This window comes from Prochlorococcus sp. MIT 1341 (assembly GCF_034092415.1).
Lineage (GTDB): Bacteria > Cyanobacteriota > Cyanobacteriia > PCC-6307 > Cyanobiaceae > AG-363-P08.
In genome coordinates this window covers 287,030-344,700 of record NZ_CP139304.1, presented here as the reverse complement: position 1 = coordinate 344,700, position 57,671 = coordinate 287,030, and the positions used below count along the sequence as shown (strand labels likewise).

At 36.2% G+C, this 57,671-nt stretch carries 50 protein-coding genes and 1 tRNA gene (2 of these 51 running past the window's edge); 37 read left to right on the top strand and 14 right to left on the bottom strand.

Annotated elements, in window-relative coordinates; all coding sequences use genetic code 11:
- Positions 1-2 carry a 2-nt sliver of a phosphoribosylglycinamide formyltransferase gene (gene purN, locus SOI84_RS01710; RefSeq protein WP_320674683.1) on the bottom strand. It extends 628 nt beyond the left edge of the window, so only 2 of the gene's 630 nt are visible here; the start codon is cut by the window's left edge — 2 of its three bases fall inside, at positions 1-2; its stop codon lies off the left edge, out of view.
- A 214-nt stretch (positions 3-216) separates the two neighbouring features.
- On the opposite strand from purN, the gene SOI84_RS01705 reads away from it, so the two are divergent.
- Both SOI84_RS01705 and SOI84_RS01700 read left to right on the top strand, forming a co-directional pair.
- On the top strand, positions 217-1,953 hold the full coding sequence (locus SOI84_RS01705) for a PDZ domain-containing protein (protein ID WP_320674682.1): 1,737 nt from the start codon (positions 217-219) through the stop codon (positions 1,951-1,953).
- A gap of 170 nt (positions 1,954-2,123) precedes the next feature.
- Positions 2,124-3,725 (top strand): glucose-6-phosphate isomerase, encoded by a 1,602-nt coding sequence (locus SOI84_RS01700; protein WP_320674681.1) that lies wholly within the window; start codon positions 2,124-2,126, stop codon positions 3,723-3,725.
- Positions 3,726-3,734: 9 nt separating this feature from the next.
- On the opposite strand, the gene leuS is transcribed toward SOI84_RS01700, so the two are convergent.
- Positions 3,735-6,371 (bottom strand): leucine--tRNA ligase, encoded by a 2,637-nt coding sequence (gene leuS / locus SOI84_RS01695; protein ID WP_320674680.1) that lies wholly within the window; start codon positions 6,369-6,371, stop codon positions 3,735-3,737.
- A 769-nt stretch (positions 6,372-7,140) separates the two neighbouring features.
- On the opposite strand from leuS, the gene dapF reads away from it, so the two are divergent.
- From dapF to dacB, 5 genes are all read left to right on the top strand, one after another.
- Positions 7,141-8,064, top strand: a complete 924-nt coding sequence (dapF, locus tag SOI84_RS01690; protein ID WP_320674679.1) for a diaminopimelate epimerase — start codon at positions 7,141-7,143, stop codon at positions 8,062-8,064.
- Positions 8,065-8,145: 81 nt separating this feature from the next.
- Positions 8,146-9,339 carry a cysteine desulfurase family protein gene (locus SOI84_RS01685; protein WP_320674678.1) on the top strand — a complete coding sequence of 398 codons (1,194 nt, stop codon included), beginning with the start codon at positions 8,146-8,148 and terminating at the stop codon, positions 9,337-9,339.
- Between the two features lie 16 nt (positions 9,340-9,355).
- Positions 9,356-9,976 carry a DUF1995 family protein gene (locus tag SOI84_RS01680; RefSeq protein WP_320674677.1) on the top strand — a complete coding sequence of 207 codons (621 nt, stop codon included), beginning with the start codon at positions 9,356-9,358 and terminating at the stop codon, positions 9,974-9,976.
- A 48-nt stretch (positions 9,977-10,024) separates the two neighbouring features.
- Positions 10,025-10,504 carry a DUF4330 domain-containing protein gene (locus tag SOI84_RS01675; protein WP_320674676.1) on the top strand — a complete coding sequence of 160 codons (480 nt, stop codon included), beginning with the start codon at positions 10,025-10,027 and terminating at the stop codon, positions 10,502-10,504.
- Between the two features lie 6 nt (positions 10,505-10,510).
- Complete coding sequence (gene dacB / locus SOI84_RS01670) at positions 10,511-11,812, top strand: D-alanyl-D-alanine carboxypeptidase/D-alanyl-D-alanine-endopeptidase (RefSeq protein WP_320674675.1); 1,302 nt, start codon at positions 10,511-10,513, stop codon at positions 11,810-11,812.
- Here the strand turns inward: dacB and SOI84_RS01665 are convergent.
- The gene (locus SOI84_RS01665) at positions 11,790-12,476 is read right to left on the bottom strand and encodes a hypothetical protein (protein ID WP_320674674.1); all 687 of its coding nucleotides are present in this window, start codon (positions 12,474-12,476) and stop codon (positions 11,790-11,792) included. The genes dacB and SOI84_RS01665 overlap by 23 nt on opposite strands.
- A gap of 14 nt (positions 12,477-12,490) precedes the next feature.
- Complete coding sequence (coaD, locus tag SOI84_RS01660) at positions 12,491-12,967, bottom strand: pantetheine-phosphate adenylyltransferase (protein ID WP_320674673.1); 477 nt, start codon at positions 12,965-12,967, stop codon at positions 12,491-12,493.
- A gap of 67 nt (positions 12,968-13,034) precedes the next feature.
- Between coaD and SOI84_RS01655 the strand changes: the two genes are divergently transcribed.
- From SOI84_RS01655 to SOI84_RS01640, 4 genes are all read left to right on the top strand, one after another.
- Positions 13,035-13,517, top strand: a complete 483-nt coding sequence (locus SOI84_RS01655) for a flavin reductase family protein (protein ID WP_320674672.1) — start codon at positions 13,035-13,037, stop codon at positions 13,515-13,517.
- An 18-nt stretch (positions 13,518-13,535) separates the two neighbouring features.
- A complete protein-coding gene (gene uvrC, locus SOI84_RS01650) occupies positions 13,536-15,455 on the top strand; it encodes an excinuclease ABC subunit UvrC (protein ID WP_320675316.1) in 1,920 nt (639 codons plus the stop codon).
- A 146-nt stretch (positions 15,456-15,601) separates the two neighbouring features.
- Positions 15,602-16,171 carry a protoporphyrinogen oxidase HemJ gene (hemJ, locus tag SOI84_RS01645; protein WP_320674670.1) on the top strand — a complete coding sequence of 190 codons (570 nt, stop codon included), beginning with the start codon at positions 15,602-15,604 and terminating at the stop codon, positions 16,169-16,171.
- The gene (locus SOI84_RS01640; protein WP_320674669.1) at positions 16,171-16,833 is read left to right on the top strand and encodes a PHP domain-containing protein; all 663 of its coding nucleotides are present in this window, start codon (positions 16,171-16,173) and stop codon (positions 16,831-16,833) included. The genes hemJ and SOI84_RS01640 overlap by 1 nt, the downstream gene beginning before the upstream one ends.
- Before the next feature lie 20 nt (positions 16,834-16,853).
- On the opposite strand, the gene cobN is transcribed toward SOI84_RS01640, so the two are convergent.
- Entirely contained in the window at positions 16,854-20,588 is a 3,735-nt protein-coding gene (cobN, locus tag SOI84_RS01635) for a cobaltochelatase subunit CobN (RefSeq protein ID WP_320674668.1), read from the bottom strand.
- A gap of 75 nt (positions 20,589-20,663) precedes the next feature.
- Here cobN and SOI84_RS01630 point away from each other — a divergent pair, with 75 nt between their 5' ends.
- Together SOI84_RS01630 and metH are read left to right on the top strand one after the other, a co-directional pair.
- Positions 20,664-21,584: a branched-chain amino acid transaminase gene (locus SOI84_RS01630; RefSeq protein ID WP_320674667.1), complete on the top strand. Its 921-nt coding sequence runs from the start codon at positions 20,664-20,666 to the stop codon at positions 21,582-21,584.
- Positions 21,585-21,648: 64 nt separating this feature from the next.
- On the top strand, positions 21,649-25,263 hold the full coding sequence (metH, locus tag SOI84_RS01625) for a methionine synthase (protein WP_414153604.1): 3,615 nt from the start codon (positions 21,649-21,651) through the stop codon (positions 25,261-25,263).
- Between the two features lie 149 nt (positions 25,264-25,412).
- Here the strand turns inward: metH and SOI84_RS01620 are convergent, their stop codons facing one another.
- A complete protein-coding gene (locus tag SOI84_RS01620; RefSeq protein WP_320674665.1) occupies positions 25,413-25,643 on the bottom strand; it encodes a hypothetical protein in 231 nt (76 codons plus the stop codon).
- Positions 25,644-26,314: 671 nt separating this feature from the next.
- Between SOI84_RS01620 and SOI84_RS01615 the strand changes: the two genes are divergently transcribed.
- The gene (locus SOI84_RS01615; protein ID WP_320674664.1) at positions 26,315-27,163 is read left to right on the top strand and encodes a DUF4922 domain-containing protein; all 849 of its coding nucleotides are present in this window, start codon (positions 26,315-26,317) and stop codon (positions 27,161-27,163) included.
- Positions 27,164-27,201: 38 nt separating this feature from the next.
- On the opposite strand, the gene SOI84_RS01610 is transcribed toward SOI84_RS01615, so the two are convergent.
- A complete protein-coding gene (locus SOI84_RS01610) occupies positions 27,202-27,381 on the bottom strand; it encodes a hypothetical protein (protein WP_320674663.1) in 180 nt (59 codons plus the stop codon).
- Between the two features lie 313 nt (positions 27,382-27,694).
- Here SOI84_RS01610 and SOI84_RS01605 point away from each other — a divergent pair, with 313 nt between their 5' ends.
- Together SOI84_RS01605 and rlmD are read left to right on the top strand one after the other, a co-directional pair.
- Entirely contained in the window at positions 27,695-28,753 is a 1,059-nt protein-coding gene (locus SOI84_RS01605; RefSeq protein WP_320674662.1) for a molecular chaperone DnaJ, read from the top strand.
- A 614-nt stretch (positions 28,754-29,367) separates the two neighbouring features.
- The gene (gene rlmD / locus SOI84_RS01600) at positions 29,368-30,753 is read left to right on the top strand and encodes a 23S rRNA (uracil(1939)-C(5))-methyltransferase RlmD (protein ID WP_320674661.1); all 1,386 of its coding nucleotides are present in this window, start codon (positions 29,368-29,370) and stop codon (positions 30,751-30,753) included.
- On the opposite strand, the gene pheT is transcribed toward rlmD, so the two are convergent.
- The gene (pheT, locus tag SOI84_RS01595) at positions 30,730-33,237 is read right to left on the bottom strand and encodes a phenylalanine--tRNA ligase subunit beta (protein WP_320674660.1); all 2,508 of its coding nucleotides are present in this window, start codon (positions 33,235-33,237) and stop codon (positions 30,730-30,732) included. The genes rlmD and pheT overlap by 24 nt on opposite strands.
- A gap of 120 nt (positions 33,238-33,357) precedes the next feature.
- Here pheT and rpmG point away from each other — a divergent pair, with 120 nt between their 5' ends.
- The 5 genes from rpmG to lptC all read left to right on the top strand — a co-directional run bounded on the left by rpmG (position 33,358) and on the right by lptC (position 37,775).
- Positions 33,358-33,552 (top strand): 50S ribosomal protein L33, encoded by a 195-nt coding sequence (rpmG, locus tag SOI84_RS01590; RefSeq protein ID WP_320674659.1) that lies wholly within the window; start codon positions 33,358-33,360, stop codon positions 33,550-33,552.
- A 40-nt stretch (positions 33,553-33,592) separates the two neighbouring features.
- Positions 33,593-33,814, top strand: coding sequence for a 30S ribosomal protein S18 (rpsR, locus tag SOI84_RS01585; protein WP_320674658.1), 222 nt, complete (start codon positions 33,593-33,595; stop codon positions 33,812-33,814).
- A gap of 172 nt (positions 33,815-33,986) precedes the next feature.
- Positions 33,987-35,249, top strand: a complete 1,263-nt coding sequence (locus tag SOI84_RS01580) for a ribonuclease catalytic domain-containing protein (RefSeq protein WP_320674657.1) — start codon at positions 33,987-33,989, stop codon at positions 35,247-35,249.
- Positions 35,250-35,323: 74 nt separating this feature from the next.
- Positions 35,324-36,871 carry a methionine--tRNA ligase gene (metG, locus tag SOI84_RS01575; protein ID WP_320674656.1) on the top strand — a complete coding sequence of 516 codons (1,548 nt, stop codon included), beginning with the start codon at positions 35,324-35,326 and terminating at the stop codon, positions 36,869-36,871.
- A gap of 1 nt (position 36,872) precedes the next feature.
- The gene (gene lptC, locus SOI84_RS01570; RefSeq protein ID WP_320674655.1) at positions 36,873-37,775 is read left to right on the top strand and encodes an LPS export ABC transporter periplasmic protein LptC; all 903 of its coding nucleotides are present in this window, start codon (positions 36,873-36,875) and stop codon (positions 37,773-37,775) included.
- Positions 37,776-37,791: 16 nt separating this feature from the next.
- Here lptC and SOI84_RS01565 read toward each other — a convergent pair whose 3' ends face one another.
- Positions 37,792-38,418: a cofactor assembly of complex C subunit B gene (locus SOI84_RS01565; protein WP_320674654.1), complete on the bottom strand. Its 627-nt coding sequence runs from the start codon at positions 38,416-38,418 to the stop codon at positions 37,792-37,794.
- A gap of 168 nt (positions 38,419-38,586) precedes the next feature.
- On the opposite strand from SOI84_RS01565, the gene SOI84_RS01560 reads away from it, so the two are divergent.
- The 3 genes from SOI84_RS01560 (at position 38,587) to SOI84_RS01550 (ending at position 39,864) form a co-directional block, all read left to right on the top strand.
- Positions 38,587-39,147, top strand: coding sequence for a bifunctional adenosylcobinamide kinase/adenosylcobinamide-phosphate guanylyltransferase (locus tag SOI84_RS01560; protein WP_320674653.1), 561 nt, complete (start codon positions 38,587-38,589; stop codon positions 39,145-39,147).
- A complete protein-coding gene (locus tag SOI84_RS01555; protein ID WP_320674651.1) occupies positions 39,147-39,638 on the top strand; it encodes a tRNA (cytidine(34)-2'-O)-methyltransferase in 492 nt (163 codons plus the stop codon). The genes SOI84_RS01560 and SOI84_RS01555 overlap by 1 nt, the downstream gene beginning before the upstream one ends.
- 152 nt (positions 39,639-39,790) lie before the next feature.
- Positions 39,791-39,864 (top strand) — tRNA-Met (locus SOI84_RS01550).
- Between the two features lie 130 nt (positions 39,865-39,994).
- On the opposite strand, the gene SOI84_RS01545 is transcribed toward SOI84_RS01550, so the two are convergent.
- Positions 39,995-40,153, bottom strand: a complete 159-nt coding sequence (locus SOI84_RS01545; RefSeq protein ID WP_320674650.1) for a hypothetical protein — start codon at positions 40,151-40,153, stop codon at positions 39,995-39,997.
- Between the two features lie 145 nt (positions 40,154-40,298).
- On the opposite strand from SOI84_RS01545, the gene SOI84_RS01540 reads away from it, so the two are divergent.
- Positions 40,299-40,895 (top strand): peroxiredoxin, encoded by a 597-nt coding sequence (locus SOI84_RS01540; protein ID WP_320674649.1) that lies wholly within the window; start codon positions 40,299-40,301, stop codon positions 40,893-40,895.
- Between the two features lie 59 nt (positions 40,896-40,954).
- Here SOI84_RS01540 and SOI84_RS01535 read toward each other — a convergent pair whose 3' ends face one another.
- Both SOI84_RS01535 and ftsH read right to left on the bottom strand, forming a co-directional pair.
- Positions 40,955-43,744, bottom strand: a complete 2,790-nt coding sequence (locus tag SOI84_RS01535; RefSeq protein WP_320674648.1) for a UPF0182 family protein — start codon at positions 43,742-43,744, stop codon at positions 40,955-40,957.
- Between the two features lie 52 nt (positions 43,745-43,796).
- Positions 43,797-45,566, bottom strand: coding sequence for an ATP-dependent zinc metalloprotease FtsH (gene ftsH, locus SOI84_RS01530; protein WP_320674647.1), 1,770 nt, complete (start codon positions 45,564-45,566; stop codon positions 43,797-43,799).
- 136 nt (positions 45,567-45,702) lie between these two features.
- Here ftsH and rpmF point away from each other — a divergent pair, with 136 nt between their 5' ends.
- A complete protein-coding gene (gene rpmF, locus SOI84_RS01525) occupies positions 45,703-45,876 on the top strand; it encodes a 50S ribosomal protein L32 (protein WP_320674646.1) in 174 nt (57 codons plus the stop codon).
- A gap of 80 nt (positions 45,877-45,956) precedes the next feature.
- Here the strand turns inward: rpmF and SOI84_RS01520 are convergent, their stop codons facing one another.
- A complete protein-coding gene (locus tag SOI84_RS01520; protein ID WP_320674645.1) occupies positions 45,957-46,292 on the bottom strand; it encodes a DUF565 domain-containing protein in 336 nt (111 codons plus the stop codon).
- On the bottom strand, positions 46,292-47,032 hold the full coding sequence (locus SOI84_RS01515; protein WP_320674644.1) for an HAD-IA family hydrolase: 741 nt from the start codon (positions 47,030-47,032) through the stop codon (positions 46,292-46,294). Before SOI84_RS01515 ends, SOI84_RS01520 begins: the two co-directional genes overlap by 1 nt.
- A 77-nt stretch (positions 47,033-47,109) precedes the next feature.
- Here SOI84_RS01515 and recJ point away from each other — a divergent pair, with 77 nt between their 5' ends.
- The 11 genes from recJ to fmt all read left to right on the top strand — a co-directional run.
- Complete coding sequence (recJ, locus tag SOI84_RS01510; RefSeq protein WP_320674643.1) at positions 47,110-49,002, top strand: single-stranded-DNA-specific exonuclease RecJ; 1,893 nt, start codon at positions 47,110-47,112, stop codon at positions 49,000-49,002.
- Between the two features lie 372 nt (positions 49,003-49,374).
- Positions 49,375-49,740, top strand: a complete 366-nt coding sequence (locus tag SOI84_RS01505) for a YkgJ family cysteine cluster protein (RefSeq protein ID WP_320674642.1) — start codon at positions 49,375-49,377, stop codon at positions 49,738-49,740.
- Between the two features lies 1 nt (position 49,741).
- Complete coding sequence (locus SOI84_RS01500; protein WP_414153603.1) at positions 49,742-50,095, top strand: TMEM165/GDT1 family protein; 354 nt, start codon at positions 49,742-49,744, stop codon at positions 50,093-50,095.
- A 12-nt stretch (positions 50,096-50,107) separates the two neighbouring features.
- Positions 50,108-50,428: a TMEM165/GDT1 family protein gene (locus SOI84_RS01495; RefSeq protein WP_320674641.1), complete on the top strand. Its 321-nt coding sequence runs from the start codon at positions 50,108-50,110 to the stop codon at positions 50,426-50,428.
- Between the two features lie 94 nt (positions 50,429-50,522).
- Complete coding sequence (locus tag SOI84_RS01490; protein ID WP_320674640.1) at positions 50,523-52,850, top strand: RNB domain-containing ribonuclease; 2,328 nt, start codon at positions 50,523-50,525, stop codon at positions 52,848-52,850.
- 4 nt (positions 52,851-52,854) lie between these two features.
- The gene (locus tag SOI84_RS01485; RefSeq protein WP_320674639.1) at positions 52,855-53,463 is read left to right on the top strand and encodes a flavin prenyltransferase UbiX; all 609 of its coding nucleotides are present in this window, start codon (positions 52,855-52,857) and stop codon (positions 53,461-53,463) included.
- Positions 53,460-54,002 carry a hypothetical protein gene (locus SOI84_RS01480; protein WP_320674638.1) on the top strand — a complete coding sequence of 181 codons (543 nt, stop codon included), beginning with the start codon at positions 53,460-53,462 and terminating at the stop codon, positions 54,000-54,002. The genes SOI84_RS01485 and SOI84_RS01480 overlap by 4 nt, the downstream gene beginning before the upstream one ends.
- Positions 54,003-54,078: 76 nt before the next feature.
- Entirely contained in the window at positions 54,079-54,525 is a 447-nt protein-coding gene (locus SOI84_RS01475; protein WP_320674637.1) for a DUF2996 domain-containing protein, read from the top strand.
- Positions 54,526-54,756: 231 nt separating this feature from the next.
- Positions 54,757-56,154, top strand: coding sequence for a TldD/PmbA family protein (locus tag SOI84_RS01470; RefSeq protein WP_320675310.1), 1,398 nt, complete (start codon positions 54,757-54,759; stop codon positions 56,152-56,154).
- A gap of 2 nt (positions 56,155-56,156) precedes the next feature.
- The gene (locus tag SOI84_RS01465; RefSeq protein ID WP_320674636.1) at positions 56,157-57,551 is read left to right on the top strand and encodes a TldD/PmbA family protein; all 1,395 of its coding nucleotides are present in this window, start codon (positions 56,157-56,159) and stop codon (positions 57,549-57,551) included.
- Positions 57,548-57,671, top strand: the 5' portion of a protein-coding gene (gene fmt, locus SOI84_RS01460) for a methionyl-tRNA formyltransferase (RefSeq protein WP_320674635.1). The gene runs 875 nt beyond the window's last position; only the first 124 of its 999 coding nucleotides appear in the window; its start codon is at positions 57,548-57,550; its stop codon lies off the right edge, out of view. The genes SOI84_RS01465 and fmt overlap by 4 nt, the downstream gene beginning before the upstream one ends.

Here is a 57,671-nt window from a genome sequence, read left to right as displayed (position 1 = left end):
ATACTGTGCCTAAGATAATCTAGGATTATGTTGATAATTTAATATTATCCTCTTTGCCTCAATCGGTGGTTAAGGAGATACATTATTTAAGAAATATAAATCTTATAGCTAATTATAAAAAGCTCATTCTCTTTTATTAGTTAAATAATATTTGGTTTTGGTGTCTTCTGTTGGAAGGAATGTAGTATTTATTGTGAATCTATTTTTGATAGGGGTATGAGTACATCAGAGCATCTTAGTGAAAATTACAGTTGTCAGGATTTTGTTGATATTAGCTTAGATTTGAGTAAGCCTAATACACAGTTAATAGAAGTAGAGATTAGTTTTACCCCTGAGAAGGGCCACGTCATAATGTCCTTGCCTATTTGGACTCCCGGTTCTTATACAGTAAGAGATCATGTTCAGTTTTTACATTGTTTATCCATAAAACAATGTGGCAAGACTCTTAGATTTGAGCGCCCTTCACCAAGCTCTTGGGAGTTCATTGTCACCTCCGAAGAAAAAGTTTATGTTAATTACACAGTCGAAGCAAGGACCTTATCTGTTAGAACTTGTTATTTAGATCAGGAATTTGCTTCTTTATGCTTACCTGCTTTAGTATTGTTAATTAAAGACTTTCGTTATAAAGGTCATAAACTTTCACTAATGCTTCCACCTGAATGGAAAGCAGCAATTCCTTTACAGGCTGAAGAAAATATTTACATTGCAAGTGACTATGACAAATTGATAGATGCTCCAGTACATGCTGGAGACTTGTTTCAGAATGAATTGAATGTTTCAACTTTCAAACACAAAATAATTCAAATAGGAAAAATCCCTGAAACGTTACCTAATTCGTTTGTACAAGATGTTGAATTGATCTGTGAGGCTACAAGTAGGCTTCTTAAAACTCCCCCGCCATCTGAAGATGCTTACATTTTTATAGTTCTCTTTTTAGATAAGGGCTATGGGGGCTTAGAACATGACAATAGTTGTGTTTTACATTTCTCTAATGAAAGATTGGTGAAACAGTCTGGTTATAGAGAGTTATTGCAGCTTTTTGGTCACGAATACCTTCACCAATGGAATATTCGTCGCCTCAGACCATCTGATTACTACAGATATAATTATCAGTTACCAGTAACAACAGATACCCTTTGGTTTGTTGAGGGTTTAACAAGTTATTTTGATCTGACATTGCCATATATTGCAGGATTATCTTCTGTTAACGATCTCCTTGATGATCTTACTAATGAAATTACAAGATTTTTCAATACTCCTGCTAGGTTTGAACATTCACTTTTAGATAGTTCTAGGGAGTCATGGGTTAAATTATATAAATCTCATTCTTCAAGCTCAAACTATCAAATAAGTTACTATAATGTTGGGACCTTATACTGTCTATGTCTCGACATCTCCCTAAGAAAACTTGGTAGCAGCTTATCGTTTGTTCTTAGGTACATGTGGAATAACTTTGCAATTAATGCTAAAGGGTATAAAACATCAGATGTCTTTAGTTTAATTTCCTCCATTGATAATAAACTAGCTGAAAACGCTGTTATGTGGTTAAACACACCTAACACCTTACCTTTAGAAGATCTCCTCTTGGAAATCGGCTATCAGATTGTACGAAGAAAAGAAAGTAAATGTTTTTCAGGTTTTAAAGTTTCTGAACTTCACGGTAAATTTACTGTTAAAAGTATTTTAAAGGATAGTCCAGCGATGTCTTCTGGATTTATAGAAAATGATGAATTAATCTCCTTTGATGGATTTAGACTAGCCGATTTAGATTCTTTCGTAAAATATTTAACATGTCATGATGATGTTGAAATTATTTATTGTAGAAGAGGTACGATTAGGTATACAAAACTTAATTGCTCCAAAAACTTTCAAGATCATATTATAATTAAACAATTACCAAAAGTTGATAAAACAAAAGGGGATTTACGTAATCTCTGGCTGAAATTTGTTTAACATTTTTATGCAGAACCGCCCAGGGTGACAGTATTTTTTTTGTCATCCCTGAAGAACATGCTATTTTCCTGAAATTTAATATTCCATTATATCTTTTATTATTCTGCTACAGCTCTCCGTCATGCATTAAAGTTTAGGAACATAACTTCCTTGGGAATTCACTAACTCTAATGGCCTTTTCCGCTAGCCATGATCCTGAAACGAATTCAGAATGGACACGATACTGTCAATTAAACTGGTTTAACGACGATTTAGGAATTTGGCTAGATATAAGTCGAATGCATTTAGATCATAGGAAACTTGGAATCATCGAAGAAGACTTTCCCAAGATACTTGATTCAATGAATAGTCTTGAAAATGGCTCTATCTCCAATATTGATGAACAGCGGCAAGTTGGTCATTATTGGCTTAGGAATGCTTCAATAGCACCAAATGACGAAATCAAGAATAGTATTAATGGTCAGATAAGTACGATAAAGGAATTTTCTCAGAAGATTTTAGAAGGAACAATTAAATCCTTTAATAATAAAAACTTTTCGGATGTTGTTTGGATAGGAATAGGTGGCAGTAGTCTTGGTCCTTCTTTGCTTATTAACGCTTTAGGAAATTCTAAACAAAAATTAGACTTTCACTTTTTGGACAATATTGATCCTGAAGGAATGTGTAGGGTACTTTCAAGAATCGAAGCAAAAATTGACTCTACCTTATTTGTAGTTGTTAGTAAATCAGGCTCTACCCCGGAGCCTAAGATTACAATGGAAGCTGTAAGGGAATATGTACTATCGAAAGGTTGTAACTGGACAAAGCATGCTATCGCAATAACTATGCCAGATAGTAAGTTAGATAAACTTGCAAAAGCTGAAGACTGGTTGGCAACATTTGAATTGCAAGATTGGGTTGGTGGAAGAACTAGCATTACTAGTTCAGTAGGGCTTTTACCTGCTTCTCTTTTAGGATTAGACATTAATGAGTTTTTAAAAGGTGCTTCAAGCATGGATCAACTCACTAGAAATCCCTCATATAAGGATAACCCTGCAGCCTTACTTTCTACCTCATGGTATCTAGCTGGAGAAGGAAAAGGTAAGAGGGACATGGTGGTTTTACCCTATAAAGATAGATTAGAAGTTTTCAGCAGATATCTTCAACAACTAGTTATGGAATCACTAGGTAAAAAAAATAATAGGCAAGGTCAGGTTGTACATCAAGGATTAGCTGTATATGGAAATAAAGGTTCCACAGATCAGCATGCATATGTCCAACAACTTAGAGATGGTGTTGATAACTTCTTCGTCACCTTTATCGAAATACTTGATGACATTGGTGAATTTAATTTTGTCAATGGATTAAATTCTGGGGACCATCTCTCTGGATTCTATCAAGGTACAAGGCAGGCACTAACTGAAAGTGGTAGGCAAAGTATAACCATCACTATGGACAAACTTAACCCTTTTACATTGGGAGCTTTGATTGCTCTCTTTGAGCGAGCGGTAGGTTTTTATGCTGAGATGATTAATGTAAATGCTTACGATCAACCAGGAGTAGAGGCTGGTAAGGCTGCTGCCGCTGATGTTTTAAAATTACAAGGTAGGATTGAGAACCTTCTTTCTGATTGTAAACCTCGTAGTCTTTCTCAAATTGATAAAGAAATAGGAGAAAATAGTATAGAATCTATTTTTATTATCCTAAGGCATTTAATTTATAATCGCCCAGAATATAAGACTATAGGAGAATTTAATAATCCTAATGAATTAAAATTTTTAAAGTGTTCGTGATCTTATTAATTATTTGACTAGATTTATTAACTTTCCTGGTACATATATAATTCGTTTTGCCTCTTCTCCTTGTAGCCATTTTTGAGCCACATCTCCTTCTTTAACTAGATTCGTGATTTCTTCTTTTCCAATGTTTGCTTCGACCATAATTGATCCTCTGACCTTTCCATTCACTTGAATAATGATTTTAAGCTCTTCTCTAATTAGGGCTGTCTCATCAACTTTTGGCCATGTCATGAGATGAATACTATCAGTAAATCCAACTTGGCTCCAGAACTCTTCTGCAACGTGAGGGGCAAATGGAGCTATCAATAAAATAAGTGTTGATAATGCCTCAACTAAAACGTCCTCTGAGACTAGATCAAAATTTTCATTTATAGAATTAGATAATTTCATTAACTCTGAGATTGCCGTATTGAACTGAGGTTCACCTTCTAGGTCCTCAGTTATTGAGCTTATAGCTTGATGTACAGACCTTCTTAAACCCTTTTCGCTTGCAGACAGATCATCTTTATCATATATTTTGTATTCAAATTTCATACCTTTTCTTGTTTCATTGAGCGGTTTTTCTGATAACCGTTGTATTAACCTCCATAATCGGCAAATAAATCTATACTGTCCTTCTACATCTGAGTCATTCCACTCCAGATCTTTTTCTGGTGGAGCTTTAAAAAGAACAAATAACCTTGAGGTGTCTACCCCATATTTATCTATTACTTCTGTTGGGTCAATTCCGTTATATTTTGATTTTGACATCTTCTCATAGAAGACTTCAAGTTTATCGCCAGTTACAGGATCTTTAGGATTACTCTTGTCCTTTACTCTAGTTGGAGCTATATATTTAAAGGTATATGGATTCTTGTATGTTATTCCTTGAACCATTCCCTGTGTTAACAATTTAGAAAACGGCTCGTTAACATCAATCAATCCTTTTTTTGATAATGCTTTGGTAAAAAATCTTGAATATAATAAATGAAGAATAGCATGTTCTACCCCACCCACATATTGATCTACTGGCATCCACTTATTTGTTTTTTCTAGTGAAAATGGCATATTTTTGTTAGCTGAATCTGTAAATCTAAGAAAATACCAAGATGAGCACATAAAGGTGTCCATGGTATCTGTCTCCCTAATTGATTCTTTTCCGCACTTCGGGCAGGGTGTTATTAGCCACTCATTACTTGTTTTTAACTTTGACTTTCCTTTTGTAGAGATTTCTAATAATTTTGGTAATTTAACTGGTAAATCCTTCTTCTCTACTGCTACTACTCCACATTCTTTGCAATGAATAATTGGTATCGGGCATCCCCAGTACCTTTGCCTCGAAATCAACCAATCTCTTAATCTGTATATTGTCTTTGGTTGGCCCCAGCCTTCTCTTTGTGCCTTTCCAATAATCATTTCTCTAGCAACTTCTGATTGTAATCCATTAAATTCATTTGAGTTAATAAGTATCCCCTCATCTGTATATGCTCTGTCAGTAGGGATATTTTTATCAAGATCCTTTTTAGTAATGACAAATTTGATTGGGAGTTTATACTTTTGCGAGAATTTGTAGTCCCGTTCATCATGTGCGGGAACACCCATAACAGCACCTGAACCATAATTTGGTAAAACGTAATCACCTACCCATAAAGGAATCTTTTGATTTGTTGCGGGGTTTAATACTTCTATTCCTGTGTCAATTCCATTTTTATCGCGATGCTCAGATGTTCTTTCTAGATCATTTATCAAGCTAACATCACGCTTAAATTGTTTAATCCTCTTTTCATTATTTGGTCTTATAATTGAATCAATAATTGGATGCTCTGGAGCGACTACTAGGTATGTTGCTCCAAATAGAGTGTCTGGCCTGGTTGTGAATACTTCGATAAATCTATCATTAATATTACATAACTCGAATTTTAAAAAACTACCCTTTGATTTACCAATCCAGTTCGATTGCATGGTTTTTACGCTTTCAGGCCAACCTGTTAATCTATCTAAATCGGCTATGAGATTGGGAGCATATTCTGTTATCTTAAGGAACCATTGTTTAAGAAGCCTTTTCTCAACCTTTGCTCCAGACCTCCATGACTTACCATTAGAATCTACTTGTTCATTTGCGAGAACAGTTTTATCTATTGGATCCCAATTTACCTCTGCTTCCTTTTGATATGCAAGTTTCGATTCAAACAATTCAAGAAATAAATATTGTGTCCATTGGTAATAGTCAGCATCGCATGTCGCAAATTCACGGTCCCAGTCAATGGACAGCCCCAGTCGTTTTAATTGCTTTCTCATTTGGTTAATATTTTTTTTAGTCCATTCCTCAGGGTTTATTCCCCTTTCGATTGCCGCATTCTCAGCTGGTAATCCAAATGCATCCCACCCCATAGGTTGAAGAACTTTATAACCTTTCATTCTGTGGTATCGCGCCAGGACATCTGTTATCACGTAATTCCTAACATGACCCATATGTAGTGTTCCAGATGGGTAAGGAAACATTGATAGAGCGTAGTATGTATTCTCACCAGTTTTTGGATCTGATGTGTTGTCTATGCCCATCTTCTCCCAAACCTTTTGCCATTTAATCTCTAAATCCTTGTGGTTGTAGTGCAGTCCTTCCTGCTTGGAGTATGAATCTTGTGGTACTTCTTTATTCACGATCTAGTAACTGAGTTTTCCTAAGGTCTTATCTTCCCACTTTACACTATATTGGATTAAGTAATAGAATAACTATAATGAGCCTATAAAGGATTTTTTTTTACGCCCCTTCTCATAGATGAGCTTATTTTAACCAAATGTTATATTAACTCAAACCATGATAGACATCAGGAAAATACGAAAAAAGCTTAGTCGTTCTATTTCTGAAACTTTGTTTAGAAAAAGTACAGGCATCACAACTTATACCAAAAATAACATAAATGATAATTCAAATATCAAGAAACAAATCAAAGATATAGATTCCACTATTAGTTATACTGTCAAATGTTTGATTCAGGCACAGTCTATTCACCTTAATACCTTGCTTGCTAAACCAAGGGGTTTATTTCAGAATATAAGCCATTCCTATTATAGATCTGTCTCACATAAATCAATAAAATGGCACTTTGAAGAATTACTTAACCTTGTCAAGCTACGACTCTTTCTTCAGTACAAACTATTTATTACATCTGGACCAATATTCTTAAGGCCACTTAGAAAACTATTTCTTTTATTAGCTTTGGGCATGATTATACTTTCTAGTATTTTCATTCTTATAATTGGTTTTTTAGCCTTGCTAAATTTCTTGCCGTTAATAATAATCATCTTTTGTGCACTTTTCTTATTCGCAAAAAATAAGACCTATAAATAATGACATATGATACACACTGAATTCTTCCCTTATTAGATATCAAATATATTAATATGCTATTATACTTTTCCTAATCAGTTGAATGATTCTTCTGACTACCTTATGAAATCTTTAATTAAATTTTTTAAATACCATGGTCTGGGTAATGATTTTATCCTTTTTGATTATCTGGAGGAGGGTATTTCTGATACACACTATTCTTTGAATAAGGAGTTTATAATGAGAATTTGTAGTAGAAACTTTGGAATAGGAGCAGATGGCGTAATTTTTGCTTTACCTTCAAAGAACGAATATGATGTATTGATGCGAATTTTCAATTCTGATGGCACTGAGGCAGAGATGTGTGGCAATGGAATTCGATGTCTTACAAAGTATCTATTTGATAAAGAAATTATTTCAAGCAAACCCAAATTATCCATATCAACATTGGCTGGCCCAATTCAAGTTAGTCTAACAAAGAATAAGGATGTAAGTGTTGATATGGGACGCCCTCTACTTAAACCAAATTCGATTCCTACAACAATGCCTATGTCAGAGTTCGGATTGCCTAAAACTTCAATAACTTTAGACGGCATGAAATTAAATGTCTGTTCAGTTGGAATGGGTAATCCTCATATGATTGTGCGGTTTGATGATTTGGAAAATCTTCAACTTTATACTGTAGGTCCTAAATTGGAGTCTCATAAATTTTTTCCATTAAAGACTAATGTTCATTTTTTAAAAGTAATCAGTAAAACGCATTTACAAATTAAAGTTTGGGAAAGAGGTTGCGGCGAAACGCTAGCCTGTGGGACTGGGGCCTGCGCGACACTTGTAGCTGCTCATTTACTTGGTCTAGCAGATAATTCCAACGTAGAAGTGAGTTTACCAGGTGGAAGTTTATATATTTCATGGCCTAATAGGGACTCATCTGTCTTTATGACCGGAAGTGCAGAACTGGTATTTGAAGGTGTTTTGCCCTGTGATCTTGAAAAACATTTTCATTCAAGTTTAAATTCTTAATCAATGTTTTTCACCTTAGCTAATCTAGATTCCGTAATTGGATCTTAGAGCCATATTATTACTTATGTTAGAATATATGCCATGAAAGATAACTATAACGCTCCTCAAATTTATCTAGATGCAGCTGCAACCGCCAAACCATCGAACGATGTTTTATCTGTGGTCAATGATTCACAACTGCATTATTGGGGCAACTCTTCCTCCCTTCATCATGAAGGCATTAGAGCTTTAAAACATCTTGAAAGATGTCGAATTTCAATATCAAAGGCGCTTGGTTCACTTCCTGAACATGTTGTATTTACATCTGGGGCAACCGAATCTATTGATTTAGCCTTACGTTTATCTATAACAAATCTAACCCCTGCACGTATAGTAATTTCTTCTGTAGAACACCCTGCAGGACGCCAGGCCGCTTTAAATCTGGAACAATTGGGTTGGGAAATTGTAGAATGGCCTGTTGATGACCTTGGCTGTATAGATTTATCTTATTCTGAAGAACTTTTAAGCGAACCTACAAAAATTGTTTCTATTATTTGGGGACAGTCTGAAATAGGAACTCTTCAGCCAGTTTTTGATATAGCTCGGCAATGTCGAAATAGAGGAATTAAATTTCATACAGATGCTACTCAGATTTTGCCTCATGGTCTTATAAATTGGGAAAAATTAGACTTTGACTTTCTAAGTGGATCAGCCCACAAATTGCAAGGTCCTAAGGGGGTTGGTTTCCTTTTAATACGTCATAAATGTGTTTTACCAACACCGAGTAATTCTCACACCGTTGAGTACGGTTTACGGGCTGGAACAGTCCCTGTACCTCTGGTCTCTGGATTGAGCAAATCCATTGATTTAGTAAAGGAGAGTACTGATGTGATCAATTCCAATAATATCAAGGGCAATTTAGATGTTTTTAGAAAAACTATTTTATTAAGGCAGAAATTAAAGGAGATAGTTGGGGTTAATTTTACCGGGCACCCCACAATTAGACTACCTAACCATATTTCGATGTTGGTATCAGACAAGAATGACAATCCTATTAACTCGCGAGTTTTAGTTTATAACCTTTCAAAGTTAGGTTTATACGCCAGTAGCGGAACTGCTTGTAGCTCAGGTAATAACCAAAGTAGCCTAGTGTTACGAGCAATGAATATAGAAGATAGATATCTAAGATCAGGTCTAAGGTTTAGTCTGGGACCCTGGACCACAGACACAGAAATAGACCTGATCCCTTCAATACTCTCCAGAGCTATACACGAATCCTTAGATTCACAACGCTAACTACGAACTCATCCCTATGCATGAAGTTTTACCCAAGGACTTACGCGAAGCGGAGTTCAGATTATTCAAATCCTCTATTGCGTCTTTAGGCAAAAACCCTTTAGGTAGGTGGATTGTCACCTTAAAGTTTGAAGGTTTAAAACTATTGCCACTGGTAATTAGATATAGCCGTGAATTACTCAAATCTCACAAGAATCATTATTTAGCATTTCCGGATGCAGGAGCAACAGCACTAGCAAAAAGGGAATATCCAGAAATGTCAGAAAAGATTTTTTCATTCAATGAAGTTAAAACTAAACAATTAGTACAACCTAATATTTTATTAGCTGTTATGCCTACCCCTCCTGATTTTGAGATTTTTGAAGATATAGCTAATAAGTATTCCGGTCCGATTGTTATGATAAATGGTAATTTAGAGGATTCTGTTGTTGGTATAGGAAGCGTTGCTAGGGATAGACGTAAAAGGTTCCTGTCATCCTGGAATGTAAGTTACTGGCTAGAACCATTAAAGGCTGGTGCTCTAATGAAGGCCTTCCCCTCTGATTGGATCTTATTTCAGTTAACTGACCAAGGTTATTCTTATAAGTCAAAATTTACCGATAAACCTACATCTGAAGAAATTTATGAGCTTCTATAATTTAATGGTAGATTTTAAAATAAGTTCCATAAGCTAAACTCCTAAAGTATGAACAAGTATTTGTTTGGGAAAAAGTTAACTTTCAACCCAATTGACTTATTTGGGTTGATTATTTCTATATTGGCTGTGGTAGCAGTGTTCTGGTCACCAAGAATCAACACAATACATTCTAGAATAAAAGGGGACTCTTCCTCTTTAATTTTAACAGTAGATGTTAGAGGTTTATCTATTGAAAACAAGTCAGAGTTCATAAGTGAGGCAATCAAAGAGAAGGAGCTAGAGGTATACGTTCGAAATCAACCGACAGGAAAGTTGAAAATAGTAAACATTGATGATTTGTCTAAACTAAAGACCATTACACCGGATGATAATTTAGTTAACCTTAGATTTATACTAGTTGGATCAGGTATTTCTACAAAGAATGGTCTATTAATTGCAGGAACAAAAGTCAAAATTGGTGTTCCAATTTTACTGGAAGGTCTCACTTATAGGTTTAAAGGTAATGTCAGCAATATAAGGTACAAATAATTTATCATGAGAATGCCATTATTACACAATTTGATTTTGGGTTCAATTGCTTCTCCACTTATTTTTCATGTTTTAAATGACACTCAAATACTTAATGCTCAGGTCTCAAATTATTCTAACTCCAATCGATTCTCACATCAAAAATCAACTTCTATATCAAAGGGATCTTCCTGTGCTTCTATCTCAAATTCCGTTAAAAAAGTAATTGGTAGGGACCAAGGCAAATGGAGTTTAACGATTATTGATAGAAATTCGAATGTATTAGCGGATGTTAATGGATCTACACCCCGAATACCCGCCTCTAATCTTAAATTATTATCCACAGCATTTGCTCTTGAGAAATTAGGCCCAAACTTTTTACTAAGTACATCGCTTTATAAGAGAAAAGGTGATCAATACGAAATTTTGGGGGAAGGAGATCCTGATCTGAATGAAGAAAAACTTAAACGTATAGTAGATTCACTTAAGGTTAATCTACCAAAAACTCCCTATTTTAAGAGTAATCCAACCCTTACAATTAGGGAGGAGCCCTCTGATCATTGGTGGCCAAATGGTTGGAAGACTACAGATAAAAATGAGTCCTATGGAGCACCTATTACTCGATTAGCAATTCATAGCAATACATCATCAGAATCCCTAAAAGATCCTACAGGTGTTATTAAATTAACAATTAGCTCTTTATCTGATATTAAGCAAAAGGGTATAATATTTAAAACTAGCCCATTCAAAAAATTAATAGAATCGCGATTTTCTAATCAATTGCTGCACAGAGAGTATTCTGCACCAATGATTGCCTTACTAAGCCTCTCTAACGCAGAAAGTCATAATTTTACAGCTGAGGTCCTTCTCAGAAATGCATCAAGAACTTGGGTCCCTAAAAAGGCTGCACAACAATTGCTGAGATGGTTAAAAGATAAAAAAATTCCAACTCAAAATATTAGAATTTATGATGGTAGTGGCTTATCTCGAAATAACCTTCTTACAACGAGGAGCTTAACAAGTATCCTTTACTATATGTCTACGAGGCCAAACTTTCCCTATTATATTTCATCCCTTGCAGTTGCTGGACAAAGGGGCACATTAGCTGATTTCACTTCAAATACCTCAATTAATGGTAGATTCTATGGTAAGACTGGAACGTTAGATGGTGTTAGATCCCTTTCAGGGTATATGGAGAGTCCAAATGGCTATCTTTATCTTAGTATAATCTCAAATGGTGCTATGGAAGCTGATCTAAAGTTACCATTAATCATAGAAAAAATTTATCAATATAGTTTATGTAATTTCACCCATAAAGAGACCCTCTAGTTTTATCCAGGTTAGTTTTTTGTATGTTTATTCCTTCAGTAATAATATCATGACCATATCTAGTAGAAGATCTTACAAGCTTTCTGCTCTCCTTCTTTGTCAAAGAGATAATAAGCTTCCGTTGTTTTTTGAGTTTTTCAATTTCCGCTGATAATTTTGTTTGTTGATGTTGGTAGTCTTTAATCATTAGGGCTTTCTTTTGTAGTAAATTATGTTCGAGTCTGCCCAAAATAAGCTTAAACTTCTTTTGTAGGATTTTTTGGGACTTGATTAATTCTTCTTCCAACTCTGTTTTCTTTTTTTTAGTTCTCAATAGTATTAGATTAGCTGCATGTTGTGACTTTTTTCTTATTTCGTTTGCCTGTTTTATCGCCAGTTTATTAATGCTTGATGAATTTAGTATTTTATTCCGGGTTAGGCATGCATCCCGAAGTAGTTTCTCCGACTTTTCTGTCGCATTGCTAAGGAGTTCTTCCTTTGATGAGATAATCCCTTCAGCTTCTATGATTTGACTTGGTACTGAGGTTCGAATTTGCTCAAATAGCAAAGTTGCCTCCTGTTCATTTACGAGTCTCTGACTGGTAAACGGAACTCGTAGCGATTCAAGAAATAGATTTTCGAGTTCGTTGATTTGATCGATTAAAGTTAATCCTTCAGATGTCATGATTGAGATTCTTTTTATTTATTAAAAAGCAATTTTAGTTCGTTTGCCACTATTTCTGGTACAAGATGGCTTATGTTCCCACCAAATTTAGCTACCTCCTTAACCACCGAACTACTTAGGAAACTGTGATGTGCTGTAGTGGCCAGGAATACTGTTTCTGTATTGCAAGCCAATGACCTGTTTGTATGTGCCAATTGTAGTTCGTATTCAAAGTCACTCAAAGCCCTAAGTCCTCTTAGGATGAGTGTACATTTTTCATCTTTAGCACAATCAACAGTAAGACCTTCAAAGCTTACAATTTCAACACCTCTCAAATGTTTTGTAGATTGTTGGATTTGATGAACTCTTTTCTCTAGGCTAAAAGTAGGGACCTTATCCGTATTGTGCAATACTGCAACCACAACTTCTCCAAAGAGCTCAACACCTCTTTCTATTAGGTCTAAATGACCATTTGTTAGTGGATCAAAGCTTCCGGGATAAAGAACTCTCATTTGGTATCAGTTTAGATAGATCTGGTAGAGGTTTAGCCTTAAAGTCGGAGCAACTACAATTAAATTAATGCCGATTGACGCTGAAGCAAAGAAAGTACTCCTTCGTAAGATTCCACATGGGCTTTTTATATGTGGTGTACGCGAGGGTGATGTTGTTAATGGTTTTACAGCCAGCTGGGTGACACAGGGATCTTTCGAACCTCCATTAGTTGTAATGGCTGTTCGATCGGAAGGGACTAGTCATGACATTATTCTAAGAACCAGGAAGTTTTCATTGAATGTCCTGAGATCTGATCAAAAGGAACTTGCAGCAGTGTTTTTCAAACCTCAGGAAGCACTTGGAGGTCGTTTTGAGGCCTCACCGTTTAGTTTTGGCGAATTAGGATTGCCAATTCTTGATGATTCACTAGGGGGAATTGAATGTGAATTAGTTGGTGACGTTAGGCATGGAGACCACACTGTTTTTGTTGGAGAGGTTAAGGCAGCAAAATTAATCAACGATACTGACCCACTAATCTTGTCAGCAACAGGTTGGGAATATGGCGGATGATGTACCTCAAGAAAATTAATTTTGTCAAAACATAATTTGCTAAGAATACACTCCAAGCTTGAGCGAAGAATTGAAGAAATTCCCCTTGAGCCTGGTTGCTATTTAATGAGAGATGTAGCAGATCAAATTTTATATATTGGTAAATCTAAAAACTTACGTAATAGAGTTAGGAGTTATTTTAGGCACTCAAATAATCATAGTCCCAGGATAAAATTAATGGTTAAGCAGATAGATTCTATAGATTTCATAGTTACCGATTCTGAAGATGAAGCTTTAGTTCTAGAGTCGAATCTAATTAAAGACCATCAACCGTATTTCAATATCTTACTTAAAGATGATAAAAAATATCCATATTTGTGTATTACATGGAGTGAGGAGTATCCAAGAATATTTATAACTAGACGTCGACGAAATAAAAATGATCTGGATAAGTTCTATGGCCCATATGTAGACGTGTCACTTCTTAGAAAAACTCTATTGTTAGTAAAAAAGATGTTCCCATTAAGACAAAGGCCTATACCCTTATATCACGATAGAGTATGTTTAAATTACTCAATAGGTCGTTGTCCTGGAGTTTGTCAGAAGTATATCACACCAGAAGATTATCATCTTACTGTTAAAAAGGTAGCCATGATATTTCAAGGTCGAAATGAAGAGTTGGTGAAACTTTTGAAAATACAGATGAACAAACTATCAGAACGTATGGATTATGAATCAGCAGCATTAATAAGAGATCAAATCAAAGGTTTAGATCAGCTAACTTCAAGTCAAAAAATGGCATTCCCAGATTCAAGACTTTCCCTTGATGCTATAGCGCTTTCAAATGATGAGAATGTTGCAGTGGTACAGATATTTCAAATGAGATTGGGGAAACTTATCGGAACCATCTGTTATAAAACTGATAGATATAATCAGGACCAATCGTTGATATTACAGAGAATTATGGAGGAACATTATGCAAATACTGAAGGTTTTGACATACCATCTGAAATTATAACTCAATTTGTTTTACCCCAAAATACACTAATTCAAAATTGGTTAACGGAATTAAAGGGTAGTAAAGTTAGTATTAAATTACCTCTACGTCATACCAAGGCAAAATTAGTAAAATTAGTAGAACGTAATGCTAATTATGAGCTGATAAATCTTAAGAGGGGTTATGAGCAAAATGAACTCGCAACAGAAGACCTGGCTCAATTATTGCAGATGGAAGAGTTGCCTCGTAGGATTGAAGGCTATGACATCAGTCATATACAGGGGTCAGACCCCGTTGGGTCTCAAGTTGTATTCATAGATGGATTACCAGCTAAGCAACATTATAGGAAATATAAGATTAAGAATCCTAAATTAACTACTGGCTATAATGATGACTATGCATCTCTGGGTGAAGTAATAACTAGAAGATTTAGGAAATGGTCGAAGCTAAAAAGGTCACAAGTAGATTTTCAGAAATCTAAATCTTCTAAACCTTCACTACTAGCAAATTCCTCTACTAATGATTGGCCAGACCTTATCCTGATAGATGGAGGCAAGGGACAACTAACAGCCGTTTTTAATGTCCTAAAAGAGCTAGGGCTTTCTGAGGATATCAATATTTGTTCGTTAGCCAAACAAAGGGAGGAAGTCTTTATTCCAGGTCTAAATACTCCACTTATTTCAGATCCGAATCAGATAGGTATCAAACTACTTAGGCGTGTAAGAGATGAATCACACAGATTCGCTTTAACTTTTCACCGACAGCAACGAAGTCAGCGAATGAGACGAAGCAGTCTTAGGGATATATCAGGACTTGGCACGCAAAGAATAAAAGATTTACTTAACTATTTTCATTCCATAGATGCAATAAAAATGGCTAAAATTAGGGAATTAGAAGAAGTTGAAGGTATAGGTCCTAATACTGCGAAAGAAATATATAACTACTTTCACCCTAGTTCATAATACTTTTGTTTATTGAGATAATTATTCTTTTATTCGATGTTTTATTTTGAACAACCTACAACTCTCTTAATAAATGATTGTGCTCCAATTTTAAGCATTGAAAAAATGTTATAATAAAAAAGTTTCAATTAGGGCATTTTTCTCTGATGAGCATACCCGCTGAGGCTTACCTATGGTTAAAGGCGCTACATATAATAGGAGTGGTTGTTTGGTTTGCAGGACTTTTTTATTTAGTTAGGTTATTTATATACCATGTAGAAGCCAATCAATTTGAAGAGGAACTTCAGATTGCATTCTCTAAGCAATATTCACTTATGGAAAGAAGATTAGCAAACATAATCACCACACCAGGTATGGTACTAACTATCAGTATGGCTATAGGTCTCCTTATAGTTCAACCTTCATGGCTATCTGAAAGGTGGATGCAATTCAAACTTATTTTTGTTGCCTTTCTTGTTTTATACCATATCCTTTGTTACCGCTTAATGGGCCAGTTACAACTTGGTAAATGTAATTGGACTGGGCAGCAACTTAGAGCCCTTAATGAACTGCCGACTCTTTTATTGGTTACGGTTGTTATGTTGGTTGTCTTTAAAAATCAGTTTCCAACAAATGCAGTTACTTGGCTTATAGTATTTTTAGTGGTCTTTATGGCAGCGTCTATTCAGTTTTATGCACGTTGGCGACGACTCAAATCAAGTGATCAAAATTCATAATGAAATTAGATTCACCTAGAACAACAATTACTTCTGTACTTAGTACAATAACGCCATTAAGTTGCCCTAATCTAGTAAACTTTCATACACATACAACATGTAGTGATGGCAGTATGCATCCTGTCGATCTAATCAAACAGGCAACATCAATTGGCCTAAAACATATTTCCATAACAGATCATCATTCAATAGAAGCATACACATTAATTGATAGATGGCTGGCTGAAACTAATCAGCAATTTATGGACTTACCAACTTTATGGACTGGTATAGAGATTTCTTGTCTTTTAAATAAATGTCTCATACATGCTATAGGTTTAGGATTTGATAGAAATCATAAGGCCTTACAACCGTATATTTATAAACAAGCTCCAATCGGAGAATATTTACAGGCACGAAAGGTTTCAGAGTCAATCCATGATGCAGGTGGAATTGTCTTATTAGCTCATCCTGCACGCTATCGAGTTGGTTTTTCTACATTGATTTCTGCTGCTGCTGATATTGGATTTGATGGAGCCGAGGCATGGTATGACTACGATTTTAACCCTAGCTGGCAATACAGTACTTTTGTCTGTGAACGAATAAGTACACAACTAAATAACCTGGGCCTTCTTTCAAGTTGTGGTACTGACTCACATGGAAAGAGTCTTTTAGGTAGATAGAGAATGTGATCTTAGGGTGATCAATTCATAGTCTCTATGATCCCTTCTGCTTCATTTATTATTGATTTTATTTCTTGTATTTCCTCATCTGTTGCATCTTGCCACAAGTCCCTGTTTGATGCTTCAAGCAAACGCTCTGCAATATCACGAAAGGCCCATGGATTTTCTGATTTTAGGAATTCACTTGTGCTTTTGTCTAGAACCCAATTTGAATATATGGCCTTATAGCACCAATCAGGAACGATGTTTGTTGTTGCATCGTATGCAAACAAGTAGTCAAGTGTTGCTGACATCTCAAAGGCTCCCTTATATGAGTGAGATTTAACACCTCTCAACCAGTTAGGATTTAATACCCTACTTCGTACAACTTTATCAACTTCCTGGCTTAATAGCCTAACCTTTGGACGCTCAATTCTTGAATGGTCTCCAAATAATAATTTCGGTCTTTTACCCGAAATCTTTTCTACCGCTGCTGATAAACCACCTTGAAATTGATAATAGTCATCTGAGTCAAGTATGTCATGTTCTCTATTGTCTTGATTATGTATGACAACTTGAACTCTACCTAGAGTATCTCTAAACCCAACATTATCCTCCTTTATTGTTAAGTCTGACTCATAGCTCCATTTACTCCAGGAGATATAAGCTTCTGCTAAATCATCTTTAGTTTCCCACTGTCCGGAGTTAATTAATTCTTGAAGACCAGCACCATATGATCCAGGTGCTGATCCAAAAATTCTATTTGTTGATTCATTATCTCGACAAATCTGAGCGTAGGGATTTTGATCTTTTGGTTCGTCTAACTGACCTACAATTAGTATGGCTCTGTGTACAATTTTGATTAGGTTAGGGAATGCGTCTCGGAATAATCCCGAAATTCGTAACGTTACATCTACTCTTGGTCTTTGAAGAATATTTAATGGTATTACTTCAATATCTATCATTCTTCTAGTGGGTCCATCCCAAATTGGTTTTACACCTATTAAGGCAAGTAACTGGGCGATGTCTTCTCCCCCATTCCGCATTGTGGCAGTACCCCATACCGAGAGGGCCATATGCTTTAGATGATCTCCATTATCTAGCAAATATATTGAAAGTATTTGCTCAGCACTTCTTCTTCCTAAGTCCCAGGCTGATTCGGTTGGTAGTCCTCTTAGATCAATAGAGAAGAAATTCCTACCTGTAGGTAGTACATCTCCTCTACCTTTTGTAGGAGCACCAGATGGCCCTGCCTGAATATATTCACCTTCGAATGCTCTTAGAAAAGATTCTTTTTCATTCGTGGGGCTGCGATTCAATCTTGACCAGTTTTGTTTAATTGCAGGCACTAATATAGCTTGAGCTTCGGGATCACTTAGTAAATGAAGGACTTCTTTGGGAACTATCTTAGATGTTTCAATGTCGGGGTCAATAACTAACTCTATTAGAGATAGTGCTATTTGGTCTAACCATTCGATTGTGTCCCCAGTTTTAATAATAGGCTTATTAATATACCTAGATAAAATCTTTTTATCATTACCTGAAAGGGCTTTTTCTTCTTCATCACACCAGGGATCAAGATCTAAATTTAATCTATCTGAGATGATTTGGGTAATACCCTTCTTGTATAAGGTTGGAGACTTGCAAATGCATAATGTAAGTTCAAGTAGTTGAGATTTAGCTGGTGAAGTTCCAAATATGTGAAGCCCTTTTTTAATTTGGGATTCTTTCAATTCACATAAATACGAATCTATAGAGCTAAAGAAATCCTCTTGATTATTTTCACTTTTGTCATTTGTCCGGGAGATTACTTTGTCTATCTCAGTGATCCTTACAATTTCTAATATTTTATCTTCCAATATATCTGATCGTTCTGAGCCCAATTCTCTCGCTGTGTAGTATTCATCTAGAAGGCTATCAAGTTTAAGGAGTTCACCATAAAGTTCTGCTCTTCCTAATGGTGGTGTTAAATGATCAATTATTAGAGATTGGCCTCTTCGTTTTGCTTGTGATCCCTCACCTGGATCATTTACTATAAAGGGATAAACATGAGGAGATGTGCCAAGTATAAGATTTGGATAACAGACTTCACTCATTCCGACACCCTTTCCAGGTAGCCACTCTGCTGTTCCATGCTTGCCTATATGTGAAATAGCATCTGCCTTAAAAATATTATTTATCCAATAGTATTGAGCCAGATATCGATGGGGTGGAGGTAGATCAGGTGAATGGATATCTTCTATTCTTGTAGCATCGTAACCTCTAGATGGTTGAATCAATATGGCTACATTGCCAAAAACAATACCATTTATTGGGAAGCCATCTTTTTCCAATTCTTGTGATTCTCTGGGTTCACCCCATCTATCAATAATTGGACCTTTGGCTTTTTCGTTAAGCTTTTTCCACCAGTTAAAATATAAGTCATAATTTAAATATGTTAATGGTGGTTTATGCGAACTTTCTGGAGAGTTTGTTCTTGATCTCTGGATTAAGTTTATTAATTCCTTGCTATTCCTTGGGATTTCAAATTTCCCTAAATTATAGTCATTCTCTTTAAGCCAAATGAGGATTTGAACAACACTTTCAGGTGTGTCTAACCCAACACCATTAGCTATTCGTCCATCCTTAATAGGATAGTTTGATAAAATCAATACAATTTTCTTGTTTCGGTTGTGGGTTTTTCTTAGATTTATAATTGCATTTGTATGATTCACCACCCATTCAATTGAAGGTTGATAAGGTTTTAGGGTATTAATAGCTGTACACAAATTTTTATCTAATGTTTGTACCTCTTTAAAACCGCAAGGTCTTGTGATAATTCTTCCGTCTAGCTCTGGTAAGACAATTTGAATAGATAAGTCAATTGGTGTAAGCCCTATACTGCTTTCCTCCCAATCGGATTTACTATTACTACTTGTCAGGATTTGAAGTAATGGAACGTTTAATGTTCCCCACAATTCGGATCCACGATATGCATTTTCAATTTTTACAGAGGAAAAGGCTGTCATCATTAAAATAGCCTGGATCTCTTCCTCTTTTAGTAGGTTTATAATCGCTCGTTTAATTTTTGAAGAGTTTAGGCTTGAGACACATAATGCTCTCGGAACTATGCCTTGGTTACGTAAACTAGAGTTTAAGGTTTCTGGAAGATAAGTATCACCAGCCTTATATAAGGCTCTATAGTATATAATTCCAACCCTAGGTCCTTCTTCATTTCTCCAGTCCCATTTGTAGGGGTCTGCAATTTTTGTTAGCTTCCTCTCTTGATGTCCTGTTGTTTGTAATTTATAGACCCTATCCAAAAGCTTTAGGAACACTTTCATATTTTCGCTTCCTCCTTCTCTAAGTAGACTTGCCATATAGTTCACATCTTCTTCAGCGATTGTACTTAAATCATGTAGTTCCTTTTCATCATCTTTCGTTCCAGAAAGTACTATAAGTTTTCTATTTGATTTATAGCCTTGCCACGTACTTAGTTTTCCAAGTCCATACCCCCAATGACTTTTACCCCCCAGAAGACGTACAATTATTATTACTGTTTTATTAGCTGTATTTGAAATGTAGTGGTCTACCTTGGCAGGATGATTTAATGCTGAGAGCTCAAGTGCTCGTATCTTTCCGTCCCATTTTTTAAAATTAGGATCTTCAAGTGTTTTTGAAAGTGTATTTATATCTGTGCTCGCACTTGTTAGAAATAACACAGGGGCGTTAGGCTGTTCCACCAAGGAGAATTTCTCTGGCGGTTCTGAACCTGGGACGCTGACGATACGATGCATTCAACAATTCTGCTACCTCAAGCTACAAGTTGTACCTTGAAGTGAGAAGATTTGTTTATACGGGATAGCCCCTCGATGCACAAGTTCCTTCCTTACGCATGGTTTCAGGGTAAGTGTGTTCCCTTTGAAGATGCAAGAGTCTCAATAGCTACTCACTCACTTCACTATGGAACTGCAGCCTTTGGAGGCATGAGAGCAATACCAGATCCAAATGACACAGATAGTCTTTTACTATTTCGATTGGATAAACACGCAAGACGACTCAGTCAAAGTGCACGCCTTTTATTAACTGAGTTGAAAGAAGATGAGATAGTCCAGTCATTAAAGGCTTTTTTAGTTATTAATAAACCTACTAATCCTATATATATAAGACCTTTTGTTTATACTAGTGATTTAGGAATTGCGCCAAGACTCCATAATATAGAAACTGATTTCCTAATCTATGGATTAGAACTAGGAGACTACCTCTCTCCCGAGGGTGTGACCTGCAGGATTAGTAGCTGGACTAGGCAAGAAGATAGGTGTTTGCCTTTAAGGGGAAAGATAAGTGGTGCATACATAACAAGCTCCTTAGCAAAAACGGAGGCTGTTCTAAGTGGCTTTGATGAAGCCCTATTACTGAACAGTCGAGGAAAGATTTCAGAAGCGAGTGGTATGAATCTTTTTCTGGTTAGGGATGGCCAGCTAATTACTCCAGGGGTAGATCAAGACATTCTCGAAGGCATTACCAGGGCTAGCGTGATTGAGATTGCACAGGAAATGGGAATCAGAGTAGTAGAACGTTCTGTTGACAAAACTGAGTTGTTTATCGCAGACGAGGTCTTTCTTACTGGTACGGCCGCAAAAATAACTCCAATAAGGCAGATAGAATCAACAAAGCTAGGTTCTGATAGGCCTATTATGGCGAGACTTAGGAAAAAGCTAGTAGCGATTACTGAAGGACGCGATCAGGACTATAGGCATTGGATAACACGAATTAAACTTAATGCTATTTAAAGACTGCATAAAAATAATTGATATGACATGGTAATTTTTTCTCTATTGTTGGTTTCCTAAGGAATTGGTAGGAAAAAAAGCCTCAAACCTTTCTAAAGGGGATTCAGAGTTACGTAAACGTCTCTACTCCCAAAATAATTCAGTGCTTGTTTTTGATGGTGCTACAGGCACGTCACTTCAAAATTTTGAATTAGGGCCAGACGATTTTGGTGGCGCAGAATATGAGGGTTGTAATGAAATATTAGTCAAAACATCACCAGGTTATGTTGAAGATGTTCATAAGCAATTTTTAGAAGCTGGGTGCGATGTAATAGAAACAAATACTTTTGGGGCCAATTCTATTGTTTTAGCAGAATATGGATTAGAGAAAGAAAGTTTTGAAATTAACAAAGCTGCTGGTCTTATAGCTAAATGTATAGCCGAAAAATATTCAACAAAGTCTCAAAAGCGTTTTGTAGCTGGCTCTATGGGACCTACAACAAAACTTCCAACTTTAGGCCATATTGATTTTGATACTATGCGTCAATCTTATGAACAGCAGGCTAGTGGATTAATTGATGGCAAGGTTGATATGATAATTATTGAGACATGTCAGGATGTTTTACAAATAAAGGCCGCAATTCAAGGAGTAATGAATGCAAAAAAACATGCATTAAGTGATATCCCAATAATGGTATCTGTTACTATAGAAACTACTGGAACAATGCTTGTTGGTACGGATATATCAGCAGTATTAACAATCCTTGAGCCATATCCAATAGATATATTAGGTTTAAATTGCGCGACGGGTCCAGAGCAAATGAAATCTTATATAAAATATCTTGATCAGAATTCACCATTTATTATTAGCTGCATTCCCAATGCCGGTCTACCAGAGAATATAGGCGGAAGAGCTCATTATAAACTAACTCCTCTTGAATTAAAAATGCAATTAATGCATTTTATAGAAGATTTAGGGGTAAGGGTTATAGGCGGTTGTTGTGGTACAACCCCTGAACATATTGAGAAATTAAGGGAACTATCCTTGTCAATGACAATAAAGCCAAGACCATGCAGAAATCCGCACAGTAGGGCATATAGAACATCTCTTTATAATTATGTGCCATCATTATCTTCTATATATAGTACTACGCCCTATAAGCAAGATAGTTCTTTTTTGATTATTGGAGAAAGGTTAAATGCAAGTGGTTCTAAAAAGGTACGTGAATTACTAAACAAAGAAGACTGGGATGGATTAGTTGGCATTGCAAAAAATCAATTAAAAGAGAATTCTCATGTGATTGATGTCAATGTTGATTATGTGGGTAGAAATGGAATATCTGATATGAAGGAACTTGTCTCTCGTTTAGTCACAAACATCAATTTGCCTTTGATGATCGACTCAACAGAGGCAACAAAAATGGAAAGTGGTCTAAAAGTTTCTGGAGGTAAAAGTATTATTAACTCTACTAATTATGAAGATGGTGAAGGAAGGTTTCTTGAAGTCGTAGATTTAGCAAGAAAATATGGATGTGGAATAGTAATTGGGACTATTGATGAGAAAGGGATGGCTAGAACAACTGAAAGAAAGTTTTATATAGCAGAGAGGGCATATAAGCAAGCAACTGAATTAGGTATGCCTCCGCATGAAATTTTTTATGATCCATTAGCTTTACCCATCTCTACTGGAATAGAGGAAGATAGAAGAAATGCAATTGAAACATTAAATGCTATTAAAGTTATCAAGCAAGAATTAAAAGGAGTACATATCGTGCTGGGTATATCTAACATTAGTTTCGGACTTTCTCCAGCAACGAGAATTACATTGAATTCGGTATTTCTTGATTTATGTGTTAAGGCTGGTTTGGATTCTGCTATTATTTCACCATCAAAAATACTCCCTCTTAACAAAATTAGTTTAGAACATACACAAGCTTGTTATGATTTAATTCATGATTCTAGGAAATATAATAATGGAATTTGTACATACGACCCTCTAACTAACCTTACTTCAATCTTTGAAGGTATATCATCTAAAACTGCCAGATCTTCAAAAGAAAAGATCTCTACACTTCCTATAGAGAAGCAGCTGCCACAACACATTATTGATGGTGAAAGGGAGGGTTTAGACAAATGTCTCTCCCAAGCCTTGAAAAAATATAAACCTCTTGAAATTATTAATCAATTCCTTCTTGATGGAATGAAGGTTGTAGGTGAATTATTTGGTTCAGGAAAGATGCAATTACCCTTTGTACTTCAATCTGCACAAACAATGAAATCGGCCGTAAAATATTTAGAACCTTATATGGATAAATCCGGGGCTGAGAATGTATCGAAGGGTAAGTTTCTCATTGCGACTGTAAAGGGTGATGTACATGATATTGGAAAGAACCTAGTAGATATTATTTTATCAAATAATGGGTATGAAGTTATAAATCTAGGTATAAAGCAAGAAATTTCTGCTATCATTAACGCCCAGAAAAGTCATAATGCTGACTGCATTGCTATGAGTGGTTTGCTTGTTAAGTCTACTGCTTTTATGAAAGACAATTTAGAGGCGTTAAATAGAGAAGGTATATCAGTACCGGTCATTCTGGGTGGAGCAGCACTTACGCCTCGATTTGTTCATAATGATTGTAATAGTGTTTATAATGGTCAAGTTGTTTATGGGAAGGATGCGTTTACTGATTTAAAATTTATGGATTCATTTATAAAGGCAAAACAAACCAAGGAGTGGGATGATAGTTCTGGATTTTTAAACAACAATATAAATATTACCGAACTAGGTTTATCTCAGAAAAAGTCATTAGAAATTAATTTAAAAAATTTAAATGATTCGGAATCACCTGCTAGTTTTAAATCAGGTACACATCGTTCTGAAACGATCCGTCAGGAAGTCCCTGTTAAACCTCCATTTCTTGGTCCAAAGGTTTTGACAGAAAATGATCTAGAACTGAAATTTATTCTTCCTTATTTAGACCTTAATGCACTATATGCAAGTCAATGGCAAATGAAAAAGACTAAGGGTATGTCCCAGGATGAATACAACGCATTTATTTCGGAGAATGCAGAGCCTGTACTGAAAAAATGGTTAAATGAGATCCAGGAAAATCAGCTTTTACAACCTTCAGCAGTATATGGTTACTTCCCTTGTGGGAGAGATGGAAATCGATTAGAAATTTTTGATTCCACTTGTTCCTCTATTGGATGTTTTGAATTTCCTAGACAGAGATCAGGCAACCGTTATTGCATATCTGATTATTTCGCCGATTTAATTGAAAACAAACCTGTTGATTATTTGCCAATGCAGGCAGTTACCATGGGGTCATTTGCAAGCGAGTTTGCTAAAAAGTTATTTGATACAGATAATTATTCTGATTATCTGTATTTTCATGGCTTAGCTGTTCAATTAGCAGAGGCATTAGCAGAGTACGTCCATTCAATAATACGAAAAGAATGTGGATTTGCCCATCTGGAACCAAATCTTTTGAAGGATATTCTTGGACAGAGGTATAGAGGTGCTAGATATTCATTTGGCTATCCAGCATGTCCGAATGTGGCAGACTCAATGAAGCAATTAGAATGGCTAGAGGCAAAGAAAATTAATCTATTTATGGATGAAAGTGAGCAAATTCATCCTGAGCAAAGCACTACTGCAATCGTAGCGTTACACAGTAGGGCTAAGTATTTTAGTGCTTAACTATGATTAGTTTGTTGATTAATAGCTTAATATCTATGAAAGAAAGTGACGGTTAAACTTTTTCTTTTAGAAATCAAACTAAATCAAAAAATAAAACTTCAAAGAAGAACCAATCAAACATTATTTGTTGTTAGCACTCTGCTTTGATTTCAATCCTGGCATAAGCTTTCCATAGTATCTATCACATTTTGCTGGAAATCATCTAAGGAATCCGAGTCGCTGAGGTCAATGCCCTCACCGGCGGCATTCTGTGTGAGTTCTTGAAAATGAAATGCCCCTTCACCATTGGCGAGGAACTCTATGGCTGACGTTTCGCCGCTTTCCCTAAACGCGTCGCAAAGAGCTAGGAAGGCGCCGTCTTCTGTGAACTCCCAATCCATTGAGGAGAAATAACTGATTGACGTTTAACGCCTTCCCCCCTGCCTACGTCAACCTTCTATGTACAAAATGTGTCAGTAATTTTTAAGTCCACCCCTATCAATTCGGTCACTAGAGTGCCCGAGATCAATTGGTATAAGGGGATTTAGGAGTTGTGGAATCAAATTTGAACCAAATATCGGTAAATAAGAAATTTTTAGGGTAATTAACAATTCATTCCCAAAAAGCTTGAGGAGACTCCACCTAAAATCATCTTTGTGAAAAGACCTTTTACTTTTTATTCTTTCCCATTTCAGTGACCAGGTTTCTTGCGAAAGGATTTAGCGAGGCCTAAGCCCCTAGCGAGGCCTAAGCCCCTAGCGAGGCCTAAGCCCCGCTAGGGGGCATGGAAAGCCATTCCGAAACGCTTCAGTGATGAATTAGTGATCCGATGCGCTTTGGCGCCCCGCAGAGAGCACTGGAGACCCTTTTCTACCGTTAAACCAGTGGGAGAAATTTAGTTGGGCTTAATTTGAAAAAAATTTGAGGTCACCATATCTCGCCCGAGATGTTTTCTTGTATTAATGCAACTCCGTATCTAGCTTTTCTGACTTAAAAGTTACTTTGTCATAAACTTGTTCATGCTAATGGGAAAAGTGTCGATAAGCTTGATACGAAGTGATTATGATCACAAATGATTAAAGAAGTTTATTGGAAGAAGGCAATAAATAGAACCAACTATGCAATAAATAAGAATAGTCTTATTCCATTGAAAACCCATATGGAAGTTGTAAATGATAAATTTGGACATTTATTTGAAGTAAGAACCCTTTTAGAAACAGCAAAATTTCCTAACCCTATATATGGGCCAAAGGAGAACGCTTTCAATCCTTGGGATACAAACCTAGAGATTGCAGAAATAGGTCAGGATCATGCTCTGATTTTGAACAAGTATCCAGTGCAAATAGGCCATATGCTTTTAATAACTAAAACGTGGGCACCTCAAAATGGTTGGCTTACTTATAAAGATTGGGAAGCTCTATTGACGGTAGATCAGGACACTACAGGACTTTGGTTCTTTAACAGTGGTCCAATTGCTGGGGCAAGCCAACCTCATAGGCATTTACAGTTGTTGCCTCGACGAATTGATGAGGCGCTTTGTCCAAGGGACTACTGGTTTAAAGATCTTATAGATTTTAAAGAGGAAAGAAAGGGTTTGTTATTCAATTCCTGCAAAGTTATAGCGATTAAAAGTATTGAAAGAATGACCCCTGAGGATATGTATGACTTATACCTAAACCTTTGCAATCAACTAAAGATTGGTTCACCAGAACTAAATAATAGACCCCTGAAACCATATAATTTACTAATTACAAAGGATTGGATGAGTTTAATTAGGAGAAAAAAAGAATCTAATAAAGGTTTTAGTATTAATTCTCTGGGATTTGCTGGGTACCTTTTAGCTACAGAATCATCAGACATAAATTGGTTATATAATTATGGACCAGATAGGTTGGTTGAAGGGGTAGTTGACTTAGTCTAACTTAAGTATATTTTTCCTTAAATATTCATAGACTATCATTAATTTATATTTAATTCATTATCTCTATTAATTTGATTTTCTAGTGTTGAGATTGATGCGTCTATAGCTGCAATACGTCTTTCTAGAGAATCTCTCCAACCTTTCAGGGCCATTAATCTTCTGGCCTGAAATTTTCTCCTGGCCTTTAGTACTGTCCCTTCCGAGTAACAGGAATCCATTTTTAGGTGGTGGTTTTAATCAATTTCTATTTTAGTAGAAATTTTGAAATTTGTGGTTAGTAACGTTTTTAAGTGAAATTCTACATAGGAATATTTTATTAAGCTTTTTTAATAGAAGTCAAAATAGCCATATTATTGGAAGGAATAGAATAAAAAATTTTAATTATTATCGATTTCTTTAGTTAGACGAATATGTGCTAATAGTTAAGCTTGTTGAAGCAAGTGCAATTTCATATCTAAAACAAATAATCAAAATTATTAGCATCATTCCATAATTCAAATAATATAATGTAAATACACTCCCTTCAATTACGTGACGGAGTCACCCCAGAAAAAAAATAAGCGTATATCCGTTGATCTTCCTGAAGAGTTAGTGTCTCGATTTGACGAATTGAAAAAAGAGTGGGGCTTAAGAGCAAGAGGCGCTGTCCTTAAGAGATTGTTAGAGGAAGTTTTACTTGAGGATTCATTGCCTATAACAAAGTCTTTAGATATCGAGAGCCTTAATTCTGATACCAAAAATGAATTATCAACAATCCAAGAAATTAATTCTCAAAATACGCCTTATGACGAAAATACAGCTCTTGTTCTAATTGGTGATAAGAACAAACCTACAGCTTCAACTTTTCAACAATTATCAGGAAATAACCTTAATTTTGGAATCCCGGAATCAACAAGTACTAAGCCTAATGGTATAGATTTACCAGGTTTTGTAAGTAAAAGAGGACAACGTATTAAAGAAAGTTTACGGCCTAATACAAAACCAGTTAACCAAGATAATGAACCCTTTGTAGCCTTTGTTAGCAGTGACGATATTGAAAGAAGTCTAGAAAGTGCTACACAACACTGGAAATCACTATATGGAAAAAGACCTGGCGAAACAGTCGTCGAAGCCGCAATGGTTTGGTTAGCGAGGGATATTTGGTTACATACTGAAGGAGCTGACTCCGGATTGTTTACATGGACTCGCGCAAATCAAAATATGCAAAAGCACTGTAAGGAATGGAGGTCAGAAACGCCTTCATTTGAAAAGGTTATGGTTATTGCTGGTGTACTTGAGGATCCTTTTGCTACTAGTACTCTTCCTCAACGAATGCCAACTCTTATAAGGAGGTTTGTTAATAGTTTTAAACGCAGTAGAAATGTAACTTCATTTGAGACTCTTGAATCAACTATGACCGTACATGGTGCATTAAAACTATTATCGTTACCTACAACAGCAGGTTCTGCCTTAACGCTTTGTAGGATAAGAGACGCATATAAGCAAAAGGCTGTTGAGGATCATCCTGATGCAGGAGGATCTACAGAAGCTATGAGGCGACTTAATGAAGCATATCAACTTCTAAAGGAGCTATACAGAAAGAATAATTAGTCTCATGCATCTATTTATAGACTAAGGATTAGTCTATAAAAGAGTCTCAGATCGGACAGATGGACACTTGACTGGGGTTTCACGTTTCGTTTCCGTAATTGACTTTCGACTTGTTTTGCGGAAAAAGGTTAAGTTTCAAATGAGAGATTTGAACTGGAATACATTTGGTATGCATTTAAAAAAGCAAATTATTCAAACAATGTAAAATTGAATTCGATCAAAATGTAGTCTTCAGCGTCCAGTATCCGTCCAAAAAGAAAGTTTATGTAGCATATTCTAATTACAGCAAAAGGTTTCACTCATCGCGTAACTGCTATATAGACAGTTACGCGATGACTTTCAGAACGCACAGGACTTAAAACACCAGTAATAAGCAATCTTCTTAGTCTAATATGAGACTCGTTATTAGTCCCATGATAGGTCTTAGTATAGATTAACTAGACTATACATCTTATGCTTTATTTGGGAGCTGGCGGAAGCGACAAATCCAATATCTACAAAATAGATCTTCTACGTATATGATTAGACTCAGGGTAAGACTTAAATATAGTCTCATATGAGTTTAGGAAGAACAGTGGTTTCTCAATTAAATTACTAATCGAAAATAGCCAATTATGTTCCAGGAATTAGAGGCTAAGCAAATTGAAGTCGAGTGTGTTGATCTTGATCGCCACGGTCTCGGGATTGCCCGTTCCGGTAAAACAGTTGTATCAGTACCAGGATTAATACCTGGCGAAATTGCAGTAGTGCGCCTTTTGAGAAAAAAGGGCTCAATTTGGCTATCCGAATTACTTGATATACGTTCTTTGTCCAAGAATAGAGAGGCTCCAATATGTAGTGTTTTTCCCCAGTGTGGTGGTTGTACTATTCAACATTTAAAATATGATCAACAGCTTCAATCAAAAAATAAACACGTATTGGATTCTATAGTTCGAATTTCCAACATTAAGGATTTCAAGCTTAATCCAATTAATTCATGTGGGAATAGTTTTGGATATCGAAATCGCACATTAATCCCTTTAAATAAAGAGAAAGGTGGGGAAATAAACATTGGATATTATCAAAGAGGCACCCATAGCATCGTTAATATGACATCCTGCCCTGTTCATAATGAACACATTAATTATTTGATAAAATTAATTAGACCGGATCTTGATAATATAAGTTGGCAAATGAATTCTGACAAGGTTAAATTTTCAGGCCTACGGTTTTTAGGCATTCGTACAAGTAATCGTACTAATCAGACATTACTAACATTAGTTTCTAATACAACTAATCTACCAGGCCTTGAACAATTAGCTACTAAATGGTTGAAATCTGATAGTCATATAGTTGGGGTTACCTTAAATATAAAGGATAATTACTCTAACTCGATACTTGGTTATGACACTATTCTTGTCTGTGGTAAACCCTACATAGAAGAATATTTCTGCGGTCTGCGTCTCCTAATTTCATCAACCTCTTTTTTTCAACTAAATACCTCTATTGCCGAACAAGCAGTAACTAAGATTGTAGATTGGATTTCATCTAAAAATGTAGATTCAGTGCTTGATTGTTATTGTGGAATAGGAACAATTTCCCTTCCACTGGCCTTTAAGGGCTTAAATGTTCTTGGTATTGAAGTAAATAGTGATTCGATAAATTTGGCTAGACTAAATGCAAGAGCTAATAACCTGAATAACGCAGATTTTCTTGTTGAAGATGTTGATAATCATATTTCTGAGTACATAAACAATTTTAATGCTGTTGTTTTAGACCCCCCTCGCAAAGGTCTTTCAAGCAATATTATACAGACTATAATTAATTCACGTCCTAGTTATATAGCATATATGAGTTGCAATGTTTCAACTCACGCCCGTGATTTAAAAGCGTTTTGCGAAGATAACTTATATGTAATTGAATCTGTAAACCCCTACGATTTTTTTCCACAAACTTCACATGTGGAAGTTATCACATTTCTCACATTGTCAACCTCTCTAACTGCGAAGTTCAGCGTTTAGTTGTTTAACTAACGCAATTCTTACTTTTTCGTGAATTGGTTCAATTATTTCATCGGTCAGTGTTCTTTCTTTGCTTCTATATCTTAGTCTAAAAGCCTGACTACATTTTAATTGCTCTATGTTTTTATCTTCATACCTATCTATTAGCTCTACTGTTTCTAGAAGAGGTCTTGCTGATTTTTTTATTACACTTATAATATCACTTGCTAACACATTCTTATCAACAACTAATGATATATCTCTTTCTACATGAGGAACTGTGGCAAATGACTTCAAAGTTGGTCTTAACTTGTTAGACCTTGTCGCAGCAACAGATAGTTGATTGTAATTGAATTCAAATAGGAACGTATTATAAGGAAGATCATTTTTTTCACAAATAGCAGGGTGGATTTGTCCAAAATACCCTAAATGCTTGCCCTCCAGTATCTGTTCTGATGCTCTTCCAGGATGTAGTCTTTCATCCTTTATTGGTTTATCTACTAATTCTAATTTCATGGATCTAAAAACTAATTCTATTAAGCCCCTTGCACGATAGTAATTATTTTTTATTTTTTTTGATTCATCTGTCCAAAATTCCATTCCTTTCTCACCGCAAATGATTCCAGATAATATGGTTTTCTCATTGATTTCATTTTGTCTTCCCAACTGATATATTTTACCTATTTCAAATATCCAGCAACCTAATTTTGATGCCTTAAGATTTCGTTTGCATATTTCAATATGCTCTTCCCACAAATTTGTTCTTAGACAACTAGCTTCTGAGAGGAAAGGGTTTTTGACTATAACCTGGGTTGGATTGTTTTTCTCTCGGCCAACTAAGGACATTGTAGTGATCTCTTGAATACCTACAGATGTAAGGCTATTTCTAATAGTCCTTTCAAAAATTTGTTCGTCATTAAGTACGCCGGGCTTTATTGGCTCAGGTAAATTATATGAAAAATTATCATAACCAACCATTCTTGCTATTTCCTCAATTATATCAATTTCCCGGGTTATATCCTTAACTCTATAGGCAGGTATTTCCACTTGCCATCCCTGCTTTATTCCAATAAAATCTAAATTCAGTGAATAAAGTATTTCCTCGATATTTTCATCTGTGATGTATTCTACATTAGAATTTCTCTGATTAGATTCCTTTTGTCTCTCAGTATAAATAAGTTCTTTAGCCTCTTTTTTATCAATTATAGGACCTAAAATTCGTTCTATAGCTTCACGCCTTAGTATTAGTTTTCGTTTTTTGATTTTACTATCAGAGTAGAACCATGTTTGTTTTGGGTTCGCCTCGCAGACCTTTTTAATCATACTTACTGCACCTAATGCGCTGTCTAATGTTAAATCTTCAGCCACCCCTTTTTCAAACCTACTGCTTGATTCTGTTCGTATTCCAATTGACCTAGCACCTATACGAATTAGTGATTGTGGAAATACAGCCGCTTCCAATACCACTCTTTTTGTCATGTCCGTAACTCCGCTATGACGTGATCCCATTACACCAGCAATAGCTACATTTACACCGTTACACGTGATCATAAGGACATCATTATTCAGAGTTATCTTGTTATTATCTAACCCTTCAAACAACTCGCTTTCCTTTGCATAGGTTATACAAAAACTGTCTTGGTCTACTTTTTTATCTGTTAATTTTTCCAAAGCATCAATGTCAAAAACATGTAATGGCTGGCCATCCTTAAGCATCACGTAGTTAGTTATATCTACAAGAGGGTTAACTGTATTAATCTTGCATTTATCTAAGCGTTCTCTTATGATGTTAGGTGTTTTTAATTTATTGTTAATATCATCAATAAATGTCAATGAATATAGATTAGTGTTTCCAAGTTCCTCTTGTTTGCTATTTGGGTCCCATTGCTGTATTTCAGTTACTTCTAAATGTTCCTCTTCTTTTAATGGCTTCTTCGATAATATTGCAGATATCTCTCTCGCTATCCCAATAATTGACATTCCATCTGGTCTATTAGCGGTTATTGCTATATCTAGCACCTGGTCATTCAAACCCAACAAGGTATCCACCTTTGTACCTAAAGCCCTTACTTCATCTGTAATTTCATCAAGTATTGCTATTCCTTCAGATTCATTTTCAAGTCCCAGTTCTTTTAGCGAACAAATCATTCCATAGCTTTTTACTCCTCTTATTTCACTTTCTTTTATTTTCATTCCTATATTTTTCAGCTCAGCCCCTTCCAGAGCGACTGGCACATGGATCCCTGGCTTGACATTAGACGCTCCACATACGATTTGTATTGGTTCGTTTTTTCCAATTTCCACCTTGCATACATTGAGCTTTTCCGCATTCGGATGACTATCTACACTTTGAATACGGCCAACTACAACACCTTTTGCGTTCTGTGATGAATCATCAACAGCTTCCACCTCAAAGCCTGCCATAGAAAGCTTTTCAGCGATATGGTTCGCTGAATAATCCTGTATGGAGACGTACTCCCTAATCCAGGAAAGTGGAACCCGCATAGGTTGTATGTGATTAGTAATTGATACTACGAATAAATCAGTCCATTCGGATAGGGCCCCTTCCCTTGTAGGATATAGATTCATTTATTTCGCTTAGCAAAAGCGGCGAAACGTCCTTTTATGGCCAAAAACAAGGGCGTCCGGATCGTGATCACTCTTGAGTGCACCGAATGCCGGTCCAATACCGCCAAGCGTTCTCCTGGGGTCTCTCGCTACACCACAGAGAAAAACCGAAGGAACACAACAGAACGTCTGGAAATCAAAAAATTCTGCACACACTGCAATCGATCTACTCCCCATAAGGAGATAAAGTGATCAATTGAATACAACCATTTGACCGTTAATCCATCAAAACATGTCTAACTCGTTTTTTAAAAAGAGACTTTCTCCAATTAAACCAGGAGATCCTATTGATTATAAAGATGTAGATCTTTTAAAAAAGTTTATTACTGATAGAGGAAAAATCCTACCAAGACGATTGACTGGTTTAACAGCAAAGCAACAAAGAGATCTTACAACTGCAGTTAAGCGAGCCAGGATAGTAGCTCTATTACCTTTTATTAACCCTGAAGGGTAGCCTCTCTATACTTTGTTCAGATATAAAACTAGTATAATAAATATATTCACTTTTCCTAAATTTTTATTATTAGCAAATAAGTTAAAAAAGATCCTTCAATAATATCTGGATGCATTTGTCAAATTCTATAAGTTCAAAGACCGTTTGGGATCACTCTTTTTCAGAGGACTCATTGAAGGAAACATCGGAACTTCTAGAGATTTCAGATAAAATAAACAATGGCGATAACAGTCGAGAGGATTTAACTAAATTAAAAACTTACGCAATAGATGACGAGAATAGCTATGAGATTGATGATGCTATATCTTTAGAGAGAACAAGAGAAGGAGATATTTTGTGGGTTCATATCGCAGACCCGTGTCGAGTGGTAAGGGCTGATAGCTCCTTAGATAAGGAGGCTAAAAAAAGGGTCACAAGTCTCTATCTAGTCGATAGAGTTATCCCAATGCTGCCTTTCAAACTTACGGATAATTTAATAAGTCTACAATCATGCCGTACACGGGCTGCACTAAGTGTTTCAATTTTGCTTGCAGAGGACGGATCTGTAAGCAAAACAAAAATATGTAGATCATGGGTAAAAGTTAACTATTCTTTGACCTATTCCGAAGCAGATGAATTGATTGATTTAGATCCCCCTGGTGATAAGGATCTTAGAATCATTTCTAGTTTGCTAGAGAATAGACTTAACTGGAGATTGTCTAATGGAGCTTTAATTATGGAGCAAAATCAGGGAAAATTTTACATGAATGATGAAGGAAATCTAAAAGTGAAAATAATAGAGAATTGTCTCTCTAGAAGAATGGTAAGAGAGGCCATGATCTTAACGGGCTCCTCAATTGCAGATTTTGGAAATAAAGTTAACCTTCCACTCCCATATAAAACACAGACACAAATATACACTAGATTTCCTCAGAATGATCATAGAATGTTAGATAATCCAGTTGATAACTCATCCATTAAATTTTCACTAAACCGTAGTCGATTTCAATCCGAACCCGCTTGTCATTCTACCCTTGGACTTCCCGCTTACGTTCAAGCTACTTCTCCTATTAGGCGTTATGTAGACCTATTAGTTCACAGGCAAATTATAAACTTTATTAGCGGTAATCAGGTTTTTTCTTATTTGGAGATTAGCGAATTACTACCTAAATTAGACAATAAATCTAGAGAAGCAAATTTGATAGTTAGAGAAGATCAAAAAAAATATTTAATGTTATGGCTACAAAAGAATTCACATAAAAATATTGAATGTCAGTTTCTCAGATGGATGAATAAATCTAACCATTTAGCTTTAATCTATATAGACCATATTGCATTTGAGTTCTTTTGCAAATTCGAAACCAATCAACCAATCCTACCAGGAGATAGATTTCGTATGGAATTACTTTCTAGTGATGTACTAACAGGACATCTGCACATTTGTCAATCTAAATAGGATAATGTGCCATAATGTAGATGGAAATTGATCCATTTCCTACCACTTTAAATTACCCAGAATAATCGTAGAGGATGTCTTATACAATTACTACTCCCCTTTACTACGTAAATGACAAGCCACACCTTGGTAGTACCTATACCACAATTGCATGTGACGCCTTAGCTAGATATAAACGATTACAAGGCGAGGAGGTCATATTTATAACTGGAGTTGATGAACACGGGTTAAAAATACAACGTACAGCACAGGAGAATAATATTTCTCCTCAGCAGCACTGTGATCATGTAGCCAAGCAATACAGAACTCTTTGGGATAAATGGAATATTACTAATGATAGGTTTATCCGGACTTCTTCAAGCAAGCATCGCTCATTAGTTGAACAGTTATTCTACAGGGTTCAAGCAAATGATGATATTTATCTAGGAAGACAACAGGGATGGTATTGTGTTGGTTGCGAGGAGTTTAAGGATCTAGATAAAACAGTCTCTAGTCCTATATGTGATATTCATCAGAAGAAACTTGAATGGAGGGATGAGGAAAACCTATTCTTTAGATTATCAAGGTACCAAGAACAAATAGAAAATTTGGTGAATGACGATCACTTTATTCTTCCTATTATTCGTCGTAATGAGATTAAGAATTTAGTCAAAAAGGGACTCCATGATTTTTCTATTTCCCGTGTTAATTTAAATTGGGGCATCCCAGTCCCTGAATACAAGGGCCATACCTTTTATGTCTGGTTTGATGCTCTTTCTGGTTATCTCTCTTCATTAATTGACCAGCAAAATGAAATACCTGATATTTCAAGTTTAATCCTGAATGGATGGCCAGCCAATGTTCATATGATAGGTAAGGATATTCTTAGATTTCACGCTGTGTATTGGCCAGCTATTTTAATCTCAGCAGGATTGCCAATGCCCCGATCTATATTTGGGCATGGATTCCTCACTAGAGAGGGAAAGAAAATGGGAAAGTCTTTAGGCAACGTTTTAGATCCAGAAATACTATTAAATGAGTTTGGAATTGACGCAGTTAGGTGGTATTTGTTAAAGGACATTCAATTTGGTAGTGATGGAGATTTTCAACAACGACGCTTTGTGGAAACCATCAACAATGATTTATCTAACACTTTTGGAAATCTTCTCAATCGTACTGTAAGCATGTCAAGAAAATGGTTTGATAATAGTATTCCCCCAAATAATTTGACAGAATTAGAATCCAACTATTTAGCTGATAAGGCAATTTCTACTATTCATCAATATCATCTACATATGGATAAATTTAATTTAGATAAAAGCGCCGATTTAATACTTTCATTAGCCACTAATGCTAATATTTATTTAAATGAACAGGCACCATGGACCAAAATTAAAGATCAATCTAACACAGATGTAGTAGCACAAACTTTATATTCGGTGTTAGAGACCTGTAGGATTTCCTCAATCCTTTTACAACCTTTTGTTCCCAACCTAAGTCAGCGAATAGATTTACAGCTAGGCATAACCCATCACACAACTAACTCACAAGAGCTACTTAATTGGGGGCTACTTAAATCAGGCAAACCGTTACCAGAGCCCAATCCTATTATGTCCAAATTGGAAATTAGTGACCTCTTCTAGCATGTTAAAACTATTCATAATAAGTAGCAACTACATGTTTTTTTTATTTGCAGTTATTGCTTGTTCCTCTGATTCTCCCATTGGCAATGATGTTTACCAGCCATTTGTATTTTCGAAACTACAACTTAGCAAGAAAGATAATAAAGGTAATAGCATGTGGAAAATTACAAGCCCTGAGGCTAGGTATGAGCTAGGTAATAGGCTTATTAGAGCTATAAATGTAGAGGCAACTATCTTTAATCAGTCAATTCCTACTTATAATATTTATGCACAATCAGCTAATATCCTAAATGATGGTGAACTAATTCTCCTTGAGGGTGGTCTTAAAATTAATAAGATTAATGGAAATGATCATACATTAACTAGTGCCAGAGGAGTTTGGAACACGGCTGATGAACATATGGAGCTTGACATTAAACCAACTCTCCTGAATTCTGAAGTTCTTATCAAATCAGAAGAAGTAATAATTAATCATAGAGATAAAACTGTACTGTTAAAAGGTGCTAGTTTAGTCACTAATAATCCTACAACTAACTCCAAAGAAAATACTGGGAGATTTAAGCTTTTATTAAATAACCCTTCGTGGAACTATGATACAGGATACTTTAAGGCCTTGGGCCCAATTAGTGGTGTAAGAGTTTTGGAATCGTTGGATCAATACCAGAGAATATCCGGTCAATCTATCTTTGGAAATACCAATAAAAGCCTTTTAGGTATTCGATCCTGCAAGGTATACCAAAAAAACGAATATATAGAGTCTAAAAGGTGTTTATGGAATTGGAATGATGAAACTCTTACATTTTCTGGAGGTGCAAAGCTGAGAAGAAACAGCTCTAAATTATTAATTGACCGTACAAAAATTGAAGCAGAGTTAACAGAACAAGGAGTCCTTGAATTCGATTAACACTTAATCAAACATCTCAACTCATTTCTTTACATAATATGTTTATCAGTTTTTCTTTCCAACACTCTATTAATTTTTCATCAGAAATACTAAAACAACGTTCACTCCAACCGCCCACTAACAATAGTCCTTTGCTCTCTAATGGTAGTATGATTACAGAAGGTATATCTTCAACAAAAGTATATAACTCCTTCCGACCTGGATATAAAGAGGTTTTAACTAATGAGATTGTCTTTCCTGTTGATAATGACCTTTTACATATTTCTCCTGGTGTAAAGGATAAATTTCCAATTATACCTCTTCGTAGAAGTACATTGTCATTCCAATAAATTAATAATGATGAGGCAGGTGTACTAGTTAAAATTAACTTTGATCCCCAAGCAATTTCCTCCCTAATAGTTTTTGTTAATTGGTCAGAAATTTGGATACCCTGTTTTCCCTTTAATTGCTTTTTCTCCGCCTTTATCGGTGAGTACTCCGTAGATAAATAGGATATAAGCATCAAACAAACCGATGAAAGTCCAGCCAATACCTCGGCTCTTAGAAACCCAGGATCTACTTGTCCCTGTAACGCACCATTAAGCACAGTTAGGGAGAGGAACAAGATTCCAAAACCTAAAATGTACTTTGCGCTATTTGCCATCTATAGAAGCGCCAACCAAGTTTTATACTAGTTCTTAGTTTAGCTATCTATATTAGGTTAGAAGGACTGTGATCTTTATTAATGCCTACTTAATATTTATCCCTTTTCGCTTTTTCCTCAATTCAACCTTGACCCTCCATATATACTGGATTTACCCTTATCTATTAAATGGTTACCAAAAAGATTTATCCTACATTAGACCAAGGAATAACCTTTGTAAGTGGACCTACAAATAGTGGTAAAAGTCTTTTCGCAGAGACTATTGCAAGACAATTTACGCGAGTTCTTTATATTGCTACCCTCTCTGATGAATTTATTGATAATGATATGCTCAAACGTATTCATGTCCATCAACAAAGAAGGCCAAAAGGTTGGGCCTTTTTGAACTCTAACCAAGATCCTTTTATATCCCTACATCAGGTTTCACAATATGAACTACTCCTAATTGATTCACTAGGTGGATTTGTTACCTCTAATCTGATGTTACCCAGTTCTGAATGGAACAATAAAGTAGTTCACTTTAAAAACTTACTTGCCATACAAGATAAAAGGATAATTCTTGTTTCCGAGGAAATTGGCTGGGGCCTTGTTCCAACAACAGAGTCAGGTTCTATCTTTACAGAACGTATGGGACAACTTACGCAATACTTTTCTACAATAGCCGCCTCTTCCTGGCTTGTTATAAATAGCACAGCAATTAATATTTCGGAAATAGGAACTCCAATCTAATGTTAAATAATTATCCTTTAACTGTTGCCCTTTACCAACCTTGTATTCCACAGAATACTGGAAATATAGCTAGGTCCTGTGCAGCATTTAAAATACCACTAGTTTTAATCAAACCACTCGGCTTTTCTCTTTCCGATAAACATCTTAGAAGAGCAGGTTTAGATTATTGGCCACTTGTAGAGATAATTATTAAAGATAACTTTTCCTCATTTATTGAATCGGTATCACCCCAGCAAAGAATAATTGGTGCAAGTAGCCACGGAGGAATTGCCTTAGCAAATATGTCCTTTAACAAAGGAGATATACTCTTATTTGGAAGGGAGGATACTGGTTTACCTAGCGAGGTTCGTAATAGATGTGACCAAATCACTTGCATAGAAATGCCTGGTAAAACACCTCAGACTATTAAGGGAGGTGTAAGGAGTTTAAATTTGTCAGTAGCTTGTGCTGTCATTTCCTATAAAGCAGCAAGTTCGCTTCATCTATTCTGAACCGGATTAACGGCATAAGGTCCTCACTGATATTTCAAATCAAGTCAACTCACATGATCTAACATTTACCATTCATAATGCCTCCAATCCTTTTATCCATACATTGACGTTTTTGCTCTTCAAGTGCAATAGTTTAAGATTGATAGAATCCTGGCTCGGTAGCTCAGCCGGTTAGAGCGCGGGATTCATAACCCCGAGGTCGGGAGTTCAAGTCTCCCCCGAGCCATTTATCTTTTACGTAAGCCCTGTAATATCAACAAAAACACTTGTTTGCTTATGTACTCCATGGCAAAAGAATATCAAATTCTTCAATGAAATCATTATGCCATGAGCTGTTTCAGGGAGGAGTATTCTATCTAATCAGGTTTTGGACCCCTTCTTTCTGACCTTACTGTTGGGTGTGAGCGTTGGATAGGGTTTGCTCTCAAGTCTGATTTAAGTTGATTTAAAAGCCGAAAATGACTAGTTGAACCAAATTTTCTTAGAAGTTGTGCATCCCAGGATAAATTACTCATTTTGTAGCTCAATAGAGAATTAGTCTTTAGCTATTGCTGATTTTTGTTCAGATCGTGGTTTAACATGATATGTTTTGAGAATGGTGTTCATGATCCATTAAGAATCATTAGTATATGACACCACATAATCAATCCAACTAAATCCATGACCAGCAACGATTGTTTACGTGTAGGGCAACCAGCACCTGACTTTACTGCAACAGCTGTAATTGATCAGGAGTTTAAGGATATAAGTTTATCCAAATATAGAGGTAAGTACGTCGTACTTTTCTTTTATCCACTTGACTTTACCTTTGTTTGCCCTACTGAGATTACTGCCTTCAGTGATAGATACTCTGAATTTGCTAACAAGAATACAGAGGTCTTAGCAGTTTCAGTTGATAGTAAGTTCAGCCATTTAGCTTGGATTCAAACTCCTCGCAATGAAGGTGGAATTGGTGACATTTCCTACCCACTAGTGTCCGACTTGAAAAAAGAAATTTGCTCAGCATATAACGTCCTCAATGAGGATGGTGAAGCTGACAGAGGTTTATTTATTATTAACCCTCAAGGCATAATTATGCACAGTACTGTTAATAAAGCGCCCGTAGGTCGAAATGTAGATGAAACTTTAAGGGTGTTACAGGCTTATCAATATGTTGAAGCTCACCCAAGTGAAGTATGCCCCGCGAATTGGACACCAGGTGATAAAACAATGTTAGAAGATCCTAAAGGTAGTAAGGAATACTTCTCTACATTATAGATCTCTATAATATAAAATATTTCCCTAACAAAAGCACTGCTATTTATAGCAGTGCTTTTTTAATTTTCTTCTACCAAGGATTTAACACCTTCAAGTAGATTCTCTGCCATTATTATCTTCTTACCATCGCTAACGACTACTCTTGTTAGTGTTGGCAAACCACCCTGACTCGCCTTTAAATAAACTGGTTCAACATATAACAAGGAGTTTCCTAAAGGTAAAACCAATAAATTCCCCTGTATAACCTGAGATCCTGCTCGATCCCATAGACTGAATTGTTGGCTAATATCAGGGTCTTGATTAATTAGTGCTTGTATTTGTTCAGGGCCATAAATTGTGGTTTGACTTGGAAAGCGGAGTAAAACAAGTTGTCCGTAGTTGTCGCCATCACTTCGGGCAGCAAGCCAAGCAGACAAGTTGGGTCTAGAAAGTGGTGAAAGGGGTTGTAATAGTAGAAATTCTGTTTCATTTGTCTGTTTTAATTGTGCGGAAATATGATATGGCTCAACCGGAATTTGCTTCTCCCCATATAGTTCCATTGGGACTTGCCATACATCATCCCCGTTATAAAAGGTTCTAGGGTCTGTTACATGGTATTTAAGTAACTGGCTGACCTGAATTTCAAATAACTCTGTTGGAACCTTCAAATGATCCCTGATAGATTTTGGCATATCTTCTATGGATTGAAAAAGTGTTGGAAAAACTTTTCTCCAGGCTAAAATTATTGGGTCATTAGGCTCACTAATATAAAAATTAACCTTACCGTTATAGGCGTCAATAATCACTTTCACCGAATTTCTGATGTAACGAACTTCCCCGTTGCCAGGAGCTGCTTCGGCATATGGATATCTTGTTGATTTAGTAAATCCTTCTACAATCCAATACTGGTTTTGATTAGTTGCATATTCAGTATCGTCATTATTTATCTTTACTGAAACCATATATGGTTCTCCAAGTGTTGTTAAGAATGGAGCGATCGCATTAACCCTTTGACGGACTTCTCTTCGTATAATTAATTTAGAATCATTTTTAATTACGCCAGTTGTAAGAAGCCTTGGCTCGGCTAGGTATAACGATGCTGAGATTCTATTAAGAATATTATTTAATGAAATTCCAGCTTCCCCCTTATAGTGATTATAGATATTCTGATCTCCTTCAGGGAAATCAAACTCCTCAATTTCTGTAGGAGCAATTGCATAAGGAGATTTGTATGTTCCAAAATATAAAGCAGCACGATTTATAGGGACAGTTTTTTCTACGTCTTCGCTTGTAATACCAAGCTGAGGGCTTCCCTCTATTCGTCGTGAAGATCCTAAATCACTAATAAAGTAATCTGGTAAACCGTCAATCGCCTTTGTATTGACAGGACTAAGTGTGAAACCATAGCCATGAGTAAATACAAAATGTTTGTTCAGCCATGTTCTCGAGCTTTCAGGTAATGACTCCTGATCAAGCTCTCTAGCAGCCACTATAACTTGTTGCCTTTCATTTGTACCTGGCCTTAGTTGATACCTATCGACAGAAGCGCTGGAGAATCTGTAATAAACTCTTAGCTGTTGAAGCTGTTTATTGGTTGCCAACAGTGGCTGACTATCCCAAAGCCGTATATTCTTTAGCGTGCTACTGCCTTTTTTTAAATCATCCTTAGTAAGTTTTTGGTTTGGGCTTATTAATTCTGTCTTGATTGAGTCTAACTGAAAAGCCTTCCGTGTAGAGTTAATGGATCTAAGTATGTATGGTGATTCAAGAGTAAGCTCCCTCGGACGAACTACAATCCAATTAACTATTGGAGATAATAAGGATTCAGATATAAGAGTAAACAAGGCCAAAACAAGGCTAAATATTGATAACTTACTTAAACGTTTATTACTTAATGGTATAGCAACTAATACTGCACCAACTATTACTAGTAAAGAAGCACTTGTCCTTAATGGTATGTTTTGGTGTATGTCTAACCATGAGGCACCCGAGCGAGCGTCATGTTGAATCCATAAAAAATTATAACGTGATAACCACAGAAAAGCGGCTATGTAAACCAGCGAAATTGAGCCCATAGGTTTAATATATTTCTTCTGACTGTAAGCAAAATCATTGCACATCCAATCTGAAAATGCACTTCCATACGATAATTTTGCCCATATAGATGTACTTACTAAAAGTGTATGAATACTAAACATTAAGAACAGAATTAATTGAATGGCAGGGTAAATTGCTAACGAAAAGTTAATATTTGATCCGAATACTGGTTCTACTATATTTCCAGAGGGTATTGTAAAGGCAATTGCCCATATACCCCATGCTCTTGATACTATTAACGAAAAGAATAATCCCCCCAATAAAAACACTATTTTATATCCACCTCTCTTTAGCAGAAGTAAATAACTGGTATAAGACAGTACAGCGGTAAGAATAATATATTCTATATTAGATGGTCTAATAAGAGTATGTATCTCGGATAGTTTAAATGGTTGGTTCAAGGCTGTCCATGAAACCATTCCTAGTAATCCGATTATTAATAGGGTTACTAGGAATGTTGAAGTCAAAAATAATGTGTACTTGATACCTTTAATCTTGTTTTTGTTATTTTGGTCGTAATCGAGCTTTAATCGCTTAAACCATTTCTTTTGCCATAGTCTTCCAGCTATTACCAGGAAACTAGAGCCTGCAAATCCTATTGCTTGCAATAGCCATCTCTTATAAATGACCTCAGAATATGAAAACTGTGAAAACCAAATTGACTCTACATGTAGTCTCATTAAAACGTATAATATGACTATTAATCCAGCACCCAATGCCAGAACTTTTGGTTTAGAAAGAAAATTTGCCGTTAATGCAGTTAATTTAGTCAATCAAATACCCATATTCTCTATAATATAGTTTTTCACTTTATTATGGTAATGCTTAAACATTAGTAATGTTTGCTAATTCCATAAATCTTACTCTGTCCAATATCTCTTCATTTATTAAAGCATCAACCAATCTATCCATGGTGTCTCTATGTGGTTCAAGTATTTTAATTGCCTTTTCCAATGACATAGAAGCAATAATCCTGACTTGTTTATCGATTTCCCTACCCGTAGATTCTGCATACTCTGATCTTTTATTAATTAAGTCTCTTCCTAAGAAAACCTGAGAATTATCAGATTCTAAAGCTATTGGACCCAGACTCGAGAATCCAAAACGTGTAACCATAGCTCTAGCAAGTTCGCCAACTCTTTCCAGATCCCCACTAGCACCCTGGGTTATCTCATTTGATCCAAAGACTAGTATTTCAGCCGCTCTACCTCCCAACGAAATAATTAGCGAGTTAAGCAGATAGCTTTTAGTAACCAACCCTGAGTCCATTCTTTCTTCATCTGGAATAAATCTTGTGACGCCCCCCATTCCTCCAGCAATTGGTAGAATTGAGATCTTATCCACCTGATCACATCCTTTGATCAGTGTAGCAACTAATGCATGACCAATCTCATGATAGGCAATCAATCTCTTCTTAGAGTTATCCAAAAGTGGAGACTTCTGTAAGCCTAATGTGATTCGTTCAAAGGCCATTTCAAGATATTTATTTGTAATTTTTTTATCATTATTTCTTGCAGTATATATTGCAGCCTCATTTATTAAATTGGCCAAGTCTGCTCCTGAAAAACCTGGTGTTTTTAGTGCCCACTCCTCCATCAAAACATTTTCACTTAAAGGTCGTGTTCTCGCATGAACTGACAATATCTTCTCTCGGCTTTTTCTATCTGGTAGGCCAATTTCAATTCTTCGATCAAACCTACCAGGCCTCATAAGAGCAGAGTCAAGAATGTCTGATCTGTTAGTTGCTGCAATTATAATTATTCCCGAATTATCTCCAAAACCATCCATTTCGGTTAGGAGTTGATTCAATGTTTGCTCTCTTTCATCGTTTCCGCCCCCTATTCCTGCACCCCGTTGTCTACCAACAGAATCAATCTCATCTATGAATATGAGACATGGTGCTTTTTCCTTGGCTTTCTTGAAAAGATCTCTCACACGACTTGCTCCAACTCCAACAAACAGCTCTACAAATTCTGAAGCAGAAATGGTAAAAAAGGGTACTCCTGCTTCCCCAGCTATAGCTTTGGCTAAGAGTGTTTTTCCTGTACCTGGTGGACCTACAAGTAGGAACCCTTTAGGGATCCTTGCCCCAAGTTTGGTATAGTTTTCCGGTTGTTTAAGGAATGTCACTATTTCCCTCAATTCTTCTTTAGCTTCTTCTACTCCTTCAACATCCTCAAAATGAATTTGTAATTCATCTAGTGGTTTAATAGTTGATTTACTCTGACCAAAACCCATTGCTTTATTAGCAATATTTGCAGAGCGTCGAAGTAAGAAACTTAGAGCAAATATAATCATTAGAATTATTCCAACATTTCCAAGTACACCTGCTAAGGCTTCTTGTTGTCTTATGTTTGAAACTGAAAGGGGGGTCCCTGACTCTTGGGCTGCTCGTAGAATATTTTGATCATTGGGAAGCACCGCATATTTGTTTTTAGATCCATCTGCAAACTTAACCAAGACCTCTCTTCTGGAAGGGGTAAGCTCTATTGAAACAATATTCCCATTTCGAATTTCCTTTAAAAGGTCACTGTAGCTGAGCCCTTGTTTGACTTTCCTACTTATTGAGAATGCGGTGGCTATAGCTTTGTCCATTTACTTAAAAGTCGGGTTTGATCGCCATTTATATCGAGAACACTTGAATTGTGGGTTCAACGAAAAGTCTTCTTGACTAGCGATTTGAGCCATAATCACATAAGGTATAACAATTCTAGTTTTAATCCTGCCTGAGATGGCCGTACCGAAGAAAAAAACCTCCAAAAGCAAGAGAAACCAGCGTCATGCTGTCTGGAAAGCCAAGGCAGCAACAGCAGCCGAACGAGCTCTATCTATAGGTAAGTCAGTTCTTACTGGAAGGGCAAGGGGCTTTGTCTATCCACTTGACCAAGAAGAAGACGAAGATTAATTTTGAAGTAATTTAACTGCTCTACTATTAATTAATTTTTTTAATAGCTAAAACTCGTTTTAACATAAACTTTTTTCAGTTCAGGAACCCAGTTTAAAGGCCTCTAGTACAACAGAATAAACAGAACCTATTCTTAAATTGTCAATTGTGGTAACTAGATATGAGTTCTCTCTAAGTACCTTTGAAGACCTTGCTCTAACGCATAGCTCAACTACAAATACCATCATAAGTCCAACTAAGGGACGCTCTCCGAATTTAATTAAATAATATGAGGTCAAAGTACTACCAAGGTAATAACCGATTAAAAGGGACAAAAGCCCTACACTTCTTTTTTTCCATGGTCCTGTTATTGAATCCGTGAGAAAAAACCAAACCTTTTTTTGTATGTAATTAAGCTTTGTATTTTGGATATTCATTATAAATCTAGAAAATACTCAAACGTAATTTTTCCCTGCTTACATACATTACCCTTAACGACCTCTGTTTTTACATCATCATCACCCAGGTTAGTAACGATAGCAACAGCTCGTTCAAAAACATCTACATTTCCTTGCCACCATTCGGGGAGGGTAATCAGACATTTTAGGTTAGCTGATTGGGTTGCAAAATAACCGGCTGGAGAGTCTTCGATTACAAGTATTTCTTCAGGTACACAACTAAATAATTCAATTGCTTTTATGTAAGCTTCAGGATTAGGTTTATGTTTTATGACATCATCGCCAGAAATCCAACCAGAAAAAGGGATATTTTGCTGTGGAAATGCGGCATTGAGAAATGCAGTTATTGCTGTCTGAGAACTCGTAGTGACGATATATTGTTTGATCTTTTTGCATTCTATCTCTCGTAATATTCTCTCTACGCCGATTCTTAGTTTAGGAGGATCCTTTTTGATAACTTCTACATAAAATTGCTGTTTTAGTAAATGGATTTTTACTATTTCATGCTCCTTAAGGGAATAATTCGTATCTTCTAAGTATTTTCTAATTCTATTTTTCCCCCCTGCAACCAGTAAAAGCTTAGAATAAATAATCCTATCCCAATGCCAATCGAGCCCAATATGTGAAAAGGCCATATTAAAGGCAACTCGGTGTCCATCCATCTCTGTTTCAGCTATGGTTCCATCTAGATCCCAAAAAACAGTAGTAATTTCCTCCATATGATCGATATTAATTCCAAGATTATCTTTCCAATCATATCAATTCAACCAAGTTACAAAGTTATAAGCCCCACCTTATGAGATTAAATAATATAAATAACAACTGGATTCTGCCAAATTTTGTCTCAGTAACAAAATTCACAAAGTTAAATATCCCTGATCCGTTAAAGGCAGTTTTAGCAAGGCGAGGAATTAATTCAAATGAGGAAGCCAAACGTTTCTTATTTCCACCATCACCTCCAAACCCTAAAGAGCACTTTCCAGATCTTTCAATAGCAACTGAACGACTTGAACAGGCATGTCGATCAGGAGAAAAAATAGCCATTTGTGGAGATTACGACGCAGACGGAATGACTAGCGCAACTCTTTTGATCCAAGCCATCACTTCTCTAGGAGGTAATCCAACTGCGCTCATCCCAAGTAGGCAGGAAGAAGGTTATGGATTAAACATTAATATGGTATCAAAATTGGCAAAAGATGGATTTAGATTATTAATCACGGTAGATAATGGTGTTAACGCCAAAGAAGCTATATCCCTCGCCAAAGAACATAAAATTGAAGTTATCATTACTGATCACCATACAATTATAGATGGGTTAGAGGATGTTTTTGCATTGCTACACCCTTCTACCACTCCCAATAATTCACCTTATAGACAGCTTGCCGGAGTTGGACTTGCATACATCTTAGCGATAACTCTGGGGGAAAAAATGAATAGACCAGATATCAATAATAAATCTCTAGATCTATTTTGTATTGGAACAATCGGAGATATGGCAGAAATTACCGGTGTTAATAGATTTTTACTATATCACGGTTTAAAAAACTTTATGCATACTAAATGTCTTGGTCTTAGCTTATTACTAAAGTTGTCAGGTGTCAAGCACCATGAGTTAATTAGTGATGCTATAGGGTTTAAAATTGCCCCTAGAATAAATTCTGTTGGAAGATTGGGGGATCCAAGATTAGTTATAGAACTTTTTACTGAAGAGGATAGTAATAAAGCAATAACATTAGCACGAGAATGTGACCAACTTAATAGGCAAAGAAGGGATTTATGTTCCTCAATAGAATTAGAAGCTATCGCTTTGTTAGAAGCAGATGCCGATAAAATTCCCAGTTTTATACTTATTGCTCAAAGACATTGGCACATAGGAGTTATAGGAATTGTCGCTTCGCGAATATCAGATAAATATAACCGTCCAACCGCTATTTTAGGGGGAGACATAAATGGTAATTTTAGAGGTTCAGTACGCTCACCTTTAGAAGAGTTTTCAGTAGACAAAGCCTTAGAGCGCTGTAGTCCTTATCTAATTTCAGGAGGAGGACATCCAGCAGCAGGAGGTTTCACTGTGAAACCACAAAACATATCCATTTTGCAATCCCAATTGAACTCTATAGCCTCAAACCTATCTATTACATTCACTAAAGAAATCAAACCTGAAGCCTACCTTAGCTTTTCTCAAATTGATATGAATCTATGGAACGAAATTAAACGATTAGAACCATTTGGCAACGGAAATAGGCACCCATTGTTCTGGTCGAGAAAATGCAAAGTAACTAATTCAAAGGTTATTAATGGAGGCCATTTAAAAATAGATTTAACTCAGGATAATAAAAACCTTCATTCCATTTATTGGGGCCAAGACTCAAATAAAAACCTACCTGAGATCATTGATATATGTTATAGAATCAATTTAAATAATTATCTAGATAAAAACGAACTTCAACTCGAAATTAAGGCCTTACGGAATTTTCAAAGGCTTATTCCAATCTGTTATGGAAAAAATACATATTCGTGTTACATCGAAGATGATAATATTGTAGTAATAAGGAATCAATTGGGACAAGAGATACGCGCAACCGTCAATAGGGGAGGGGATTTAATCTATGACCAAAAATGGAAGAACCATAAGTATATAGAAAGAATCATAGAAGACGCCTCTGTTGCATGTGGTCTTGTTTTGTAGGATCCAAATATTAGTAACTGTAAAAAACTAGTTATTTACTTGATACAATTGTCTTGATTAATCCTTATTAAAATTTCCCCTAGCAGAGCATTCTGCTAGGGTATTGAAATATTTCTTGAGCCTTTCCCGTTCTGGGAACTGAGGCCTCAACAAGGAAATGTTTATCAGGTGAAGTCTGTTCTATAGAAAATGAGTGCAATGATTGCTGGTCCGGCCAAGGCGACGACAACAAAAGGAAGAAGATTGCCCATAGTGTGAACTGGTTCTAAAGAGATCCTAGGGTACTAGGTTACTAAACATTAGCTTAAAAGAAAAACGGCAGGATTTGATTGCATTTAGAATCTCTGTGATGGCTTGTCACAGCTCCCACAAATGAAACGGTATGAAAAGTGGCAATGTATAAATCTCTGTGGTTCGTGTTGCCGCCTTGCACCTGAGGAGCGCTTAGAAGCCTTGGAAGCGTTGGACCTAGACCAACAAGCTGTGTACCTAAGCATGGTTAAGCCTGATGGCTGGTGTAAATATTTTGATTCTGGAAGAAGGCGTTGCAGAATTTATGAGAATCGACCGGACTTCTGCAGGGTTGAGAAAATACAAGTGATTTTCAAGATTTCCAATCAAGAGGCAAATGAATTTGCAATTAACTGCTGTAGATCCCAAATTAGATCAATATATGGCGGAAAGAGCTCAGAACTGCGTAGATTCAATAGAAGCATCCGTAGTCGCGAAAAACATTAAGGTGAACGAAACAGAACACGAACCTGAATCGTTACAAGAATCAAAAGAAACCATCAATGATGGCTTCTTGACGGTCTTTTTAACCACATTCACAACAGTTTTTATTGCAGAAATTGGAGATAAAACCCAATTAGCCACGCTATTGCTTTCTGCCCAATCTGGAAGACCATTAATAGTCTTCCTAGGAGCTGCTCTAGCCCTTATTTCAGCAAGCTTGGTCGGGGTTCTAGTAGGCAGATGGCTCTCAACGGTTGTATCACCTGAAAAATTTCAACAAATATCTGGCTTATTATTCATTGTTTTAGGAGTTTGGCTCGCAACCCAGGCATTTGAAAGCATGCTAGGCACGATTTAGTAATATTAAAAAATGGTCATTCCAATACTAGCCTCAACATTTATTACTGTTTTTTTAGCTGAACTGGGAGACAAAACTCAGTTGGCAACAGTTGCCATTAGTGGATCCTCTAACAAACCGATTGCAGTTTTTCTAGGATCTTCCTCTGCCCTAGTAATAGCAAGCCTCATCGGTGCATTAGCAGGAGGATCAATAGCTAACCTGATTCCAGAAGTGATTCTTAAATTGATTGCTGCACTTGGATTTCTTGTTATTGGCATACGTTTTTTGTGGCCAACCATCAGTAAGAGTGATCTAGCATCATTCTTTATGCAAACTAGAAAGGAGCCATAAGCCGAACAAGCAATTATTCTTAAAGGTAAGTAGTTTTAGAACCTTTCAGTTACTTACCTTAAAGCCACTAACAAAACATCATCCCCAAACTCAAATGAAGTTTACGGTCGAAAACATCCTTGATCTAGTTCCTGAACAAGGAACATTGGAAACTAAGAAGCTAGAAAAAATTCTTAAACTTACAAAAAAAGAGCAACGAGAACAATTAAATCTTGCAATCTCTGCACTTGGTAAAATAGGTCTTATTCAGGAAGTGCAATCTGGAGAAATATCAAAATTCAAACATGAGGGAATAATCGAAGCGAGACTTAGATGTAGCAGTAAAGGTTATTGTTTTGCGTTAAGGGAAGACGATGGAGATGATATTTATATTAGAGACCATAACCTCAATAACGCTTGGAATGGGGACAGAGTTCTTGTAAGGATTAACAGAGAAGGAATTCGTAGAAGATCCCCAGAAGGAGCAGTTCAATGCATATTAGAACGTAATTCGACTACATTAGTATGTATGCTTGAAAAGACTGACGATAAAATAATAGCTAACCCCCTTGATGAGAGAATTAATGCAGTTATAAATATAGAAGAGAGTAATAATAACGATTCTTCGATTATTCAACAGGCAAAAATTGTTGAAGTTAAAATAGATTTATATCCAGTAGGTCAATATCCAGCGAAGGGACATGTCGTAAGACCTTTAACATTAGATGCTGGTAAAAATGGTGATCTCGATATTCTTCTTACAAAATCTAATTTAAATCAAGAAGTTAATCCACCACGTTCAAGCCTAAAAACACCTTCCCAAAAAAAGAGGGTAGATTTAACAAACCAACCATCATTACTTTTGAGAAGTTGGCAGGGAAAGGACGCTCCCCCTTTATCAGCAATATATGTTGAACCGCAAGCTGCAGGAGTGAGACTATGGCTACACGCGCCAGCAATTTCTGAACGTCTGACTGTCCGCAATAGCTTGGATAATTGGCTTAGAGAAAAAGGGGAATCGCATTGTCTTACGGACGAATGGAAGCCATTATTAAACAAAACCTTAACTAAGCAATCAGAATTTCAAGTAGGAGAGCAGAATGAATCAGTAAGTCTGAGGGTTGATATTTCACCAACAGGTAATATTGAAGACTGGGAATTTTATTTGGCTAATGTTAAACCAGTTGCTCTAATTACCCCTGAAATGCTTACTGCATTATCAGAAAGGAAACCAAAAGCACGTACTTTACCAGCAATCCTCAAGCCTATAAAGGATCATATTGACACAGTAAAAACAACTATATTTGCAGCTAGCCTTATAAAGAAAAGAGAAGAATCAATTGGATTAATACAATTGGAACTTCCAATACCTAAATTAGAATATTTGGGCGATTTAAATTGGCAAAATCCCGACACAAATAACCAGGAGTGGATACTACCTATTGATGAGACTGACCCTAATTCCATTCTTAGTGTTTTTACTAGAGAAGCTAACAGAATATGGGCAAAGCATTTACAAGATATTAATCTTCCTGGATTAGTCCTTGAGTCTCAACCTATAGATACAAACTCTATTAATGATGTAGCTAAATCAGCCATTTCTCTGGAAATTCCACTTTCCTTAAATGACGAGGGTAATCCAACTGCTCAGGAACTTGTTAATTCATTTAAAGACACTAACTATAAAAGAGTTCTTCAACAGCAGCTCACATATTGTATTCATGAACCTGTTTTAAAGCAAATAAATTGTTTTGCTGATTCTGTTACTAATGATTCAGTTTCGTCAATATTACAATCCAATAATATAGTTTTTAATCAACAGGCTCCTTGGGTTAACGCTTCATTGCACTATTCAGATTTAATGAACCAACAAGTTATAACCTTTTTATTAAATGACGGTAAATCATCTCCAACCACTCGATCAAAGTCGAAGATTTCTCTTGCTAAAATGGGTATAGGAAAATCTATTTCATGGAATTTATTTAGTAGTTCCATACAGCACACAATTAACAACTTGTTTACAGTCTCAACATGTAGTAAGCAGAACAACCTCAGGAGAAAAGCAAAAAACTTTAAAAACGAGTTGATTTCTTTTGCTCAGGCACGCACCCTTGAATCTGAAATAGGTAAAGAATTAGAGGGTACGATTAGTGGAATACAAAGCTATGGTTTTTTTGTTGAGCTACCACCCTCTGAGGCAGAAGGTTTAGTTCATGTAAGTTCCCTTGCTGATGATTGGTACGAGTATCGCTCCCGTCAAAATAAACTGGTAGGTAGAAAAAGTAGAAAGACATACCAACTTGGAGATATTGTTAAAACACGTGTCTTAAAAGTTGATTTATTACGTAATCAGGTAGACCTTGAACTATCCACTGAAGATACACCACAAAAACAACTAGATAATGAGAAAAATAACGAAGCCCATCAAACTATAAAGGAGTAATCAATTGGAACCTTTTGTTCTCGCAATTACAGGGGCATCAGCTCAACGGCTTGGAGAACGAGCCCTTCAAGTATTGCTAGAGCAAGAGCAAAATGTTCATCTAATTGTTAGTAAAGGGGCACATCTTGTATGGGAATCAGAAATAGGTATTCAAATACCCGTAAATCCACAATTACAAGAAAAGTTTTGGCGAGATCATCTAGGAACCTCGAAAGGTTCCCTCACATGTCATAAATGGAATGATCAGTCTGCATGTATAGCAAGTGGAAGTTATAAAACACGAGGAATGCTAATCATTCCATCAACGATGGGAACAGTTGGAAGAATCGCATCAGGAATCTCATTAGACTTAATTGAGAGAACAGCTGATGTGCACCTTAAGGAATCTCGACCACTCTTAATTTGCCCAAGAGAAATGCCTTGGAACCTTATACATCTAAGGAATTTAACTAGCCTTGCTGAAGCAGGCGCAAAAATTGCTCCACCTATTCCAGGTTGGTACACAGATCCCAAATCTGTTGACGATATTGTAGATTTTATCATTGTAAGAATATTCGATTCATTTGGCCTTGAGGTAATTGATTTTCCACGGTGGAAACAGGAAAAACAATGAATAAATACAAGACCTTCTTTATTACAACATTCCTTTCCCCAATTATTGCTATAGGAATCATTTCGATAATTAACATCAACACGCAAACAAAACTAAAATTTCTAATTTGGGAAACTCCAAAAATATCAATTGGCTTTCTAATGTCTCTTGGTACAATAAGCGGTGCAAGCATAGCTTTATTAAACTCTTATGTATCACACAAACCCTCAACAAAATTACATCGCAAAGTTCATTATTCTTATCATGACAAACCTCAAAGTCATCCTGAACAACAAAATGAAATCAGCTCAGATGTAATAAAGAATGAGCTAATAGATATACCCCCGGAAAGGGATATTAGGGAACCATTACCAACAATTTCTACCTCTTATAGAGTAATTAGAAGTGGATCGAAAGGACCTAATTTTTATGAGAAACAAGACTTCGACTCCGATAGTTTAGAACCATCTATAAAAGACATTCCCAATGAACCAATAAAATCACCAAGCTATGCTGAGCAGCAGGAAGATTGGGGTGAATATTCAGATGATGATTGGTAGCAAAATTATTAAAATAACACAAAAGATTTTTATCTTTAGAGATTTGAGTAAAGTAATAAAAGACTTTTCCCATATCTTGAGAGAACCACCAGCGACTCCTCCATCTCCAAAGGATCCTGTTCAGAAGCCTTTAACTGACTCAGAAAAGCCACCAGCTCCACCAAAACCGGAGGAAAAGCCATTTGCGGAGTTTATTTCTCAGCATTTAATACCGGGCCTTAGTGAATCACTAAGCAAACATGGAATAGAGCCATCAAAACTAGAGTTTATTCAAGGAGAAAGACCAATAGTTGGTGGAAAATGCTGGATGATTTTTTGTGAATTGAACCAAGGAAGAACATTTTGGTTATGTTTTGATTCCGATACGATTAAATCAGCCAAAACATTTTGCATCTCAGAAGGAGGTTTTGCCCCAAGCTTATTGGAATCTTTTTTGATTGACGAACGAAAAATTACTAAAGCGTTAATCCTTTCAAGAATTCTTCAAAGATTAAATGGCCAAAAATGGTTAGGAAGAAATTAATCTCCCCGGCAGCTTGCCCAATTATATAAATTTATATTAGTTATCCCAAATATCATCACCAATGTTCCTACTACCAATTATACGAAGAATTATATAAAATGACAAAAAGAAGGCTAATTTCCAGCATTTTAAGGATTGATTTTAGTATAATTAAATTTTTAAGACTACCAATGATAACTAGATCTATTAATCATCGTGTCCTCAACTAACAAGTCCTCACACTCAACTGATTTGTTTAATTTTCAAAACAAAACCCTTTTGGAAGGAGTCATTCATAAGGGTTGTGCCTCAGGCGCCGATTTAGTTGAGATTTTTCTTGAAAAGACAGACTACACTGGGCTTCTTGCAGAAGAAGATGATATTACTAACGTAAGCCCCAGTTTTGGAATAGGAGCTGGTATCAGAGTTTTTCGCGGAGGTAAAGATGGATTTGTTAGTACCAATGATGTAACTGAAGTTGGCTTAATGAGATCACTAACTCAAGCACTTGAAATGATAGATTTAGAAGTAACTAAAATAAGTAATTCTAATTTTCAAGGCCTTCATCCTCTAAAGAATTACTCTTCAAAAAAAATTAATTGGGCTAAGACACTACCTGATTTAGAGGAAGCAAGTCATATACTTTTAAAAGGAACACAGCTTCTTAAGCATCACGGTTCTAATATCATTGTTAGACGTTCGAGTTATTCTCGAGGTTGGCAAGAAGTTCTAATTGCGGCCAGTGATGGAACTTTTGCTTCTGACATTCGATTAACTGAATCGATAGGATTAAATGTTTTGTGTGAAGATGGAAATCACCGATCTAGCATAGGTCGCCGTAATGGAACATCATCTACTCCTAATTCACTTAGACAATGGGATGTTGATACCACAGCTCAAGAGATATGCACTAGTGCTAGCAAAATGCTATATGCTGATTACGTTGATGCTGGGCAAAAGCCAGTCGTATTGGCTAATCGGTTTGGTGGAGTAATTTTCCATGAAGCATGTGGACATCTTTTAGAAACAACTCAAATAGAACGCGGAACATCACCCTTTTCAAGTCAAATTAACGAACCAATAGCTCACCAATCTGTTACGGCAATAGACGAGGGAGAAACAACAGGAGCCTTCGGATCTATCTCTATAGATGATGAAGGAATGGAGCCACAAAAAACCACACTTATTGAAAATGGTGTTCTTAAAACATTTCTTAGTGATAGAGCGGGAGAAATAAGAACAGGTCACCCAAGAACAGGTAGCGGAAGAAGGCAAGGGCACAATTTTGCAGCAGCAAGTAGAATGCGAAACACCTACATTGCGGCAGGTGAAAATACACCTGAGGAGCTTATTTCGTCCGTTGATGATGGATTATATTGTAAATCAATGGGTGGTGGTAGTGTTGGTCCCACAGGTCAATTTAACTTTTCGGTTGAAGAGGCTTACCTTATAAAAGATGGGAAATTAGATAAGCCAGTTAAAGGAGCTACTCTAATAGGGGAAGCTAAAGAAGTTTTACCTAGAATATCTATGTGTGCAAATGATCTAGATTTAGCAGCTGGCTTCTGCGGCTCTATAAGTGGTAGTATCAATGTAACTGTAGGACAACCACATATAAAAGTAGATTCCATAACTATTGGGGGTAGGTAATCATGAGTTCAAATTCTACAGATAACATGTATACAGCTCCAAGACTTAATGTTGATCATATTAGAAGTACTATTACTTCCCTTGCAAATAAGCTGAATATAAACAAATGGGATCTTGGTGCAACAGTCAATACTGAGACCTCAGTTCAAGTTGACCACGGTGAAAGCAAACAACTAAAATCATCCCAACGAAATTCAATTACAGTAAGGGTTTGGAATAACCAAGGATTAGTTGGTATTACAAGCACTTCAGACATAAGTACTCAAGGTCTTGACCGAGCTTTAAAAGAAGCCAGTAAAGCTAGTATTTTGGGAAATGTTAATGAGATCCCAAATTTTTCTCCTTTATGCAAATCAGAATTAGCTAAAATTAAAAATCCTATTTATCCACCATGTGGCATAAAAAGATTATTATCACAATTAAAACTAGCAGAGTCAGAATTACTCTCTAAACATAGTTCAATTACATCTGTTCCATATAATGGCATAGGAGAAACTAATAGTGAAAGAATATATATGAATAGCGAAAATGCACTAAGATATATTGAATCAAGCTACTCATCAATTTATTTATATGCCCTTACATCAGAAGAGAACCGCAAACCGCGTAGTTCTGGGGCCATTCGCTTAGCAAATGGATTTAATGACTTAGATATTAATGGTTGTATAAATGAAGCAGCTGAACGTACAATCAGTCATCTTAACTACAGCCCAATTGCAACTGGAAAATATTTGATATGTTTTACACCCGAAGCTTTTCTAGATCTTATCGGAGCCTTCAGTAACATTTTTAATGCGAGATCTATACTTGATGGTGTAAGTATTAGCAATAAGAACTCCCTTGGGAAAACGATATCAGTACCCTTTTTGTCCATAATTGATAACCCTCTTCATCCATCTCATATTGGTGCATCAACATTTGACGGCGAAGGTACACCCACAAAAAAACTTAGCTTAATAAATTCAGGAAGATTAGACAACTTTATCCATTCAGAAACAACAGCTCGGATATTTGGGGATAAACCCACAGGTCATGCAGGTCTTGGCGCCAAAGTTTCAGTTGGAATCGATTGGCTTGAAGTTATTGGAGATACAAATAACCAATCCAATGAATTAAGTTTCGATATTGATAATTATCCCGGTGATTATGTATTGGTTGAAAGTTTAAATGCACTCCATTCTGGCATAAAAGCAAGTCAAGGAGCTTTTTCACTTCCATTTGATGGATGGATGGTTAAATCGGGAGAAAGAATCTCGATTGAGGCAGCTACTATCGCAGGTGATATTAAACAAGTTCTAAAAGAAATTATTTGTGTGGAGGAATCACAGAAAGTTACCCCACAAGGAATATGTCCTCATGTGTGGGTAAGTAGTCTTTCTATTACCGGCGAAGCATGAAAATCATATTTTGGGGAACACCCGAATATGCTGTGCCTACCCTTAAATCGCTACATGAAAGCAATCATGAAATTTTAGCCGTTGTAACACAACCTGATAAGAAGCGAAGAAGAGGAAGCA

Coding starts and splice junctions, on each gene's coding strand:
- SOI84_RS01610 (WP_320674663.1), bottom strand. CDS start 27,381: ATGGATTCCTGTTACTCGGAAGGGACAGTACTAAAGGCCAGGAGAAAA.
- SOI84_RS01705 (WP_320674682.1), top strand. CDS start 217: ATGAGTACATCAGAGCATCTTAGTGAAAATTACAGTTGTCAGGATTTT.
- SOI84_RS01700 (WP_320674681.1), top strand. CDS start 2,124: ATGGCCTTTTCCGCTAGCCATGATCCTGAAACGAATTCAGAATGGACA.
- rpsR (WP_320674658.1), top strand. CDS start 33,593: ATGTCTAACTCGTTTTTTAAAAAGAGACTTTCTCCAATTAAACCAGGA.
- rlmD (WP_320674661.1), top strand. CDS start 29,368: ATGTTCCAGGAATTAGAGGCTAAGCAAATTGAAGTCGAGTGTGTTGAT.
- dacB (WP_320674675.1), top strand. CDS start 10,511: ATGAGAATGCCATTATTACACAATTTGATTTTGGGTTCAATTGCTTCT.
- SOI84_RS01505 (WP_320674642.1), top strand. CDS start 49,375: ATGAAACGGTATGAAAAGTGGCAATGTATAAATCTCTGTGGTTCGTGT.
- rpmG (WP_320674659.1), top strand. CDS start 33,358: ATGGCCAAAAACAAGGGCGTCCGGATCGTGATCACTCTTGAGTGCACC.
- SOI84_RS01495 (WP_320674641.1), top strand. CDS start 50,108: ATGGTCATTCCAATACTAGCCTCAACATTTATTACTGTTTTTTTAGCT.
- SOI84_RS01545 (WP_320674650.1), bottom strand. CDS start 40,153: ATGAGTAATTTATCCTGGGATGCACAACTTCTAAGAAAATTTGGTTCA.
- SOI84_RS01520 (WP_320674645.1), bottom strand. CDS start 46,292: ATGAATATCCAAAATACAAAGCTTAATTACATACAAAAAAAGGTTTGG.
- SOI84_RS01630 (WP_320674667.1), top strand. CDS start 20,664: ATGCACAAGTTCCTTCCTTACGCATGGTTTCAGGGTAAGTGTGTTCCC.
- lptC (WP_320674655.1), top strand. CDS start 36,873: ATGTTAAAACTATTCATAATAAGTAGCAACTACATGTTTTTTTTATTT.
- SOI84_RS01685 (WP_320674678.1), top strand. CDS start 8,146: ATGAAAGATAACTATAACGCTCCTCAAATTTATCTAGATGCAGCTGCA.
- SOI84_RS01640 (WP_320674669.1), top strand. CDS start 16,171: ATGAAATTAGATTCACCTAGAACAACAATTACTTCTGTACTTAGTACA.
- pheT (WP_320674660.1), bottom strand. CDS start 33,237: ATGCGGGTTCCACTTTCCTGGATTAGGGAGTACGTCTCCATACAGGAT.
- ftsH (WP_320674647.1), bottom strand. CDS start 45,566: ATGGACAAAGCTATAGCCACCGCATTCTCAATAAGTAGGAAAGTCAAA.
- SOI84_RS01515 (WP_320674644.1), bottom strand. CDS start 47,032: ATGGAGGAAATTACTACTGTTTTTTGGGATCTAGATGGAACCATAGCT.
- rpmF (WP_320674646.1), top strand. CDS start 45,703: ATGGCCGTACCGAAGAAAAAAACCTCCAAAAGCAAGAGAAACCAGCGT.
- SOI84_RS01540 (WP_320674649.1), top strand. CDS start 40,299: ATGACCAGCAACGATTGTTTACGTGTAGGGCAACCAGCACCTGACTTT.
- SOI84_RS01615 (WP_320674664.1), top strand. CDS start 26,315: ATGATTAAAGAAGTTTATTGGAAGAAGGCAATAAATAGAACCAACTAT.
- recJ (WP_320674643.1), top strand. CDS start 47,110: ATGAGATTAAATAATATAAATAACAACTGGATTCTGCCAAATTTTGTC.
- SOI84_RS01560 (WP_320674653.1), top strand. CDS start 38,587: ATGGTTACCAAAAAGATTTATCCTACATTAGACCAAGGAATAACCTTT.
- SOI84_RS01655 (WP_320674672.1), top strand. CDS start 13,035: ATGCCGATTGACGCTGAAGCAAAGAAAGTACTCCTTCGTAAGATTCCA.
- SOI84_RS01555 (WP_320674651.1), top strand. CDS start 39,147: ATGTTAAATAATTATCCTTTAACTGTTGCCCTTTACCAACCTTGTATT.
- SOI84_RS01620 (WP_320674665.1), bottom strand. CDS start 25,643: ATGGATTGGGAGTTCACAGAAGACGGCGCCTTCCTAGCTCTTTGCGAC.
- metG (WP_320674656.1), top strand. CDS start 35,324: ATGTCTTATACAATTACTACTCCCCTTTACTACGTAAATGACAAGCCA.
- SOI84_RS01565 (WP_320674654.1), bottom strand. CDS start 38,418: ATGGCAAATAGCGCAAAGTACATTTTAGGTTTTGGAATCTTGTTCCTC.
- SOI84_RS01665 (WP_320674674.1), bottom strand. CDS start 12,476: ATGACATCTGAAGGATTAACTTTAATCGATCAAATCAACGAACTCGAA.
- hemJ (WP_320674670.1), top strand. CDS start 15,602: ATGAGCATACCCGCTGAGGCTTACCTATGGTTAAAGGCGCTACATATA.
- SOI84_RS01680 (WP_320674677.1), top strand. CDS start 9,356: ATGCATGAAGTTTTACCCAAGGACTTACGCGAAGCGGAGTTCAGATTA.
- cobN (WP_320674668.1), bottom strand. CDS start 20,588: ATGCATCGTATCGTCAGCGTCCCAGGTTCAGAACCGCCAGAGAAATTC.
- coaD (WP_320674673.1), bottom strand. CDS start 12,967: ATGAGAGTTCTTTATCCCGGAAGCTTTGATCCACTAACAAATGGTCAT.
- SOI84_RS01675 (WP_320674676.1), top strand. CDS start 10,025: ATGAACAAGTATTTGTTTGGGAAAAAGTTAACTTTCAACCCAATTGAC.
- SOI84_RS01480 (WP_320674638.1), top strand. CDS start 53,460: ATGAATAAATACAAGACCTTCTTTATTACAACATTCCTTTCCCCAATT.
- SOI84_RS01490 (WP_320674640.1), top strand. CDS start 50,523: ATGAAGTTTACGGTCGAAAACATCCTTGATCTAGTTCCTGAACAAGGA.
- SOI84_RS01465 (WP_320674636.1), top strand. CDS start 56,157: ATGAGTTCAAATTCTACAGATAACATGTATACAGCTCCAAGACTTAAT.